This window comes from Kamptonema formosum PCC 10802, from assembly GCF_000332335.1.
Classification (GTDB): Bacteria; Cyanobacteriota; Cyanobacteriia; order Cyanobacteriales; family Oscillatoriaceae; genus Oscillatoria.
Map to the genome: position 1 here is coordinate 2,465,150 of NZ_KB235948.1, position 48,674 is coordinate 2,513,823.

Sequence of the window (48,674 nt, forward strand, 5' to 3'; positions counted from 1 at the left end):
TTGTAGTTGGGCTTTAGCCCAAAAAGTTCGTAGTTGGGCTTTAGCCCAAAAAGGTTCGTAGTTGGGCTTTAGCCCAAAAAGGTTCGTAGTATGTTAATATAGTAACTGCATCCCTTTGAGCCGGCAGCCCAATCTCAGCAGGCTCAAACTCCCCCTCTCCCTTTGTGGCAGAAGGGGTTCGGGGTGAGGGGTTGCCTTTCGTAACATAAGCTCTTAGGCTTTTAACCTGCTTTTCCGTTAAAAGGAGGCAGAGCCTCCAGATTGCGTTCCCAGCCTGAGGCTGGGAACGAGAGAACGAGAGATAAATTCTATGCGCAATAGCTTCCTCCCCCAAAAAAGCCCACCGGCACCCAATCAATCCAGCACAATCCGAGGAGATGATTAGCACTCCCGAAGCCCTAGCTGAGCAAATGGCCCTATTAACTCGCTCGCTCAAAGACGCCACCACAGAAGCGATGAGCGGGGAAACCGGCACTGGGGAATTCCACCAGCTAAAACAGGCTTTTAACAAGATTTCCCTCTGCGATATAGAAACCGAAGCCTTTGCCGACATGTACGCCCAAACCATTTCTTATGGGTTATTTGCCGCCAGAGTTCGTCACGCCCAAAATCTTTCTTCTCGCTCCGGGGCACCTTCTTCTCCTTCCCAACCGTTTAACCGGCACACCGCCGCCACCGGCATCCCGGCAACGAATCCCTTCTTGAAACATCTGTTCAACACTCTTATTAAAACAGATTTAATCCCTGAAGTCAATACCGCAATTGATGACTTAGTGCGAGTGCTGGCGGAAGTCGATCTGGGCAGCTTTCTGGAAAACTTCGCTCGCCGCACCGGCCAAGAAGACGCCGCTGTCCACTTTTATGAAATCTTCCTCGCCGCTTATGACGCATCTCTGCGCAAGAAGCGAGGCGTTTACTGCACCCCAGAGCCGGTGGTTTCCTATATTGTCCGCTCAGTCGATGCCCTTCTCAAAAATCGCTTTAATCTGCCCCTAGGATTAGCCGATTCCGCCCAAAACCCAGCTACCCAACAGCCGCGAGTGCAAATTCTCGACCCCGCCACCGGCACCGGCACTTTCCTGTATAATGTAGTGAGTCAAATTTACCGCAATCTGGAAGAAACGGGTTTAACCGGCACTGAAAACCCGTCCCAGCGGTCAAATTTTCTCTCCCGCTTGTTTGGCTTTGAGTTGCTGATGGCTCCCTGGGCAATCGCCCATCTAAAACTCGGCTGGCAACTGCAAAACTTCGGCTATCAATTCCCCGGCACTCCCCCTCTAGGAATTTATCTCACCGGCACCCCAGACTCCGCGCTGAAAAAGGCAGAGGCGATCTTCGCTCAGGGGGGCGCAGCCGGCTCATCCGAAAACTTGCCGGTGAGAGTTATTTTGGGCAATCCCCCTTATTCAGTCAAATCTGCCAGCCAAGATAAACTCCTTGACAGATTAGTCCGTGACTACTATTATATAGATGGGGAACCATTGGGCGAGCGAAACCCAAAAAACTTGCTGGATGATTATGTCAAATTCATCCGGTTGGGCCAGTTGCTAATCGGTCAAGCCGGCAGCGGGATATTAGCCTTCATTACCAATCACAGCTATCTGGACTGCCCAACATTTCGGGGAATGCGGCAAAACCTGATGCGGACTTTCACCGATATCTATATCCTGGATTTGCACGGAAACGCCAAGAAACGAGAAACCGGCCCAGATGGTTCGCCCGACCAAAATGTGTTTGACATTCAGCAAGGGGTGAGTGTGGGAATTTTCATCAAGGAGTCAGGAAAGCATTCCCCCGCTAGCGTTCGCCATTCTGATTTGTGGGGGACTCGCGCCGGCAAGTACGAATTCCTGAAGAATCGAGATGTTGGCTCAACGGAATGGCAAACCCTAGACCCTCAGTTACCATTCTATCTGTTCAAGCCTCAAGATGTCAACGCACTCGCCGAGTATGAAACCGGCTGGAAGATAACAGAGATCATGCCGGTGCACTCCACCGGCATTAAAACCCACCGCGACAAGTTGGTTTTTGATTTTGATTTAGCGTCGCTGCGAAGGCGAATAGAAAGATTCAGGGATTTATCAGTACCGGCATCTGAGATTGCCGAGGAGTTTGACTTAGCAGATTCACCCGAACTGCGGGGTGCCCGGAAAGCAGTAGCCGGCGATAAAGAATGGGAAAGCAAATTTACCGAGTGCTTGTACCGGCCTTTTGACCGCAGGTATTATTACCATCACCCAGCGGTTGTCGAGCGTCCCAGAACTGAAGTGATGAGACACATGCTAGCCGGGGAAAATCTGGCGGTGCTGACGCACCGGCAAATCCTCGGCACTGACTATAGCCACTGGTTCTGTTCGGACACGGCTGCCGGTCACAACGCACTGGATGTTGCCAAAGGTGCGATTGTCTTTCCTCTCTATCTCTATTCTGATAGCAGGCATAATTATATCAGGAATCAGGAGGCGGAGCCTCCTTACTTTCCTCAGGGTAAAATCCCCAACCTGTCGCAAAAGTTCCTGAGGGCAATTGGGGAAAAGCTGGGATATCTTCCCGCGCCAGAGGCAATCTTTTACTACGCCTACGCTCTCTTCCACAGTCCGGCGTACCGGCAGCGTTATGCTGAATTTCTCAAAATCGACTTTCCCCGCTTGCCGGTGACGGGGGATAGCCGGCTGTTCCAAGCGCTCTCGCAAAAAGGTCAGGACTTGGCCCAACTGCACCTGATGAAATCCCACAAGCTAAGCCAGCCGGCTGTCCAGTATCCGGTGAGTGGGGACAATGCGGTGACAAAAGTCAGCTACAAGCCGGCTCTGCAGCGGGTGTATATTAATAGAGAGCAGTATTTTCAAGGCATCGCTCCGCAAGTCTGGGCCTTTAAAGTGGGCGGCTATCAAGTGCTGAATAAATGGCTGAAAGACCGTCTGCGAGGCAATTGCGGGTTAGGGGTGGGTGACATCGATCACTATCAGCGAGTGGCGGTTGCTGTCGCGGAAACCGTGCGGCTTATGGCAGAAATCGACCGGCTGATTCCCAGATGGCCACTGGAGTAGGGAGGGCCGGCACTCCCGCAGCTTCTGGCTGTCAACTTTAGCGCCATATTCCGTATGATGGATTAATTTTAGAATGAACCGCCAAGGACGCCAAGGACGCCAAGAAGCTTTCTCTTGGCGCTCCTTCACGGGGGCGGTTCTTAAGTGTTTTGCGGAGCGCATCCGACTTCTAATGGCCAGGGATTGCCATCCCTGGCGGGTCGCCCTAAGGGGGGTGGGGGTGGGCTTTCGCCCCTGACGGACCTAGCCGTCCAAACTGCCTGTACTGAGGGGCACCATGTCCCCATTAATCGTCAGTCCTAGTAACATGGGCTCCTGCGGTCGGATTAGCTTGCCGGTGAGAACGCACTGTTCTTCTTTGTTTGCTGTCGCTGCAATGCTGGCCCGAATGTCAAATCTGGAAAATTTGGGCCGATAGTCCCCCGATTTTTGCTGGACGTACTTCCAGAGGAGATCTCGAATCAGCGCTTGATATCCCTGAGATCCAGCCAGCTCCTTCAGTTTCTCCTTGAGCTCGCGCTCTAAGCGTATGCTGGTGACTTCCATGTCGGTGGTCGAAGTGCGCGTCAGGGTATGCATAACTTTTTTCCTCAAATGGGTAGACATCTTTGTACTATAAGTGTAGTATAGAGTCTGTAGGATTCACATAGCAGCCTTCAAAAAGTATCGCGTTGAACATTTTTGCTCCGATGCCGACTGTTACGCCTGTGACCCATCGCCATAGCGCTTGGGAATCAGCGGCTTTGGGCGTGGAGCGCCGATTTAGGGGCAACTATAGCTCGATCGACAGCTCGATTGAGCGAGGCAAAGATATTAAAAGCAATGGGAATGGCGCGTCCGGTCTGCCGGTCGAAGGGCCACAAGACAGCGAGCGAAGCGGGAGGTACGGGAGAAATGCTGTACCTGTATAGGACAAAAGAACCTCAGAGGACTTTTTGAACCCCCGCTTCTGGCCAAAGGAAGCGGGGGTTGTTGTATAAGGAGTTCAGCGGTGACAAGCGTAACTGGTGTAACTGACATCTTAGGGCAGTCGGTGGTGGTGTTCTCCCAGAACTATCTGCCGGTGGCAAAAGTCAACATGCGGCGGGCCATCGTCCTGTTGGTCACGGGCAAAGCCGAACCGCTCAATTTTTGGGGCGGAACCGGCACTTCACTGCTGCCGGTGCGTTCGCCGAGCTGCGTCGTGCTGGTTCCAGAACACATCCGCCTCACTTTCACCGGCACGGAGCGGATCTGGAAAACTCCGCCGGTGAACCGCCGGGAAGTCCTGCGGCGCGACGGGCACACCTGCCAGTATTGCGGCAGCGGCAAACACCTGACGCTGGATCACGTCCTGCCGCGCTCCCGGGGCGGGCAGCACACCTGGGACAACGTGGTCGCCGCCTGCGAGCGCTGCAACGCTCGCAAAGGAGATCGCACCCCCCAAGAAGCGGCAATGCCACTGCGGGGGCAACCCAAACCGCCGGTGCACCCAGCTATTTCCTTTGCGGAACTCTTTTGGCGGGAACAGCACCTCAGGGAGTAGGAGCAGTGCGGGAGGAGAATCCAAGAAACCGGGTTTCTGAAAAACCCGGTTTCTGCGCAAGTCCTCTCCCTCTGAGCTTCCTCACTCAGCATAAGCATCGAGCACTTAAAACAACCGGAGACAACCGGCAATGCTGAAGTTCACTTACACGGAAACTGGCTTGCAAATCGAGCGCCTGACTCAATCTGTAGAAGAGTTGGTGGCGCTGCGAGTGATTCTGGCCATGCGAATCGGGCAAAGCCTCTGCGTTGAACCCACCACGGCTTCGTTTCTGCTTCCTGCCGGTTTGCCAGAGGTGCATCAGTTGGAGGCGGAAGCCAGAAAGGAAGCGGCTGAGGCGCTGGCGCTGTGCCCCGCTGATGCGGAGTTCGTAGAAGTCAGCTTGCGAGGTACTTGGCTAGCAGCAGATCCGGAGGGTGCACAGGGGGTGTTTGTCACAGCGCTTTGCCCTCGCACTGAGTTTTTCCTGCTCAAGTGCTGGGAGGAAGCTCAAACCTGCGCCTTCGTCAGCGAAGCCGGTGATTGACACAGCAACCGGCAGTCCGTTTTAGCTGTCGCGCATTTAATTTGCACTATTTTCTCGCTCCCAGGCTCTGCCTGGGAACGCTGCTCGCTTAGGCTCTGCCTCCTTTTTACAACAAGCAGATTAAAAGCCAAACAGCTTATCACTAAAGCATGACGCCCGTTTTCGGCGGGTTTATTGCAACCTTTCGCGGTTGCCAAGTTCTCTCTAAACCCCCAAAAAGAAGCCACCGGCAGAACCTAAATCCGCCCCAAAAATAGAGAGATATGTATGCAAAATAATTGCTTAAATTCGCCAGGTGAGCGCGGGTTGCCGGTGCCGGTGGGCAAAAATTGCCGGCGGCTGGGCGAACTGCGTGCAGCAGCTCGATTTAATCCACGACTTTTAACAATCCCATTTGCAGCCGGTTAAAGACTCCTTTTATTTGGCGGAGCTCCTCGGGGCTGGGAGAGCTCTCGTGCGATGAGAACGCACACCGCAACGAATGTTGGTCAGTGCGAGTAATTCTACCGGAAGCCAAGATATGTTCAACGACTTGGGCGATGGTGAGTTGACATAGATTGCAACTGATTTGACCGTTCATTGGGTAGATCCTCTCCAGTTGGGGTTAGTGGTGCGGAAGTGTGGGATGCTTGTCGCTCCTCCTCGTCGCGGGCTGCCGCAGGCGTGAGGGGTAAGGCCCATCGGTGTTTATACCCCTTATACCACCTCGGATGAGAAAAATCCACATTTGTTCCGCGCATGGCCACACCGGCACCGAGCTGCCGGGAAGAGGGGACAGGCGGGACGCCTGTCCTACGAAGGCGTAGTGCAGGCGTCTCGCCTGCACCTGTCCTACGAAGGGGCCACACCGGCACGGCCTTCCTGGGCCAGACCAGCCGGCGCAAAAAAAAAGTCAAAAAATTTTTCGCTACCCCCTTGACAGTTTTTGTAGTATGACTGTAGTATAAAAGTAAGGCGAGAGGGAAAGAGCCAAAAAGCTCCACCCCAAGCCGAATCCGAACCTTGAAAACCGAATCAGTAAATTGGCCATGTCATTAACTGTTGGACAGAGGCGGTTTGCGCTCAGGTGGGGATAGCCCCCTCGGGTCATTCCCCACGGGATAAACCGCCGCACTTGTCCAAAAAGCGGAAAAGAAACTGCTGATTTCATGGGGCTGTAGCTCAGTTGGTCAGAGTGCCGGCTTGTCAAGCCGAAAGTCGCGGGTTCGATCCCCGCCAGCCTCGCTCAGCAGTGATTCAAGGAGGCAAATTGCTGTCACCTTGATGCGCAGTCCCGTAGGCGAATTGGTTTAAGCCGTCTCCCCCTCAAGGAGAAGATTGCGAGTTCAAACCTCGTCGGGACTACCATTTTTTTGGTCAGGTAGCCAAGTTGGGAAGGCGTCGCTCTGCAAAAGCGAAAATCGCGGGTACCCTGCGGGAAGGCTAGCTGCTGGCGCAGCCGCTTCGCTAACGCCTACAATCCCCGCTCTGACCTCTGGTGATATCGCACCGTAGTTTAAGAGTAAAACCCCAGGTTCATACCCTGGTTTATGCGGGTGCAAGTCCCGCCGGTGCCACCAAATGTGGGAGTGGTGTAACAGGTAACACGTCGGTTTCCAAAATCGAAGAATTCGGGTTCAAATACCGCCTCCCGCGCCAATAATAGTGCTGTAGGCAAATGGTTTAAGCCGCCTGGCTTTCAATCAGGTGATTGCGGGTTCAACTCCCGTCAGCACTATCAAATATTTTGGGTTGGTGGCCGAGTCTGGTTGAAGGCGACAGTCTGTAAAACTGTTTTTTATGAACGCGCTGGTTCAAATCCAGCCCGACCCACTGTGGAGAGGTGGCCGAGTGGCTTATGGCACTTTCCTGCTAAGAAAGAGCGGTTTAATCGCCGTCGAGGGTTCAAATCCCTCCCTCTCCGCTTGATATCCCCGGGAAGAGTCCTGGTTCAAACCCAGGCGGGGCAGTCAATTTATACTCCTGTAGCCCAATTGGAAGAGGCCGCTACCTTAAAAGTAGTTGTTATTTAAGTGTGGGTTCAAGCCCCACCAGGAGTATCAGCGGGGTGTGGCGCAGCTTGGTAGCGCAGCAGCTTTGGGAGCTGATGGTCGCAGGTTCAAATCCTGCCACCCCGATAGATATCCCCCGGTAGCTCAGCTGGTAGTAGCGCCTGACTGAAAATCAGGAGGTCGCCGGATCGAAACCGGCCTGGGGGACTGGCATTGCCGGGTGGACGAAAGGCAAGTCGCTGTAGATCTGACCTATAGAGACGTAGGTTCAACCCCTACCCCGGCATCCACTTACTCCCTTGCGGTTGAACTGGCAATATCTTGCTAAAGCCCTACAGTTAGGTTACCATAACCAGTGTAGAGTTTTGAGAAGTGAGCCATGCCACGCAAGAGTGTGCTGTCAGACAAATCCAAAGTTGAAGAAGCTGTAAGGCTTTGTTCGTCAGTCAAAGAATGCCTGCAATATTTAGGTCTTCGCACAGGGGGCGGCAACTACAAACAATTCTATGAGTGGTGCGGGAAACACGGCCTTACTCCACCTAAAGGAAGCCATCCTGCTAGTTTAAAGAATCTGGCAAAGAGAAGATTCATTCCATTAGAGAACATCCTTGTAGCGGGATCTACATATAGCAGGATGCACCTGAAAAGGAGACTGCTCGAAAAAGGCTTGCTAGATAACCAGTGCTACGAGTGCGGTTCTTTACCTGAGTGGAACGGCAAACCTCTGTCATTACAGATAGACCATATCAACGGAGTTCCTAATGATAAGAGATTAGAAAACCCGCGTTTGCCCGAACTGTCATAGCCAGACACCTACTTTTGCGGGCAGGAATAAGCCCCAGATGGAACCCATAATAATTGGATGCACTCAGTGCGGCGCTGCCGTCAGTCAAGGTTCGGAATCAAGAATTTGCCGGCCATGCGCTTCTCTTCAAAATGGCTTGAAAAAAAGGAGAGTAGAAAGGCCCCCTTTAGACTTGCTAAAAGCTCAAATTGAAGCGGAAGGATACGCCGCTACGGGAAGATACTATGGGGTGTCTGGCAACGCCATCAAGAAATGGTTAAAAGATGGGATCTCATCAGATAGCCGTCAAACAGCAGTCCAAGTATAAATCAGTCAGCAAAAGCCTCGATGTGAAAGTAAAAGAGTCCCCCACATGAAAGCCAGAAAAGTTGAGCGCCCTTCTAAAGAAGATTTGCGACAGCTAGTCTGGACAAAGCCAACTATGCAAATAGCCAAAAAGTTTGGCGTCAGCGACAAAGCTGTAGAAAAATGGTGTAAAGCGTATGGCATTGAGAAACCACCCAGAGGTTACTGGGCTAAAAAACAGCACGGCAAGATTTAGATACTTGAGCGCCCAATTCTATCATCAGAATGACCGGCTGTGGCGCAGCTTGGTAGCGCAGCAGCTTTGGGAGCTGATGGTCGCAGGTTCAAATCCTGCCACCCCGATATGCCCTTGTGACGGAACGGAAAACGTGCTGCATTCAGCGTGCAGATTTTGCTGGTTCGACTCCAGCCAGGGGTATTAGCATACATGCTGATTTGAGAGACAAGATTTGGCAATTTTTGCCCCTGTAGCCCAATTGGCAAGAGGCGCTTCGCTAAGGACGAAGAGGATACTGGTTCGAGTCCAGTCAGGGGTATTTGGTGAGCGAAGCGGGGATGGAGCAAGATAGGGCTCGTCAGGATCAGCGCCTGAAAACCAGTGAGTGCAATTCTCACCCCCGTCACCAAAATGCAGGTGTGGTGTCAATTGGCAACACGGCAGCCTTGTAAGCTGCTTATGCGAGTTCAAATCTCGCCGCCTGCTCCAGAAATTTAAAACTTGCGGGTGTGATGTAATGGCTAGCATCTGAGTCTGCCAGTCTCAGCGCGTGGGTACCCTTCGGGAAGGCTAGCTGCTGGCGCAGCCGCTTCGCTAACGCCTACGACCCCCACCATCCGCTTTGGCAGTCTTGTCGGTAAGTATTTGCCTTACAAGCAAGGGCTTGCTGCTTGAAAGACTGCCGGTACTGCCAATGTGGGAATGTAGCTCAATGGATAGAGCACGAAGCTTCTACCTTCGCACTTTGTGGGTTCAAGTCCTACCATTCCCGCCTCAATGGGTCTGTAGCTTAACTGGGAAAGCGTCTAGCTGGCTGCTAGAAAGAGGTCGGTTCAAAGCCGACCAGTATCCACCAAAAATGGGTCTGTAGTTCTAATGGGAGAACGCCTGTTTTGCACAAGGCTGCGAGTTCGACCCTCGCCAGATCCACTGTGGTGTCTGAAGTCAAAGCGGTCGAGACGCTGGTTTGTGGAACCAGTCAAAGCGGGTTCAAGTCCCGTCAGACACCCTCAAGGAAGATGCCGCTGAATGGACGGCAACCGGTCTTGAAAACCGGGGTACAGGCAACTGTAGGGGTACCCTTCGGGAAGGCTGCGCCTACGATCCCTCCATCTTCCTCTCTCCACCGGAGGCCGAAAAGTGAGGCACCGTGCTGATAACGCGGCGACAGGAGGGGCAGTACCTCCCCGGTGGATTTCCCTCTGAAGCGCGGATCTGGAGCTGAAAGTAGATGCCAGAAACCCGGTTTCTTTAAGAAACCGGGTTTCTCAGTACCTGTTTCGGGCAAGGGGTTATTCCAAGGTAGCTCAATGGCAGAGCAAACGGCTGTTAACCGTGCGGTTGTGGGTTCAACTCCCACCCTTGGAGTTAATTTTTGCGGGGGGTTGGCAGAGCGGTTATGCAATCGGCTTTTAACCGATACTAGATAGGTTCGATTCCTATACCTCCCACTGTTTTCACCGGCACCTCAAAACAAGCCGGTCGTCTGTTTTCACCGGCACTCCAAAACAAGCCGGTCGTTACTTTGAGAATATTTTGACATTGCAAGGAGATATGATATAGCAATAGACAGTCAGTTGGGACAACGCATCTCACTTGCTAGTAAGGACAGGGACAGGCGAGACGCCTGTCCTACGTCCGTGCCTTGGGTGGCTGCTGCTATATCATGTCCGGGGGAGGGGATTGTCAGGTTGCCAAGGATATCTATAAAAGTGCCCCCAGAGGATATGTATAAACCGGCCCGCCCTGAGTGCCGGTGGCAAAGGTTATTATTGAACCGGCCCTCACCCCACAATAAGAATCCTAGCGGACACGATATGACAGCTCTAACCATGCGCCCTTATGCCGGCGAAACTGACTGGCAAGCGATCGCAGACCTGCTGAACGCCTGTGAGGCAGTCGATCGCCTGCAGGAAGCTATCTCTGTCTCAAAATTGCGGATGGAATTGGATGCGCCATCCACCGACAAAGCCCGCGATATCCGTCTTTGGGAGGATGCCACCGGCAGCCTGATTGCCTTCGCTTATTTGCGGATTCCGGAGTCAGGCGAAACCGTCGATGGCTGGCTTATCTTTCTTGTCCACCCGGCGGCACGGGGCGGCGATCTGGAGAGGCAGATTGTTGCCTGGAGTGAGAGGCGAATGCGGGAGGTGGCTGCAGAGCGCGGTGTGCCGGTGTTGCTCCGCTCCGGCGCTCGCCACGACCAAGGCGAGCGCATCGCTCTGCTGGAAGCTTGCGGTTTCAAACCGGAGCGTTACTTCTTCAGGATGGCGCGATCGCTTGACGGTGCAATCCCAGAGCCACCCCTGCCGGTGGGCTTTACCCTGCGCCAGGGAAGTCGGCAAGACGCCAAGGCGTGGGCCGAAATGTACGACCTGACCTTTAGCGAACACTGGAATCACTACCGCGTAACGGTTGAGCAGGTCAGGGAGGAACTGGCTAACCCCTATTACAGACCTGAACTGGATTTGATGGCCGTCGCTCCTGATGGGACGTTCGCGGCTCTCTGCTATTGCGCATTCAACCCAGAATGGAATGCCCGCAGCGGGCGCAACGAGGGCTGGATTGCCATACTCGGCACCCGCCCCGGTTTCCGCCGGATGGGACTCGGGCGGGCGATGTTATTTCAGGGCTCGCACCGGCTCAAGGCTGCCGGTGCCGGTACCGCAGTCCTCGGCGTCGATGCCGAAAACCCCTCAGGTGCCGGCGCGCTCTACGAGGGAGCCGGCTTCCGCAAGAGTCACACTTGGATTGCTTACGGCAAGGGCGTTTAGCCCCCTCACCGGCACCCTGAAAAAAAATTTTTTCTCACCCCCTTGACAGCTGTGTAGTACGGATGTACTATAGAAACATGGGAAGCAAAGGAGAGGCGCAGCCCTCTCCTGGAATGGCCCAACCTGAACCTTGACAGCTGAATAAAAAATCGGGAATTTCAACAGGCGTCAAACCATAAGTCTTTTAATAGAGAGGGCACTCTTATGTTGCTACTCTACACCAGACTGCATGGCCGGCATCTGACTCAGGCCGAGTCGGTAAGCTGGCCGCACCAGTCCAGTTTGAGGCCATCTGAGACGGAGCTAGAACAGGAAAGTTCAAGACAGCTCAGACACACCAATGTGGCTGAGCCAATCCGTCACGTCAGAAAGGTCTATCATTTAGAGCGGAGTTTCTTACTCTAGAAGTTTTCAGCCTTTGCCAATCGCAAATCCTGCTGGCAACTTACGGAATCCGCTCAATCCTCAGGCAGACCCTGCGCCAATCTAACTAAAATCCAAAATCTAAAATCTAAAATTTAAAAAGGAGGTGCCAGCATGGTTCACATACGATTTGACGGGCGTTCCTATGATGTCACCGAACTGCAGCTTGGAATACAAGCCGGCATGAACGACGCCGCCATCAAGGAACGCCTCGCACAGCATTTTGATGTCAGCCGGCAGCGCTTCGATTCTTATGTGCTTGACCGGCGACCCAGCGGCGACTTGATTGTACGTCCAGAAGCCGTCTACGGCTAATTCAGAATTCCGTTCCGCGCCCCGACACGAAAAGCCTACACACAATAAGGATCTAGTCCTGATAGGGTTGTGGGTTCAAGTCCCACTGAAGACCTCGGTCTTCATGGTGGAATGGCAGACACGCTAGAAGTGGCAAAAAGCTTTTCAGACTTGCGCGGACAAAACATTATTTCCAGCTGTTGAGATTCGCACTTCGCGCCCTGACTTAAGAAGCGTACATACTGATTGGTAAGAGCATTCGCTTGAAATCGAAGTGTCAAAGGTTCAAATCCTTTCCGCCCCACTTTGCGGGGCGGTAGCTCAGAGGTAAAGTAAAAGCTTTTTGAACTTGCGCGAAGTGACCTCACCTCAAACTTTTCGGAAAACTTATCGGAAACCTAAAATCCTGTCTGTCCCGCGCCCTAACGGGTGAAGCTTACACACAATTGGTTTCGGTACCAGAGGTAGTAGGTTCGATTCCTACCATCCCCGCTGATTGGGGATGTAGCTCAATGGATAGAGCGCTTAAATGTCAAAGCTTTATCAACTTGTGCGGGGCAGACCGGCAGGTAGTTGAAAGTCCCACTTCGCGCCCTGACTGAGGAAGCTTACATACTAGCTCATTGGCAGAGCGTTACCCTTCCAAGGTAAAAGTAACGGGTTCAAATCCACAAGTGTTGAATCTTAACAATTCGACATAAAAAAAGCGCCCAAAACGTGCTATGATTTGGGCTACGGTCAAATCAATCCTGTTAATAACCTGTGCTCAACTCATTCTCTAAGATTGTCCAAAATCGTTTGGCTTCTTTGCCTAAAAATGATTATCCTGTCCTTAACACCCGCTTGTTTATGTCCATATGGTTGAGCTATGCAATGGATAAAAGCTTGACCAGTATGAGAGATATATTCAAGCGACTAAATGGAACTGGCTATGAGCTAGATATTTCAACTTTCTCCAAAGCTAATGCGTCCAGAAGTCAAGAGCCATTTCTGAGACTTTATCAACAACTTAATGAGGAAATTTGCCGTCAAAAAAGCCTTCAAAAATATGAGCTGTGTCCTATTGATTCAACTGTCATTACTCTAACGAGTAAATTGCTATGGCTGCAAGAATACTACCAAGTCAAGCTTGTTAGCTCCTTAAATTTAACCACAGGAGTTCCAGAAGAAAACTTAATAAATTTTGGATACGACTCTGACTACAGATATGGAAAAGAGATGTTAGCTAGTTTGCCCCCAAACGGTGTAGGGGTAATGGATCGGGGCTTTTCTAGTTTAAAAAATTTACGGCTCGCCCAGCAGTCAAACAAGTATTTTGTCTTGCGCATACCTAACAACTACAAACTTCAATTTTCTGAAAATAAGGGGCAGTTTCTAGTTGGGACAGGCAAGGACTCAGGAATATATAGAGTTGTTAACTTTTGCGATCTTGAAAAGCGTGCTGAGTATAGATTGGCCACCTATTTGGAGCGGGCCGAAGTCTCCGATGAAGAGCTTATGGAAATCTACAAATATAGGTGGCACATAGAGTTGCTATGGAAGTTTCTTAAAATGCACCTTAAGTTGGATAAGCTGATTACTAAAAATGTAAATGGTATAGCTATACAAATTTATGTTTCGCTGATAGCTTACCTGATATTAAAGATAGTAGATATTCCTAAAGAATGGGGGACTACGCTACTAGATAAACTCCGCTATCTTCAATGTTGTATGTGTCAAGAAATCAGCTATGTCCACTGGATAGAACGACTTCTCTCTGGCTAAGCATTTTTACTCAGGGCAGGATAAATGTAAGCTAAAATGTAAAGTTTTGTGACAGAATTCAACACTTGTGGTTCAAATCCCGTGTGTGACCAAACAGCTTTCTCGACTTGCGCGCAGTGACTTTCACTCCTATAATAAATAGACGGCTGTCTGGATGTTCGCCTAAAAAGTTTCTGTCCCGCGCCCCGATACGCCAAGCCACTCCTGGCTGAAAACCAGATTACAAAAACGTGACCGGCTTGGCTTTTCTTGCGCGGGTCACCCATTATTCCCACTCGTTGAAATTTCCACTTCGCGCCCTAACCGAGAAAGCTTACATACTGGCGGAACTGGCACACGCTACAGACTCGAAATCTGTTGCCCGCAAGGGCTTGTGGGTTCAACTCCCACGTATACTCAACAGCTTTCTCAACTTGCGCGAAGTGCCATTAAATATGGTGAAAGAATGAGCGAACACCGTCTCAATGAAATTGTGATTGAGCGCCCCCGTCATAATAAACGAAATAAGATAAGCTTGAAACAGGTGACGGGATACAAAAAAAACCTGCAAAAGCTCACCGAAGAGGCGAGTGAAGATGGATTGCTGCGCCCTTATCTGATAAAGAGAAGGCAGCCCATCATCTTCTCAGATCATCTGGGTCCCTTGCGCCGGTTGCTGCGTTCTAAGGTGGGGCAGCCTTGGGACGATGTTTACAGCGAACTGTGCCGGCGTCTCGACAGGAATACCGTAACTGGGCAACACGTCATTTCGCATCTATGGGATTATGTGGAGCGACATGTTGTGTTCATTGATGGGGTGCCTTACGCTAAAAGCAACTTAAACTATCCGTTAAGTATATGGCGGAGATTGCGCCTTTACGTTCACCCCGAAACGGGTATTCTCTGCTTAGCGACAACCGCACCGGCAGATCCTCCGAAAAAGCCAGACGATCTAGTCATCATAGACAGCTATCATCAATACCGCAAGCTGGATGGGGTGTGGTATTTTATCACATTCCAAGAGCGGCAGGCAGGAGCGCCAGTTAGAAAGCGGAAAAACACTGCCGGTGCTGAGCCAGCTTGGGATGATTGGTACAGTCAAATTTACCAGATCGTCAAACGCCAGTGCGGCAAGAAGGAAATTAAATCCATTCTAAAGCGACTGGCTGAAACTTAAGGCGTTCACTTCTGCCCCTTACCGTTCCCGAATAGGCGGCTTGGGGTGGTGTGCTTCGCCAGAACGGAAAAGAACGGAAAGTTTCTCTGACTTAAGCTATAATAGCAGTTGTCGCCGCGCCCCAACCGCGAGAGCTTACATACTTTATGGAAAAACAAGTAAAATAACGCTCTCCCGACTTGCGCGGCGTCCTCACTTCCGTGAGAGCGCGCGACAGCTGCCTCCTCAAAAATCATCATTTACAGGAGGTAGTTCTGATGAATGCAACTGAGCGCGATTTGCGTCTGGAAATGCTCAACAGTCTGCTCACTACGCCGCACCGCGAACTGGGCGCAGTGGCAGAAATCCACAAGCTGATTGTGGAGCTTGACCCGATTTTTTACGGACATTTGGCAGTCTGGTATCAGCGCAACGGTGACGTGCGCGATCACAAGGAAGTTTTCTTAGGAAACTTGCTCGCCAGCAACCTGACTGAGCACCGGGATGCCGGCTTTGTGATGCTGCAAGAGTTCCCGCCTTACGAAGTTTCTCGTATCGTGGATTTTATGAAGCAGCACCGGCAGAAATTGCCGCGTTCCGCACGCACTGCAGTGCGCCGGTATTTGCAAGCGCGGGAAAAAAATCCAGCTTTCTTCGATCGGGCGGCGCTGCGCAGTCGCAAGGCGATGAAGCATTTGTATGCGAGTTTGCACATTAAGCCCAATGCGCGTGCTGATGCGGTGCTTTTCAAAGATGCGCCCCCGGAAGGCAGCCTCGCATTTGCGCTCAAGCAATTGGCAAAGGCGGAAACACCGGCAGTGCAGGCGCAGCTCATTTTCGAGTACAGCATCCCTTACACAATTGCGGTGGGTGCGCTAAAGCAGCTGACGCCAACGGTGCTGGTGGCGCTGATTAATTCTATGTCGCCGCAAGAGGTGATTAACAACCTCAAATCCCTGCAAGCGCGGGGTGCGATGGATAATCCAGAGGTGAAAGCGCTCATCGATGCTAAACTTGAGGAAGCGGTAAAGTCCGAGCGGGTGTCGGCATTCAAGGCGCGTGTTGCGGCTGACGCTGCGCAGCTGGATGAAAAGACGGCGGCAAAGCTGGAGAAAGTCACAAATGAGCAAGTCAAGAAGCGCGGCAAAATTGCCAAGACGACTGGTTTGCTGGTGGACAAGTCTGGTTCGATGACTGATGCAATTGAGGTGGGAAAGCGCCTCGCGGCTTTGATTTCAGGGATTTCAGAGGCGGCGCTGTTTGTCTACGCTTTTGACAGCATGCCTTACTCTATTAAAGCGCAGGGTAAGCAGTTGAGCGACTGGGAGAAAGCTTTCCAGTACATCAAGGCAGATGGCAATACTAGCTGCGGCTGCGCTGTGGAGGCGATGCGGATTAAGAAGCAGATTGTCGAGCAATTTATTCTGGTGACGGATGAAGGGGACAACACTGCGCCTTACTTCGCGGAGGCTTACAGCAAATACTGCAGTGACTTGGGGGTGATGCCGAATGTGGTGATTGTGCGGGTGGCTTCCGCCAGCGATTTTGTTGAGCGCCAGCTGAAGGAGAAGCATCTGCCGGTGGAAACGTTTACGTTTGCCGGTGATTACTACTCGCTGCCGAATCTTGTGCCGCTGCTGTCTCGCCCTTCGCGGCTGGAGTTGCTGATGGAAATTCTGGAAATGCCGCTGCCGGTGAGGGATGACAAGTAGTGGCGCACTGTCAAACCGGCGCTTACCAACCTTACAGAACTATAGGGTTCCTATTTGAGTTCTTAAAGCGTAGAAACCCGGTTTCTTTAAGAAACCGGGTTTCTGGCACCCTCAACTCCAGACCTCCTTTAAAGGAGTCCAGTATGTTCCACTTTCTTCTACTCAGTCATCAGTCGTGTCTGGGAATGCTTTCTGACTGGCCAAGTAGCATTTATCCCCGCACTCACATAAGTAAGGGAAATGTTATAACTTCCCGCTATCTCAATCACTTTTCGGTATAAGTATAAGAGCCTAATTCGCAAAGATTGAGTTTGCGTTCATCCACCTTCGAGCCATCAGCGAAAACACCTAAGATGTCATAAGTGCAAGTGGTCTTGCCATCGGCAATTGTCACAGTCCCAGACTCTCCCGGTCTGACAACTTCTCCCTTGAGGAGGTTCTCACCCCAGTTGTCTTGATCGGTAGACTCCACGTAAAACTCTATCAGGTTACTGGCAGTCTCGTTTTTGAGTTTAAACTCAAGATCCTCAGCTTTGGCGCTGCCGACGGTCAGTGCAACGATGGGCAGGGACAGGACTGCAGCCACGGCGATGTTACGAAATGATTTTTGAAACATGAGAGGTATCCACAATAAGCTGTTTACATGAAGGATTGAAGCCTTGGACTTCGTTAGGCGTTCAGATCTTCAGAAAAATATAACCTCAGATAGAGGTATTTGTCAACCGGCTGTGTCAATCTGCTGTGGAGATGAGGCCCACTTCGGCATTCCCACCGGCATTCCCACGCCTTCGCGCCGGCTGGGCTAAGCGGCCATTTATAAAGAAAAAGTGAAGTCAGAAGAAACCGGGTTTCTTAGGCTGGGTCAGCGGTCTGTGGGGGCGGGTTTACAAATAATCTTAACTTCCCACAGACATCTTGGGTGAACCCGCCCTTACAACTTCAGCAAAATTACCGATTTTTGGCCACTTCGCTGCCTTCACAATTACTTTATAAACCCGCTCTAAAGCCCAACTGCGAACCTTTGGGCTTTAGCCCAACTGCGAACCTTTGGGCTTTAGCCCAACTGCGAACCTTTGGGCTTTAGCCCAACTACTAACCTTTGGGCTAAAGTAAAAATCTAAATGTAGCTAAAATTGTTGTACAGCGATATAATAGAAACAGCGTGCCCCGACAGCCAGAGCTTACATGCTTAGTACGAGAGGAAGAGTACCGTCGCCCCGACATCGTTGGGGCGGGGGGCGTGAAGGGAGGGAGGCGCGATGAACCCGGGAGGTAGGCTTAGTTGTGGCCATCCTTTAAAGAGTGTTGTTGACTCACCGGCGGAGTTCCTCCCAAGCGAAGAACGCACTGCTCTGGCGACTTGTACGCTGTCTTTTAATAAAAATTAGCGAGCCGGCAACTTTAACTGAGTTTGGTGAGATGAGCAGTGATTATCGCCTAGTTAAAATCAGCAAATATCTCAGCAAGCATCTCCGCCACACTCCGGAGCGAATTGGGCTGGAACTGGCTCCTGGCGGCTGGGTTTCTGTAGACAAACTCCTGGCGGCTTGTGCGAAACATTCCTTTCCCCTCAGCCGTACCGAACTCAATGAAGTTGTCGCCCGCAATGACAAAAAGCGCTTTTCTTTCGACCCCACCGGCACCCTGATTCGCGCTAACCAAGGCCACAGCGTAGAAGTGGATTTGCACTTAGAGCCCGCCACTCCCCCAGACATACTGTACCACGGGACAGGCCACGGTGCGGTCGAGTCAATTCTGCGCGAGGGGCTGCGCAAAATGTCGCGCCACCACGTCCATCTGTCGGCGGATATTGCCACAGCGCGAAATGTCGGCAAACGTCACGGGTTCCCAGCAGTCTTTGTTGTCGATGCCGCCGGAATGTGCGAAACTGGACATACCTTCTACTGTTCCGACAATGGGGTGTGGCTGGTGGAGTTCGTTCCGCCGGCATATCTGGCACTACAGCAGAACTGAAACTATGGATCAACGATACTTTGACAATTTCCAGGACCCTCTCATGTACAAAAAAACCAAAGATCAGGACTTGCTAGGAGCCGGTTGGCAGCCCTTGTACCGAGAGCTGGACTGGGGGTATCTCTGGCAGCTTGTGTCTAAAGATCCGTGGCAGCTAAGTAAAAAGACTATAAACCTAACCAGTTACATGGCTGACGCTCTCGGTCGCAAGGACTTTGCTTGGTGGGCCAATGTAGTGAATGTTTTCTCGGATTATACCAGAAGTAACATAGATGAGTTTTGGGATTACATCACCCCGGAACTTCCAGGCCCAGACGAGCGTTACAAAGACGTTCTGAGTGCGGAAACGCCGGTCAGTCTTGCCGTCAGCCGCGACCGCATTCCCCTGGATTGCGCTCTGGAGCGGCTTCTGGAAATTACAGTTCTCAAAGCGGTGGAATTATTGGGGCGTCCGGATATCATTACCCAGTGCTTCGACGGGCGAACTTTTTATTACCCCACAGACAAATTTGTTGACTGGAAACGTCTCAAAAACATCGGCACCATTTTGGCCTACTGGTCAAAGCACGACACTTGGCTGGAAATCTCTGGCTGGCAGAAGCGCCGGTACACCCTGATTTCCCAAGATTTAGCGCCCCTGGTTAACAAAGCGACATACAATCTGGCGGTGATGATCAGCGGGTATCAGAATCGGATCGGACAGATTCACAGTCAGTTTCCGATTCGGACTTTCCCTGCCGGCATCCAAAACTTTACTGATGCAGTGCAGCAGGAAATTTTCGACCAAAACCGGCTGGCGGTGCTCGTGCACGGAGAGCCGGGGACAGGCAAAACGGCTTGGACGCAAGCCGTGGCAAAAGAAATTCTCGCGCCTCTGGGGTATGTAATTTTTATCCTCGACCACGATTCGGCTGAAAATTTTGTGCCGCCCAGTTATTTGGAGCGGATTTGCCTGATCATTAATGAAGCCGATAACTTGGCTCAAGACCGCTCTAGCGAAGCTGCCCAGTACAGCAACAAAACTGAACGCATTCTCAGTTTGCTGGATGGGACTCTGTACCAGAGTGTGATTGATGAATCTGGGATTCAGGCACAGCAGCGCCTTGTCGTTTTGCTGACTTGCAATACGACTGAACGATTAGATCCAGCTGTTTTGCGCAAAGGCAGGGTGGATTTGATGTGTGAGTTTACAACCCGACTGGTATAGAATTTTTGGCGCAGGCTTGCAGAGAGGTTGGCCATAGGAACAGGTGTCAGGTGTTCCGTGTCGTTCAGGGTGCGGCAGCCCTTGAGAGCCGGCTATAAACTAGAGCCTCTCAGCCGTTCGCCCCGGCAAGAATTGCTATAAGCGAGGGCGCAGCGCAGCGGTGGCTCTTCCCACAGGGTCGGGGACATCCTGGGGTGTTTCGGGGGAGAAAGACAGTGCGAAATCTGGGCAAGCCACGGGGGCGCACCCGTGGTTTTTTCTGTTGGTGGCGAAGGGAGCCACCGGCTCCTGTTGCAGGCTCTACTGTTATGGCTGTGGGGTGTGGCCGGCGGACGCCCAGCGGCCATACCACAAGACGAATCAATTAAAAGTTAAAAATTAAACCCTAAATCAGAGAATTCAATAAAATTGGTTTTAAATATTGAAGAGTGCATTTTTATTCCTCTGGTGGGCACACTAGAGGAGGCGAGCCGGCGCTTGTGGCGCGCTGGAGGACCCTTTCCGCAGATCCGCAGCCCCCTTCTCTGAGGGCAATCACTGAGGGCAATCGCCCCCGTCGCCCCTTCCCCTCCCGCGCGGGTGCCGGTGCATCTATATCTACGAGTTTAAGGCTGAGCTCGCAGTCTGTCCGGGGCGCGACGCGAACGCCGGAGAGTCCGTTTGGCCCGCTTGCTGCCGGTGAGACGCCCTCGCACGCTACGCCCCCACCCGCCTCGACGCGGCTTGACGCCCAGACGAGATGGCCAATCCCAACTGGAAAGCGGCTATAATACTTAGCGCTCCTGACTGCAAGGATTTCTTCTATGGATCAAGATTTTCCGAACCAACGCCTAGATAGATTTGGAGTCATCCCTTATACATTCTTAGAAGACTTTCGGTCAAAAGATCCAAGCACAAGACGCTATTTATTAAACTCAATGACTTTGTTTGCCAGTATATCTTCCGAGCAGCAGCACCAAATCTTAAATGATTTAATCCAGTCTGAGCTTCTCAATCTGGCCGCCCAGTCCAAAAAATATTTGCAGGATCGGATCGCAGACGCTTTCAATAAATTTTGTATTAGCAAAAATTTAGGAGAGAATGAGATTGCTGAATACTGTTACAGCTATTACGTTTCTAGTGGCATTCTTCCTGATAATATGACAGCGGATTCATTGAAGAAATTGGGGGATTTTATTTTGGGAATAGAGCTGTTAAAATCCATATTTTTAATGAGCTTTGTCGAACAGCAACGGTTTTTTGAGTTGCAGGGAAACTATTCAAGTCAGGCAGTGCTATTTTACCGATACATAAAGCCAATACGCTCAAAGCTCATTAAGGAAAAAGTCGTAAATAGAGATATCATTGGCAACTATTATTATAGCAGGCCCTGGGTGAAAGAAATGGAATTAGTGGATTATATTTTTGAGCTATTTAATTTAGAAAGTATCTTGTATTTGGGCCAGACAGCAAAAAATCTTACCTTTGAAAAGGAATATATCTACAAATCCCACGAACCAGGCTAGCACCCCACCGGCAGTAGAGCCGGCAGCTACCAGCAGGCGGGCGACTTGAGTCCTGAACGTGCCAGCTACCATCTAAAACATCAGTTCAGCAAGGTGAAAGCTATGACAGATATCCGCAAACTCCTCAACCAAATCGCATCGCAGGAAAACCAGCTGCGCGACACCCAGTTCCTGGCACCCTGCGTGCGAAAAGGACGGGTGCGCACCCGAGTAGCCGGCATGGTTTACACCTTCTCCCCCTTTCCGCGCAACTTTGAAGGCTGGGGCATTTTCCAGCCGGCAAACGAAAAAGTCGCCAGCGCTGTGGGAGTTGCCGATTTGCCGCAAGTGGCAGAATACCTGCAAAACTTCAAAGCCGTGCGCCTTTGGCTGGCTCACGTTTTGCGAGGGACAACCTGGCTGGCTTACCCCGTCAATGAATCCGACATGCGCTCTCGCACCGGCACCGCCAAACCCGTGCCGGTCCACCTGGTACAGGATGGGGCCTCCTTCGAGCCGGTGGTGGCCAGATGGGACGGGCGCAGCTGCTGGTTTGAACAAATTGACCGGCGAGCCGATCCCATGCCGGCGGAACACCTCAGAGAGCAACTCAAGCAGGTGACACCCCCACCAGAAGTCCGCTTCAAAGGCATGACCCCAGAAATGCGGGCAGTCTACCAGCTCGTGGCCCAACAGGCCGAGGAATTCCAAGCTCACCGGCTGCAGCAGCGCGATGAAAAGCGCCTCCAGGAAGCATTGCGCACCGGCGGCGGCACTTTGCGGGAATTCCGAGATCGCGATAACCACTGGCTCGTCGAGTGGACAACCGGCACCGGCGAGCACCACACCAGCGCCATCTCCAAACATGACCTCACCGTCGTCAGCGCCGGCATCTGCCTCAGCGGAATGGATCGCAACTTTGACCTGCAATCCCTCGTCGGCGTTGTCGAAGATCGCTGAATTCACCCCTTCCCCTCACAGCGCATTTATCCACAATAAACCGGGTTTCTTGGAGGAAGTAAGAACGGGTTTACTAACATCCTGCACTTCGCCATCTTGGGCCAGAACCCGACGGTAGGGCTAAAGCCCAACTACAAACATTTTCAATTCAGAGCTTCCTTAGGTAGCAACTTGAGTTAAAATAATATCATGTCTATCTTCTTTCACGAACAACTTTACAGAACACCGGCACTCATGGCAAAACTCAAAAACTTGCCCGTGACAGTGTGCGGTGCCGGTGCCTTAGGTGCCAACATCACCGAAAATTTAGCCCGTTCTGGCTTCGCCCAGATGAAAGTAATTGACCGCGACCGCATCGAGGAGCGCAACCTCTCCACCCAGCCTTATTATCGCTCAGATATCGGCGCTTTCAAAGCCAAGATTCTGGCAAATACCCTCTACCGGGCGCTAGGCGTGAAAGTGGAAGCGCACTCTAAAGAACTGACACCGGCAAATGCTGGGCAGCTCTTGACAAATACCGCCTTGATCATTGATACTTTTGATAACAGTGTGGGGCGTCAGGCGCTCAAGGATTACTGTGCCGGTGCGTCTGTTCCGTGCCTGCACGTCGGGCTGGCTAGCGATTACGCTGAGGCGATCTGGAATGAAAGCTATCGCGTCCCGTCGCCGGCAAATGATGACATCTGCGATTACCCCCTGGCGAGAAATCTGGTCATGCTCGCTGTAGCTGTGGCTTGTGAGGCTGTGATTGGTTTTGTGGCGGCTGGGGAGCGGCGCAGTTTTACGGTGACGCTGGCGGATTTTGGGGTGAGGCTTTTTGAATGAACCGCCATAGAGGCAGAGAGCGCCAAGGAAGAGGAAAATATGGCAGGAGTTGAGGAGATTTTGGGGTTTTGGTTTGGCAAGCCGGGTGAGGCTGGTTATGGGAAACCCCGGAAGGTTTGGTTTGTGAGAGATGCAGCTTTTGATCTGGAGGTGCGGTTGCGTTTTCTGGGGGATTGCGAGTGGGCTGCTGCGGGCAAATTAGAGGATTGGCAGTCAACACCGGCAGGCTGTTTGGCTTTGGCTATCCTGCTGGATCAGTTTCCCCGGAATATGTTTCGGGGTCAGCCTCAGGCTTTTGCGACTGACTCGCAAGCGCTGGCTGTGGCGCACCATGCTGTCGCTCAGGGGTTTGACAGGCAAATGCTGCCGGTGCAGCGCTGGTTTATCTATCTTCCGTTTGAGCACAGCGAGAATGTGGAGCACCAGCGCCGGTCTGTGGAGCTGTTTCGCCGGCTGAGTGACGATCCGGACAGTGCGCCAACTATTGATTATGCCGTTCGCCACCAGCAGATAATTGAGCGATTCGGGCGCTTCCCGCACCGCAACCAAATTCTGGGGCGCGAGACAACTCCTGAGGAGGCGGAATTTCTCAAGCAGCCCGGATCTTCGTTTTAAGCTGTTAGGCTTTTAACCTGCTTTTCCCTTGAAAGGAGGCAGAGCCGACCGAGGGCGTTCCCAGCCTGAGGCTGGGAACGAGAGAAAAAGTAAAAGCACAATCAAATTGATTGGAGAAAAGTCGGCGGAGCCGAAAAACAGGCGTTCCCAGCCTGAGGCTGGGAACGAGTAAAACGAGGAAAAATCCCTCGCATATTTTGAGAGTCTACCTCTTCTCTTAGCCCGCGCAGGCGGGCTTTGTTTGTATAGCCGCGATTTCTAATCGCCTGGAAACTAGCAAATCCAAAATCCAAAATCCAAAATCCAAAATTCGCATGGCAAGCTATTCCAAAGTTCTGACCGTCAGTACCTGCGGCGGGGTCGCATCGGGGGGATACAAGAAATCTACCCGCACTAAACGCTCCTCTCCCGCTGCTAGATTCAGCTTCACAAGGGGGTCGAGAACCTGACCGAACCGGTGCCACAAATGCACATAGCGAGTCACCGGCTTCCCGCCGCCTTCATTATAGCGCAGCCGCACCGTCCCCCGGAAAAACGGGAAATTCAGAGGCGGTTTCTGGAAGCGCAAACCTCCCTTGCTCAGTTTGTCTTCCTTCAGCGGCGTTTCCAGAGTCAGCGCCACAGTTTGGGGTTTGCCGGTGCGGTTGACAAGCGGCAAACTCAGGTCATAGCGAACCGCATAATTCCCGTGCGCTTCGTAAGCGGTATCCGGATAGCGCACTAGCATTTTACCAGCTTGCACTTGATTGGTGCCGAGCCGGCCACCCCGCAGAGTGCTGATAGCATAAGATAAGCCTTTCCCCGGTTGAGGAATGCTGAGAGTCTTCGCACCGGCATCCACAAGCTGCGCTTCCCATTTAGAACCTGACTGCACGCCGCCAACTCGCCCGTAAATCAGCTTTCCGCTAGTTGCTGAAGGGGGTGTTGGGGTTTTTTCGCGAGGACCGGCGAACCCGCCATTCTCCAGCAAATTCTGCCATTCTTCCAGAGTGGGGGCGCGTTCGCTCCCGTCAGAATTTTTCTTAGCAAACATCGTCAAACAGGCAGCGTAAACCCTGCCACTGCTGTTCAGCTCCATAAAGGTAGACCGGCCATTTATGGGCTTCTCCAAACCCCGCACCGGCGTGGGGTGATTCAGCAACATCCGGCTTTCCCCCGGCGGAATTACCAATTTAGCCGGAAAATCCGCCTGTCTGATTCCCCGCAGCACATTATCTACCGCCCGAATGCCGGGACCCGAATAAATCTCGCCGCTGGGATTTTCTTGCATGGCCGGCTTTTCTTTAAACGGCGCTTCTTGCATCTGGTAGGTTGCCGCCTGCAGTACATCCAGCGTCACCGGCTTTGTGCCGGGATTGTGGACGAGCAAGCCGGTGTAAAGCGTCTGCAAATCCTTGGGCGTGTGGGTGTGGTGGTGGGCGAAGAGGGTAAATTCTCCCTCAAAGGGAAAGTTGAGATGAGCCGCCGGCACCTTTTTCCCCTCTGGGGGAAAGGTGGAGAGCAAAATTCCCTCCGTCTTCACCCATTCCGGGCTGTTGCTGTTAAACATCGGCACGGCATCCAACTTGCCGGGTAGCGCTCGCACTTCATTAAATTGCACAATTTCTTGGGGTGCCGGTTTCGCTTGGGAAGACGCCGGAGGAGATGCCGGGTTGGGAGAAGACTCGGCAGAGCTCGCGCACCCAGAGATTTGGGGAATCGCCAGAGTCAGCAGCAAGGGGGCGACACGCGCCAGCAGTTTCTTTTTGTTCCGAACGGTTCGCATATCTGTTAGAGGAATAGACAATACGGACAGGCGAGACGCCTGTCCTACGTCCTAATCTAAGTGGCTACTGCTATAGAAAGCCGCCGCCATTTAAAAACTAGATATCTCAAATTTTACTTGGGTTCCCGTTCCGCGCTGTAGGGGCAGGAAAGCGTGCCTGCCCCATCCCCAGATTGTGCAATGTTTTCATTCCCGACTTGATATCGATCGCTTCGGCTCACCACGCCAGCGCCATCCCATCGCCACGGGGTTCTGAGGCTGCTACGAATACGCCATTTTGCCGCACAATAATCTGCCCGCGACCAAATTGCCCCGTTTGGGTGACGGTGGAGCCAGCCGGCAGATTGCCAATATAGATATCGTGCCCCCGGTTCGCCAGCTCCCGCACCACCGGCTCGGGCACCGCCTGCTCCAGCACGACTTGATTGCCGGCGACAAATTGCCACCGGGGCGCATCGAGGGCAGCTTGGGGATTCATACCATAATCCACCATATTCACCACGACTTGCAGGTGCCCCTGGGGCTGCATTGGCCCGCCCATGACGCCAAATGGCCCGACCGGCTCCCCATCCTGGGTGAGAAACCCCGGAATAATCGTGTGGAAGGGGCGCTTTGCCGGTGCGAACTGGTTCGGGTGTCCGGGTTGCAGGGTGAAACCGGCACCCCGATTTTGCAGGGCAATGCCGGTGCCGGGGATGAGAATGCCGCTGCCGAATCCCATATAATTGGATTGAATGAAGGACACCATCAGCTCGGAGTCCGCTGCAGCCATATACACGGTGCCGCCTTTGGGCAATCCGGGCTCTGCTAGGGGAAGGGCTTTTTCTCCGATCAGCTGCCGGCGAGTTGCGGCGTATTCTTTATCTAGGAGTTGCCCCACCGGCACCTCCATGCAGCAGGGATCGCCGGCGTGCCGGCTCACGTCGGCAAAAGCCAGTTTCATCGCTTCTATTTGCAGGTGGTAGCTTTCCGCTGACTCCCGCTTCGGAAACCGGGTTTCTTCAAGAAACCGGGTTTCTCGCAATTCTCCCAAGTCGAGCCCCTCCAGAATGTTCAGCGCCATCAGCGCCGCCAATCCCTGGGTGTTGGGCGGCATTTCCCAAACCGTCAATCCGCGATAGTCGGTTGAGATGGGCGTCACCCAGTCCGCTTGGTGGGCGGCTAAGTCCGCCGCGCCCAGAAAGCCGCCGGTGGCGGATGCGAAGTTGGCGATTCGCTCAGCTAGTTTGCCGCTGTAGAAACTTTCGGTGCCGGTGGCGGCAATTTCTCGCAGTGTCTGCGCGTGCGCCTCACTGCGCCAGATTTCTCCGGCAGCCGGCGCTCGCCCCCTGGGGAAAAATACCTGCTTGAATGGCTCGAATTCTGTGCCGGTGAGGGGCAAGTAAATTTGTTCGGCGGATTTCCAGGAAAGCGCCACCACCGGCGACACCGGAAACCCCCCTTCGGCGTAGCGGATTGCCGGTGCGAACAGGTGCTCGAACGGCAAACGCCCCCAGCGCTCCCACAGCGCCCGCCAAGCGGATACCGCTCCCGGCACCGTCACCGGCAGCCAGCCATAGTAAGGGATTTTCTCTTTACCATAAAAATGCTTTTCTGTCAAGCTCTGGCAGCTCCTGCCTGAGGCATTCAGTCCGTGCAATTGGCCATCCCAGACGAGGGCGAAGGCGTCCGAGCCGGTGCTGTTGGCGGTGGGCTCAACGACAGTTAGGGTAATGGCCATTGCTATCGCCGCATCGACCGCGTTCCCCCCCGCCCAGAACATCTCCATGCCGGCAAGGGTGGCCAGGGGCTGGCCCGTCGCCACGGCACACCGGCTGCCCATCATCACTCTTCGGGCGGAGGGGTAGGGGTAGTCACTCAGGTTTCCCAGATGCATTGCCTTCAATTAAATCTAGTTGATTAATTATTTTATCGCTGACGGGCTCTTCGCGCGGTTTTCAGTTGGGTGAAGTCCCAGAAACCCGGTTTCTTAAAGAAACCGAGTTTCTCCGTATCTCACTTGTATGAAAAACGCTCTAATAGCAGTAGGGGCGCTAACAGCGCCCCTACAAGTTTGAGATATAGCAGCAGTCATATAGGTTAGAACAATAGAAGCTTCGGGAGCGGGGGAGCAAGGGAGGCCGGAATGTAGGTTTCCTAAATGCTTACTGCTATATAGACGTATGTACGGCGTCCGCCGAGCCTGAAGGTCTAATGTTCTAACCTAAGTGCATACTGCTATATTTGAACACCCAGCCTCTCTAAAATCACTTTTTTCTTTCTCTTAGCTTACAGCAATTCTTTAAGAGTTTTTTCCGCCCTCAACCCACAGGATGCCGGTGGAGGGGAAAACCTGAAGAATTTTTTTGAGCTGGCGGGCGGTTGCGGGTTTCTTCTTTATGCCGGCTGGCGCGAACTCGAATCTTCCCTGAGGTGGACCCGATCGGGCGTGCCGGCGGCAGGGCACCCAGCAGGACTGGGCATTTTTTTCCCCGCAAGTCAACTAAGACTTATCCAGTCCCAGTTGCTGTTTTGAGGTTTCCAGTTGCTCCCAGAGTGTTTCGATGTCTTTGTAGGCTTGCTCTACAGACAGTTTCCCTCCGGTGGCTAAACAGCTTATGTAGGACACCCCCTGGGCAAATTCCTGCAAATTGGCGTTGAAAACAATATTTTGTGGCGTCCCCTGGCCATAGTAGCGGCTGTGAGGATAGAGAAAACCGGACAGACCTGCCATCATAATCCCCTCCTGCTGGAGCAATACTACTTCTATTCCTAGTGTGCCCTGAGATTTCGCGAGTTTTGGTGATGGCAGTCTGGGAGCAACTGTGACAATTTTTGGGAAATATCGCGATCTCCGTCAGGGATTGCATGCGATCGGAATCACAGAACTGTGCGATCCGTGTCACACTAGGGCGCGAGCCAGGGGCTCGGGGCCTGTCCCCTGTCCCCAGGCGACTGGGCCTCAGGAAAGCCGGCAGGTACTGGCGCTTGGGGCGATTGCTCGCGGCAAGCTCAACGCTTAAACTAATAGCGCCTCCTGCCGGCTGCCTTTGGCTCTCCCATATCACAAAAAAGTGGAAATGTGTGATTTCTTAATGTTTCTTTACATCTGGGCGCTGCCAAGCTCTCTTTCAACTTTCCTTAAACTTATAACCTTTCCGTATAAAAGCATACAAAACCTTGAGCGCGTCTGGCTGATAGTTTTTAGAATAGGAGGTAAGATATTATTTCAGGCCCGATTGAATCGTCTCACCGAAACTTACAAACTTTAAAGATATTTACGAAAAGTTTCCCGGTGAGTCAAATGATTTTTCAGCTCCTCCCAATCTGACCGGAAAGCTGAAAATATTTTTCACGCTTTTCCAAGAGACAGTTGGGAGAACGTTGCCGTACTTCAAAATACTATGTACAGCCTCAGTGAAATCAGCATGGCCAGAGAAATTAATGCCGCCGTTGTGAATGTCAGCGGACGCCAGCGCATGCTGTCCCAGCGGACAGCTTTCTTCTGCTTAAGACTGGTCTGCAGTCAGAGCGCAGCGGAGCGGGAAAAACTGCGATCTGAGTTGCTAGAGGCCATCGCTCTGATGGAAAAGTCACACAAGGGGCTGATCGAGGGCGATCCGAGTGTGAATCTGCCGGGGAACCCCTCAAAAGCGATCGAGGCGATGTACTTTGAGCCACCCCTGAATTTAGACCGGCAGCTGCGGGACTACATTCGGGAGGTGAGAGCGCTAGCAGCCGCTGCGGATGCTGATCTGACAAAAGATAACCCCCATCTGGGGTACATTATCAGTGCGGCTTCCACGGAATTACTCGCAGCTTTGAATGCAGTGGTGAGCCAGTACCAGAAAGAGAGCGAAGCCCAACAGCAGCAGATCGACAGGAACCAGCAGGTGCTCGTAGAGTTCAGCTGTGCCGCCACAGACGCCGCCCGAGCTCGCGCCCTAGAGCTGCAGCAAGCTTTGCGCGACTTGCAAGAGGCTCAGAGCCTTCTGATTCAGAGCGAAAAAATGTCCAGCCTCGGCCAGCTCCTGGCGGGTGTGGCTCACGAAATCAACAATCCCGTAACGTTTATCTATGGCAACCTCTCCCACGCTATCAACTATGTCGGCGATTTGATCGAGCTGCTGGAACTCTACCGGCACCGCTATCCTGACCCCGGGAGCGAGATTGAAGAGTTGATAGAGTCTCTAGAACTGGATTTCGTAATTGAAGACCTGCCGAAGGTGATGTCTTCCATGAAAATGGGGGCGGACCGCATTCGCCAGATTGTGCTGTCTCTGCGGAATTTCTCTCACCCAAACGATGTGGAAATCAGCCGGATCGACATTCACGAGGGAATTGAGAACACGCTGTTAATTTTGCGCAATCGCCTGAAACCGCATGCCGGTCGTCCCGGCATTCAGGTGGTTAAAGAGTTTGGCAATCTGCCGAATGTGGAGTGCTGTGCCGGTGAGGTGAATCAGGTGTTTATGAATATTTTGGCGAATGCGATTGACGCACTGGAAGAGGGGATGGCGGCACCGGCACCAGGATGCCCCACGCCCACCATTCGCATCCGCACCGAAGTGTTGCGCCCGGATTTTGTTACAGTGCGGATTGGGGATAATGGCCCTGGAATGGAGCCGGAAGTCTTGGCGCGACTGTTTGACCCGTTTTTCACCACTAAGCCCGCCGGCAAGGGCACCGGCTTGGGGCTGTCCATCAGCTACCAGATCGTGGTGGAAAAACATGGCGGGACGCTCCAGTGCCTGTCGGAACCGGGACAGGGGACGGAGTTTTGGGTTGAGCTGCCGGTGCGCCACTCCCCAAGGCCGGCCTCTGCCACTGAAAGCCAGTCCAACCCGCTACCGCTCAGGAAGTAGGGTGCGCTCCCCGTCTGAAAGCACTCCACCAGTGGGGCGATCCCTTGCGGGAACGCACCCTCCTGCTATAATTAAGTTTATATTAAGAAATGTCGGGAGCGGAAAAGTGGGGGAATAAAATCAAAATAATTGCCGGCAAAAAATTCAGTTTCAGAGAAACTTTGTCATTTGATAAGTAGGGGGCAAAATTATAGGCTAGATGGGAGATGTGTGGCCAGTCAGGACTCCCTCCCTGAGTGGGGAGCGAGAGGGCGAAAATCCCGCACAGAGGTGGAGTGCAGAAATGGGGTGCGATCCCCGTGTGCGCGCACTCCATTACTGGGGTGAGCCCTGGAGGGAAAGCACCCTGCAGCAGAATAGAGCGACTCGGGCTTTGCGGACAGGCAGAATTAAACCTAAAACTTAAATTGATTAGCTTGGCTCACCGTGATGACCTACTTCGAGCTAAATGAAATCACCCACAGTGGGGCAATAAGCGCCGCAGCAGTCAACATCAGCAACCGCCAGCGGATGCTGCTCGCCGGCACAGCACTGCTGTCGGCAAGACTTGTTTGCAGCTCGGACAGCGCTGAGCGAGAAAAATTGCGGTCTGAGCTGCTGGAGGCCATCGAGCTGATGGAAAGGTCGCACAGCGGACTGATTGGTGGTGACGCCAGCATGAATCTGCCCGAGAAGCTCTCACCGGCACTCAGGGCGATGTACTTTGAGCCGCCTGTATATCTGGACAGACAGGTCCGCAGCTATATCGCTGAAGTTAAAGCCCTGGCGAGAGAGCCCGAGGAGGATCTGACGCCAGATTGCCCGCATTTGCGCTGCATTATTGGCGCTGGAGGAGCGCAATTGCTCGAAAGCTTGGATGCAGTGGTGAGCCAGTACCAGAAGCAGCAGGAAGCAGAACAGCTGGCGCTCGCCCTTGAGCTGGCTGAACTGCGCGAACGAGCTGCCGGCGCTGAAATTGCCGCCCAAACTAAAGCTGGAGAATTAGAGCAAGCCCTATGCCAACTGCAGGAGACAGAGATGCGACTGGCGCTAGCAGAAAAAATGGCCGGTGTGGGTCAGATCGTCGCGAATGGGGCTTCGGATCTCAACAATCCCATCAACTTTGTTTGCGCTACCCTCATCCAAGCGCACAAGTACGCCCTCGATCTCATTGACCTGCTTCGTCTCTACCAGAAGCACTATCCTAATCCCCCGGGCGAAATTCAATCTCGCACTCAAGTGATTGAGTTTGAGTTGCTGGTTAAGCAACTTCCCAAAATGCTGTCGGCAATGAAAAAGGGTGCGGGCCGGATTCGAGAGATTGTTTTTACTTGGCGGAATTTATTCCGGCTGAGTGAAGCGCCCATTCAGCCGGTGGATATTCATTCGGGCATTGAGAGCGCTCTATTAATGTTGCAAAATCGCCTGAAAGGTAAGTCCGGGCGTCCTGAGATTCACGTCATTAAAGAGTTCGGAGCGCTGCCGCTGGTGGAGTGCTGCGGCGATGAGCTGAACCAGGTTTTTATGAATATCCTCAGCAATGCCATTGAGGCTTTGGAAAAGGGAAATCGGGCACCGAGAACCGGGAGTGGGAAAGGGAAGCAATCCCCGGCGAGACTGGCCCAGTCCCCTACGATTTGGATTCGCACGGAAATGTTGCGTCCCGATTGCGTCACCGTGCGAATTGCTGATAATGGCCCTGGGATGACAGAAGAAGTAAAAGAACAGTTATTTGACCTGTCGCTGGCCACAAAAACGGTTGGAGAGGGCTCGGGGTTGGGATTGGTGACGGGATACCAGACTGTGGTTCAGAAATATCGGGGGGCGATCTGGTGCGTGTCCGAACCGGGAGGGGGTGCGGAGTTCTGGATTGAGCTGCCGGTGCGCCACCTCGATAGTGCCGGCGCAGAGAGTGCCGGCGCAGAGAGTGCCGGCGCAGAGAGTGCCGGCGCAGAGAGTGCCGGCGCAGAGAGTGCCGGTGCAGAGAGTGCCGGCGCAGATTTTGGGCAATTTGGATTCCGCCCCAACCCCCCCCACCGCTGAATCCCCCTCACAGGGGTCAGGACTTGTTGGAATGGCCTGAGCGCCAAGCGCCGGTGCGGCGTAGAGATTCAGGAGCTGGCAAGGGCCTGCGGAGCGCGTCAGCTGAGATAATATCCGCTAGGGTGATATATTTTACTGTTGCATCGATATTGTATACTGAGCGGTGTGGGGGCTCGCTCTGCCCTCAATCTGCGCTCCTGCAAAGGTTCTTCGCGCTCCCCGTCCCTGCCGCGCTCGCCAGCCATGCCGGCGGATTTGATATCAGTTTGATAAACTCCGGCGTGCCCAGCGCCGTACCGGACTTCCGCCGGGTGCGGGCGGCAGTCAGCATCAGCGCTGTTCCCACACGGTGCCTCCGGCAGGCTGTTCCCCACACTGACTCTGAGGACCTGAAGTATTGCCCGCAGGAAAAATCTTAAGATAAACTTTAAAATCCCGGCAGCCGGTGAGCCATTTTGGCAAGTTTTCAATAACTTAAAATTGCGCGCCCAGAGCTTCACTAAAACTTTAAAATTTTGCAGCTGAAGGCACCCCTAAAATTGAGGTGAATACACCTCTGTCCATCGCTCACCCTTCCGCATGCCTTCTTCACGAGTCCTTCACAATTCCGATGGTATATTAGACAGTATACATTGCCGCAATGGAGGGGTTCTTTCAGTCTGGAGTTATCGGGCCTGAAAAAGGCCACTGCAAATTTGGCCTGAGTCACGGAAAATACTGAGCGGTTAAGTTACATAACTTTACATCGCGCCGGTGGCAGAGGGGGAAATACTAAAATTTCGCAGCGCCTTTATTGAGCTAATATTTTAAGATAACCTTTGGCCCATCGAGGGAAGAGCGAGATGAAAATCAAAGAAAAACTTATTCTGGGGCACTTAACCGTTGCCCTACTGGCGCAAGGGGTTGGATGGGTTGGCCTTCAAGGAATCCAGAAAACTCACAGGGTATTTCATCGAGTGGTCGATGAAAGCCTGCCGCTGCGTGATGGGGTTGAGGACTTGAAGTTTGCAGTCAGCGCGGTCGTTGCGTCTAGCCGTGAAATCGAGTTCATTCAACCGGAAACTTTCCCCTCCAAACCCACTCAAAAATTTGCCAGCTATCAAGTAGAAGACAGAGAGGCAGACCCCGACTACGAAAGTTTACAGGCAGCCCTCAAAGAATACCGGGAAGCTTTGAGAAGATATCAGGCGCTTTCTTTGGCAGAAACGAGCCAGATAATCCAGAGAGATGAAATTATAGTTTCTGGAGAAAAAGTTGTTGATTTAGCTAGCAAAAGTGCCGAATTAAAAGAGCGAGGGGTTTCCAAATTTGCTGCTGTGCGGGCTAAAGAAAAGGAGTTGGAAGAATCGAAAAAAATCTTTGAGGAAGCAGTCGGAGAAGCTCTTTACCAGGTGCGGCAAGAATTAGCCATCCAAAAGAGTGAAACAAAGCACATAATGGGCACTGCTAAATGGATGATACGGCTGGCCGGCTTATTCATTTTATTGACAGCTACGACTCTTGGCTTCTCTCTCTCATTTGCCATAGCAAATCCCATCAGACAGCTGAAAGATGCCGCTGTGGCTATAGGCCAGGGCAAGCTGAAAACCCGAATCAAAGTTTCTACAAAAGATGAGCTGGGCGCACTAGCAGATGCTTTCAATAACATGGCCGAGTATTTGCAGCACATTACCTCCTATCTGCTCAAAGTTTGTGAGAGTATGGTAGAAACCCTGATAGTGGTAACGCCATCGGGCAAGATCCGGTCTGCCAACAAAGCCACCTCTCACCTGTTGGGATATCGCAGGAGGGAGCTGTTTGGACGCCACTTCAGGATGATTTGGCCCGAAGCAGACCTTTGGCTGCAGGGGGCCAACTTTGATAAGTTACTTGAAAAAGGATTTCAAAATATAGAGACAGCCTACCTTTCAAAAACGGGCAGAACAATCCCCGTACTGCTTTCAGCTTCAGTCATGCGGTCTTCTAAAGGCAAAGTTAAGGGGATAGTTTGTGTGGCGCAAGATATCACCGACCGGCTGCGGGCAGCAGAGGATCTCGCGCAATCCCTGTCTCTGGTGCGGGCGACGCTAGAAGCCAGTGCGGATGGCATTTTGGTGATTAATCAACAGGGAAAAATAGCGGTGTATAACCAAAAATTTGTAGAGATGTGGCGGATTCCCGACGCCGTTATGGCCACGCGGGATGACAGCCAAGCGCTGGCGTTTGTTTTGGAGCAGCTAAAACACCCCTCAGCGTTTCTCGCCAAAGTCAGACAGCTGTACGCGCAACCCGAGGGAGAATCTTTCGAGATCCTTGAATTTAAGGATGGGAGAGTCTTCGAGCGCTATTCCCAGCCCCAGCGTACAGGCGGAAAAATCGCCGGCAGAGTGTGGAGCTTTCGCGATATCACTCAGCGCAAGCAGGCAGAAGAAATCATTCGCTACCAGGCTTTTCACGACCAGCTGACCGGCTTGCCCAACCGGATGCTGTTCAGCGACCGGCTGTCGGTATCGCTGGCAAACGCCCGCCGCAACCAAGGCAAACTGGCTGTGATGTTTCTGGATTTAGATCGCTTCAAAACTATCAACGACACCCTGGGGCATGCGGTTGGCGACCGGCTGTTACAAGAAGTCGCCACACGACTGATGAACTGTCTGAGGGAAGTGGACACCGTGGCTCGCTGGGGGGGCGACGAATTCACCCTGCTGTTGCCTCAAATTAACTCTAGAGAGGATGCCGCCAACATCGCCGGCAGAATTTTAGCCGCCTTAAAGCCAACCTTTCATATCGAACAGCACCCGCTGCATGCCAGCAGCAGCATTGGCATCGCCCTCTATCCCTGTGACGGCGAAGATGCCGAAACCCTGCTCAAGAATGCCGATGCAGCGCTATATCGCGCTAAAGAGCGGGGGCGGAATAACTGTCAGTTCTACACCGGCGCGATGAATGAGGGAGCCTCTGAGTTGCTGACTCTGGAAAATAGACTGCACCGCGCCCTAGAGCGGGGGGAATTTGCCCTCTACTACCAGCCCAAGGTCAATATCAACACCTGGCAAATAACCGGCACAGAGGCTTTGGTGCGCTGGATGCACCCGGAACAGGGTGTAGTTTCTCCCCAAATATTTATGCCCCTGGCAGAGCAAAACGGGCTGATTGTACCCCTCGGCGAATGGGTGTTGCAGGCAGCCTGCGCCCAAAATAAAGCGTGGCAGGATGCGGGGCTGGCACCCCTGCGGGTGGCGGTTAACTTGTCCCCCCGGCAGTTCCAGCAACCTAACTTAGTTGAAATGGTGGCGCGAGTTTTGGAGCAAACCGGGCTGGAGCCGCAATTTTTAGAGCTAGAGATTTCTGAACCGGCTGCCCTGCAGAATCCGGACACGACCCGGACAATTCTGAGGAACTTTTACAACATGGGAGTCCGCCTGACCGTGGATGATTTTGGCACAGGTTACGCTTCCCTCAGCTCTCTGAAAAACTTGCCCCTCCACACCCTGAAAATTGACAGGTCCTTGGTGTGCGAGCTGACTGCAGATCCCTACGATGTCGCGCTCGCCACTGCGGTGATTGCCCTGGGGCGCAGGCTGAATCTGAGCGTCGTGGCAGAGGGGGTGGAAACCAACGAGCAATTAGACTGCTTGCGAGGGCTGGAATGTGAGGAAATCCAGGGTTACTTGTTCAGCCAGCCCCTGCCGGCGGCGGAGGCTGCGAAAGTCCTGCAAAACTCCGAGAGCTACCCGGCGATTGAAATCGCGGCTACACAAACGAAGTCCGCCTACGCGGACTAAAAAAATTCCTCGTTTTCCTCGTTCCCAGGAAGAGCCTGGGAACGCTCCCCTGCAGGCTCCGCCTCCTCACTTTCAAAAAGAAAATTTTCAAGCTACTTCCCCGGCGAGAGCGCTACTTTCCTTCTCGCCTGAAGAAAGTCAGTTTCTTCCCGCTTCACAAGAATACAACACCTGCGTTATAGCCCCTCAGCCTAAGTCACAAGCGCTACTAGCGGATGTATTCCTCAAGCATAAGGCTGCGCTTGAAACGGCGCAACTTCCGCAGCGCCTCAATCTCGATTTGGCGGACGATATCGCAAGTGATGTTGAATATCTCCCCAATTTCCTCCAGGCTTTTCATGCGCCCGTCATCGAGGCCGTAGCGCCGGCTCAAGACATTGCGCTCGCGGGGTCTGAGGGTGTTAAGGGCGCTTTCCAAGTCTTCCCGGAGCAGATTTTTGGTGACGCACTCTTCGGGAGTCTCCTCATCCGACTCAATAAAATCCCCCAGTCTGACAAAATACTTCAGTCCGGAGTCTTTTTCTTCTTCTAGCCAGATGGGAGTTTCCAGAGATATGGGCAGCTGAGCGGATTTAGTGATAAACCGCAGCTTCTTGATGGACATTTCCATGCGGTCGGCGATTTCGTCTTCCGTGGGCTTGCGGCCCATTTCTTGAGACAGGAGTTTGGTCGTTTTCTTGATCCGGAAGATGGTTTCGTAAAGGCGAACGGGGAGGCGGATAGTGCGGGACCGATTGGCGATGCCGCGAGTAATCGCCTGACGAATCCACCAAGTCGCGTAGGTGGAAAACTTATAGCCTTTCTCGTGGTCAAACTTCTCAGCCGCGCGGATCAGACCCAGACTGCCCTCCTGAATTAGGTCTTGGAACGACAGACCGCGATAGATGTATTTCCTAGCAATCGAAACTACCAGCCGCAGGTTGGACTGCACCATCTTGTCCTTAGCCTGCCGGCCTTGCTGGAGGCGCTGGCGAAATGCCGGCAGGGGCATCCCAACAGCGTCAGCCCACTCCGCATCCTTGGGAGAGCGCTCTAGCTCGCTGCACAGTTGCTCTCGCACGCGCTCTAATTCCAGCAAATCGGCAATTTTCCGCCCCAGTTCAATCTCTTCGTCAGCGCGAAGCAGCCGAATCCGGCCTATTTCTTGCAAGTACAGGCCAATAGTGTCTTCAGTATCGTGCTTCTTCCTAGCCTGGGCTTTGCGACGGCTGGAGCCACCCTTTCCATACTGGCTGTCCTCCTCATCAGGCGGAATGTCCAGAAGTGCGTCTCTGTAGCTGGAGTGGCTCAGCTCCCTTTCTGTAGCTTCGATTAATCGGTCTAAATCAATCTCGCTCTGGAGGATATCCAGCGCAGTCGGATCGAGAGTTTCGAGTGTTTTGTTAGCCTGGGTCATGCCGGTACCAGAAAATTATTTCTCCTATAGAGCCAACCTGGGCTGTAAGAATTGACCGACTAGGGGTTATCTCCGTGAAATAGCCAATAGGCAGCCTGCAGCACCCCTTCTGGCTCATTCTTCAAACTCTCAATTACTGACTTCAAACTGGCTTGTCCATACTTCAGCTTTTCTGAAAGCGCCGCCACCCGGCATTCTACCTCATCGCTTGGCTGACGTGGATTAGTTGCCATAGCACCTTCCCTCCGCACTACTCCCCATCTTACCATAACGGGGTGCTCTGGCGATACTCCCAAAACGCAACTGGCGCTTAACGGCTGCAGTCAGTCGGTGAATAGCCGTCATTTACCACAAAATGCAAAATCTGTAAATAGGGAATTATATCATGTCCGCTTGCATCGGTTTTGTATACATAGCTTTGTAGGAGCGGGTTCTGCCAAGATATTTCTGGCACAGACCAGAATATGAATAAACCCGCCCCGGCACAGGGGACAGCAACGGTGCCACCGGACATGATATAGCAGTAGGCACTTAGGTTAGGACGTAGGACAGGCGTCTCGCCTGTCCCAGAAATATTGAGGGCACGGAGGAAACGCCTGCCCTACGCCTATAATTCGTATCAAGCGTTTCCTAAACTGACTGTGCACTGCTAGATTACCCTCCTTTCCCCTCGTTCCCAGCAGAGCCTGGGAAAGAGGAAAAAAACCCGCACAGATTTTGAGAGTCTCGCTCTTCTCAAACGCCCGCGCAGGCGGGCGAAAGTTTCTATAGCCGCGATTTATAAGAGACTGTTGGCTTCCCACGCGAGGGGTTAGGGATGTGCCGGGGCGGGTTTTTATGCCTTGCGGGCTGTGTGGCACAGGTTGTGGGTGAACCCGCCCCTACAAGCTTCCATTCCTTTGTGTCCTCGAATAAGCGCGATATTCCGCAACCGTGGGTATAACCCCCATTAATTCGCCAACAGTTTCTTTATAATCGCCTGGAAACTAGCAAAAAGAGAGGCATCTCCTCCAAATAGGCGTTCCCAGCCTCAGGCTGGGAACGAGGATGCCTGTGAAGTTCCTCTATTAAAGACCGGCGGCAGATTCAATTATACCCTCTGCGTGATTAACCAGCAAGCGCAACTCCTCGACCATTCCCACACCGGCAGACTGCCACAAACCCCGCTGGTGCGCCTCCAGCAACCGTTCCGCCATATCCCGCAGCGCCCACGGATTCTTCTGCTCGATGAACTCCCGCACAGCCGGCTCCAACAAATACGCCTTCGCCACCCCCTCATACATAAAATCTCCCACACAGCGAGCCGTAGCATCATAGGCAAATAAATAATCCACCGTCGCCGCCATCTCAAAAGCGCCCTTGTAACCGTGGCGCATCACCCCAGCAATCCACTTGGGATTCACCACCCGCGAGCGGTACACCCGGGCAATTTCCTCCTGCAACCGGCGCACCTTCGGGTTTTCCGGCATCGAATTATCCCCGAAATAGGTGTGGGGGTTCTTCCCAGCTATCGCCCGCACAGCCACAGTCAACCCCCCTTGGAACTGGTAATAATCATCCGAATCCAGCAAGTCATGCTCCCGGTTGTCCTGATTGTGCAGCACAATTTGCATCCCCTTCAGACGCAGCTCAAAAGCTTCCGGGGCGGCAACGCCCCCTCCCACCCTCACCCCCGCACCGTTCGCCATCGAGGGAGAGGGGTGAGAGGCAGTGTAAGCGTAGCTACTCCAGTTAATATAAGCGCGGGCTAAATCTCCGTCATCCGTCCAGTTTTGCGCCTCAATTAAACCTTGCAAACCGGCACCGTAAGCCCCCGGTTTAGAGCCAAAAATCCGGTATCGGGCTCGCAACTGCGCCCCCATCTCGTCCAAACCGGCATCTCGCCACAGCTGCGCCTCCTCCCTAACCGCCGCTGCCAGAGGATTTTGCTCCGCCGGCTCATCCAAACCGGCAACTGCCGCCACCGCAGCGTCAAACAAATCAATCAAATTGGGAAACGCATCCCGAAAAAACCCAGAAATCCTCAACGTCACATCCACCCTCGGACGCCCCAACACCGGCACCGGCAGGATTTCAAAGTCCACCACCCGCCGCGAAGGGCCATCCCAAACCGGCCTCACCCCCAGCAGCGCCAGCGCCTCTGCGATATCATCCCCGCCGGTGCGCATCGCAGAAGTCCCCCAAACCGACAGCCCCAGCCTTTTTGGAAACTCCCCATTTTCCTGCGCGTAGCGCTCAACCAGCGCCTCCGCCGCCTTGCGCCCCACATCCCACGCCGTTTCCGTAGGCACAGCGCGGATGTCCACCGAGTAAAAATTGCGCCCCGTGGGCAACACCTCTGGGCGTCCCCGCGTCGGTGCGCCGGCGGGTCCGCTGGGCACAAAACAGCCATCCAACCCGCGCAGCAACTGAGCGATCTCCCCCTCCGTTTGCTGCAGTGCCGGTAGCAGCCTGTCGCGCACCCACTCCAACTCCCGCTGGGTTGCTTCTGGATTTTGGATTTTGGATTTTGGATTTTGGATTAGGCGTTCTACCAATTCAGCTGCATGAAGCTCTAGGAGTTCTATTATATCACCTACAATCTTTGGCTTTTGGATTGTGGATTTTGGATTTTGGATTGAATCTAACATCGAAAATCGAAAATCTAAAATCGGTTGGGACGGGTCAGCTGTCAGCGGGTCAAACTCCAGCCCCCAATCCTTTGCCAAAGCGCGGGTTAGCCCCAGACGACCGGCACCCGGATGGCGGGCGACAGCCACAATCAAATCCCGCAGCTGCCGCCCTTCTGGACAGCGCCCAAAAATGTGCAACCCGTCTCTAATCTGCGCTTCTTTTAACTCGCACAGATAGCCATCTATTTGATTTTGGATTGTGGATTTTGGATTGTGGAGTTCCTCCGTTTGTATTCCCAAATCCTCGTGCAAATTTTCTCGCAAAACCAGCTCTGCGATGCGCTCCCGAATCGCCGGCAGCCGCTTGGGGTCTAAACTCTCCGCCTCATAAAACTCATCAACCAGACTTTCCAGCTGCTGCAAAGGGCCATAAAGCTCAGCGCGGGTCATCGGCGGCGTCAAATGGTCTACAATTACCGCCTGCGCTCGCCGTTTAGCTTGAGAGCCTTCTCCCGGGTCATTGACAATAAAAGGATACAGGTGCGGCAGCGGGCCCAGGGCCACTTCCGGATAGCAGCACTCAGACAGCGCCACACTCTTCCCCGGCAACCATTCCAGATTCCCGTGTTTCCCCACATGCAATATCGCCTGCGCCCCAAAGTGCTGCCGCAGCCAGTAATAAAACGCCAAATAATTGTGAGGGGGCTCCAAATCAGGGGCGTGATAATTCAAAGACGGGTCAACCTCATAACCCCGTGCCGGTTGAATCCCCACAAACACATTCCCCAACTCAATCCCCGAAATAGTCAGATCTTCGTTCTCTTTTTCCTGACGTAGCACAGGCGTCTCGCCTGTGCCTTCCCCAAAAACCCCCCAGCGCTCACCAATCCCTTTCTGGACTTCCACCGGCAGCGAAGCGAAATATTCCCCGTACTCCTCAACAGACAGCCGGTGGCGAACTCCCCGCCAGCAGCTTTCTGGATCGTTCGTCACCCCTGCAGTCAGTCGGGCGATTAACTCATCCCCCGTTGCCGGCGGGTTTTCAACGCGATACCCAGCGTGCTGCAGCGCCTTGAGAATTCCCACACAGCTGGCCGGTGTGTCCAGACCCACGCCATTGGCCAGACGCCCGTTGCGGCTGGGGTAGTTGGCCAAAATCAGGGCGATGCGGCGGTCTTTGGGGGGTGTCCGGCGCAAGCGCACCCAGTTCGCGGCCAAATCGGCGACAAATTCGATGCGAGAGGGCACCGGCTCATAGACTGCCACCTCTGTTTCCAGCAGGGGGTGCCGGTTTTGCGCGGCTTTAAAAGAAACGGCGCGGCTAATAATTCGCCCGTCCACTTCTGGCAGGGCCACATTCATGGCCACATCTCGCGGCGAAAGCCCTTGGAATCCGGATTCCCACTGCTGTGCTGTGCTGCTGCTGAAAATCACCTGCAGCCAAGGCACGTCTAATTTTGGGATTGGGGGTTTGGGATTTTGGGTGGAATCGCCGGTTGAGGGTTGACTTATGGCAAAACTTGTGGTATTGAGGACAAGCTCGATAGCGGGGCTGTTTTTTGGCTGGAAATATTCCAGCAGTTCCTCTCGCACGTCGGAGTCGCGCAGGGAGGAAAGAAAAACTGGCACGGGTTGCAGGTGCCGGTGGGTTAGGGCTTGACAGAGGGCGTCGATGGGGGCGGTGTTGCCGGCGAGGTAGTGGGCGCGGTAGAAGAGGATGCCGACTTTGGGGGTGGGGGAAAGGGTGTCGGGGGCGGGTGATGCCTGAGGGGGGAGAGGGTAAAGGCCGGCGGCAGGAACTTCTTGGGGTGCCGGTGGGTTGTATTGGTGTCCCAGACAGGCGCGGGCGAGGAATTGCAGGGCGTTGAGGGTATTTTCGACACCGCCAAAGGTGAAGTAGCGCCACAGCTGGTTGACGGTGGAGAGGGGAACGGTGGAGTGGCTGATTAAATCAGGGTCGGGGCGGTCGTCTCCGGGGAGGACAATCAGCGCCGCGCCGGTGCGCTGTGCGGTTTCGCGCACGACTTCCAGTCCGTAAGGCCAGTAGGAGCGCCCGCCGAGGAGGCGCAGGACAATGGCGCGTGCCGGCTGCAGTACGCGCTCGGCATAGGTGTCGATACTGAGCTGTTGCTGCAAGTGGAGGAGGTTGGCCACCCGCAGGGCGGGGAATCCCTCTGGCAGCTGGGAGACGGCGCGAGCCAGGGAAAGAATCTCGGTGTCTGCAGCGGTGAGAAAGACGATGGGTGCCGGTGTCTGGTCGATGAAGATGACGCCTTCGGTTTGGGGGTCCCAACCTCCTGGAGTGGCGGCGATTCGGTGCATGACGTTCCTTTCGTGTGGCGTTAGAGATTCAGCAGCTTGGGCCTTTGGCCCCAGTCCCCAGATTGTGCCCGTCCTCTTTGAGCGCGGCTAAAAAAAATAAAAGAATAATTTTAGCTGATCCGCGTAAAAACAACTGCCTGCGCAGATTACTATAACAGAATAAGTGCCTGAAAAAACGAAAAGCGCACCGGCGCTCGAACACCAGAGAAACCAGAGAGCTGTTCCGGGCTCTGTTGCGAGCGATTAGGCCCGCGTAACTGGAAACTCCGATTGAGCCGGTTACTGCCTGTCGCTCGAGTTTCAGGAAAGGCTTTCCCCTGTCAACTGTCATGCTTGCTGCAAACAAACCGGCTCCAATGCCTAGTTTTCAATTTTTCCGCCGAACCTTGCCTGTGGAGAGCTTCGACCGGCTGCGCGAACTGCTGCTGCAGCAGGCGGCAAAAAGCTCAGGGGAAGGGGCAGTAGCGATCGCAGAAAATATACTTGGCCCTGTGGGACTGGCCCCGGAGCCGCAGGCGGAACGGTTCGCGCTGGTGGTGTCCGGGCGGTTTAGCGGGCTGGTGAGGGGCAAACCGCGCACACCCGCACAGCAGGGAGGGTGGCTTATGGCAAACGAGGCGCTCTATGAGGTGGAGCTAACGTTTGACCGGGAGGAGATCGCCAGCTTCCTGTCGCAGCTGGCCAGCTTTCCGCACTCCAGTCCCACTGCGACCAGTCTGGTAGAGCAAGCGGAAGGCATCCTGAGCGCCAGCGATGGGCGGATGCCGAGTGAGCTGGCGCTGCAGTTGCTGGAGATTCTCGCTCCCTGTGAACCAGAGTTTCCCGCAGCGGAGCTGGTGTACCCGTATGTTTCCGTGTGCCAGCCGGTGGAAGACGCCCTGCGCCTGCAGATTGAACAGGAGCGGCTCCTGAATCAGGTGACAAGCCAGATCCGCCAGAGTCTGGAGCTGCCGGTGATTTTGTCCACTGCGGTCGATCGGGTGCAGCGTTTGCTGCAGGTAGACCGGCTGGCGATCTATCAATTTTATGTCCTTCCCGCCGAGGAGGAGACTCAGGGGAGCCGTTCCGGCGTGGCTGTGGAGCGCGAGAGAGTTAAGAATCCCTCTGCCGTGAGTCCTCTGCGCCCTGAACCGGCTCAGTCTGGCGCATTTAGTGCTGAGCGGAACTGGGGTCGCATTACCTACGAAGCCCGGTCATCGGATGCGATATCAACGGTAGTTAACTGGACGGAAGGGGAGCGCTGCTTTGTCAGCGCTCTCAACTTGCGCAAGAAATATCGCAAGGGGTTCACCCAAGCGATAGAAGATACGGAAATCGCCTATGGTTTCTCGCCGTGCTTTTTGGACTTAATGCGACGGGCGCGGGTGCGAGCTAAGCTGGTAGCGCCGATTGTTGTGGGTGACGAGCTGTGGGGGTTGCTGATTGCCCAGCAGTGCGAAGAGCCGCGCCGGTGGAGCGAGAGTGAGAAAAATTTTCTCAAGGAGATTGCTGAGCACTTGGCGGTGGCGATTCACCAAGCCCAGCTTTATGCTGAGTTGCAGGAGCAGAAACAAACCCTGGAACAGCGGGTGGTGGAGCGCACGCAAGCGCTGCAAGACGCGCTGATTGCGGCTCAAGCCGCCAGCCGCGCTAAGAGTGAGTTCCTCTCGACGATGAGCCACGAGTTGCGCACTCCGCTCACCTGCGTGATTGGCATGTCGGCGACCCTGTTGCGCTGGTCTTTGGGCCAGCTGAATCAGAAGCAGCGGAATTACCTGCAAACTATTCACGACAGCGGGGAACACCTGCTGGAGCTAATTAATGATATCCTCGACTTGTCTCAGGTGGAGGCGGGGAAGACGGTGTTGAATGTCAGTGAGTTTTCCCTGCGCCAACTGGCAGGTCAAAGCTTGCAAGAACTTCAGGATAAAGCCCGAGCCGGTGGGGTGGAACTGGAAATGGATTTAAAAGTCGATCCGCCGCGGGACAGGTTTGCCGCAGACTACAGGCGGATAAAACAAATTGTTTACAATCTGTTGAGCAATGCGGTAAAATTTACTCACGCTGGCGGACAGGTGACGCTGCGGGTTTGGGTGGAGGGACGTGCTGCCCTATTTCAGGTAGAGGACACCGGCATTGGGATTCCAGAAAACCAGCTACCACTGCTGTTTGAGAAATTCCAGCAGCTCGATAGCTCGCACCACCGAAAATATGGCGGCACCGGCTTGGGTTTGGCGCTGACGAAGCAGCTGGTAGAGCTGCACGGGGGCTGGATTGAAGTAGAATCGTCAGTGGGTGAGGGCTCGACGTTTACAGTCTGGCTGCCGGCGCAGCCACTGTCGCCGGCTGTGCCCGCTCTGGCAGCGGAAGCGCCGTCCTTGAGTTCGGCTCGTCTTCAAGGGGGTATTGTGCTGATTGAAGACGATGAAGAGATGGCGACGATGATATGCGATATCCTGACGGCGGCGGGATATCAGGTGGTGTGGCAGATTGAGGGTTCTACGGCGATTGAACAAATTGAGCTGTTGCAGCCTAAGGCGGTGATTGTGGATATGGAATTGCCGGGTATGGACGGGAGTGAAATTATCAGCGATCTGCGCCAGTCGCCGGCTGGGCAAGAGTTGAAAGTTCTGGGTTTGACAGTAAAAATGCCCCATGAGGTGGAAGCGGGAGGGCAGGGGGCGGACGATTTTTTGCTCAAGCCGGTTGAGCCGGCGTTCCTGTTGCAAAAAATCACGCAGCTGACTGCGGCGGGAAGCGATCAGCCGGCAGGGGTGAGTTCTGCGGCGAGGAGGGCCGGTTGGGAAATTTGAGGGGGGATAGGTAAGCCGGTAGATATAAGGCGTTGCACAGAAAGTGGGATGAAGAACCTCACCCCCCAACCCCCTCCCCGTTCACGGGGAGGGGGGGAAGAAGTAGGGTGCGTTCCCCTTTGAGGGAAAACACCCAGAGAGTGTTTTTTGTGATAAGATTGATAAAAGAGTTGAGTCAGTCGAAACAATTAGCGATGTCTGTAGAGCCAGTCATTCAGGAACACATTGAAATCACTCCCGGCGTGTGTGGCGGGAAACCGCGCATTGCGGGCCATCGGATTCGAGTGGAAGATATTGTCATTTGGCACGAACGGATGGGCCTGAGTCCAGACGAGATTGTGTTCCAATACCCAACTATCACTCTAGCTGATGTGTACGCTGCTTTGGCGTATTATCACGATCACATGGAAGAAATCAGGCGACAGATTGCAGAGGGGGAAGCGTTTGGCAGAGAAATGCAGGAGAAAAATCCTTCTCTCGTTCAGCAAAAGCTAAAAAGTCGCCATGTCAAGAACGATTAGATTCCATCTCGATGAAGAACGATTAGATTCCATCTCGATGAAAACGTGAACAGTGCTGTAGCGGATGGCTTGCGCCGGCGGGGCGTTGATGTGACAGCTACGTCAGAAGCCGGACTAATCGCGGCATCAGATGAGGTGCAACTAGAATTTGCGCTGTCTCAGAAGCGAGTAATTTTTACTCAGGATGATGACTTTCTGCGGCTGCATCAGGCTGGGGCTAATCATGCTGGAATTGCTTACTGCATCAAAGAAAGTCGCTCAACTGGGGAAATTATTCGAGGCTTGATTCTAATTTGGGAAGTTCTCGAACCGGAAGAAATGCAGGGACGACTTGAATATCTGTGATTTTAAGAAGCTGTTGGCGAATTAACGGGGGGTTAGACCTCTGGCTAGTTGGCCTGGTTCCTAAGGTCGTGCCGGCACCGCGAGTGCCGGTGTAGATTAAGGGAGAGCCTACCATTAGGATTCATGATTGCATCGGTATTCATTATGCCGGTTTTGGGTTAAAATCGGGGGGCGTATGCTTGGACTGTTATAGCAATAAACAGTTAGTTTAGGACAAGGCATCTCACTCGCTCCTACGGATATTGGGACAGGCAAGATGCCAGGACTACGAGATATATCCGTAGGGTGGGAGTGCGGCTGTAGGCGCTTGCGCCGCGATCAAGAGCGCATGCGCCGATCCACGCTATAGACGCGGAGCGGCTTCCCGCAGGGTACGCCGTGCCTCAATGTATAATGTCCTAACCAATTTGGCTATTGCTATAAATCACACGCCACCCTCTCCCCCACTTTCTTGGCGAAGCTCAGGTGTTGGCGGTTCAAAAAATAAGGGGCAACCCCCCAACAGGATTGCCCCGAAGCGCTGCCCTATGAACAGCGCCAAATTCTATTGAGAACTACGCCTGAATCAGGAAGTCGGAGGCGGAAAGAGATGTGCCGGAACTTAGGGTGGCAAATTGAGCGCCGGTGCCCCAACCGGCAGCCGTGCCATTCTGATTGTAGAACAACTGCCCGTTCGCCGAATTGTAGACGATATCTGCAGCAGAAATGGCAGCAGCATCGTTACTGCCAACAACCGCAAATTCAGTACCTAAGCTACCCCCTGCCGCCGCGCTGATGGCAGTGAAAGTTGTCTTGTCAAGGACAATTTTATCTCCCTGATAAGCCACAAAGTTACTGATGAAATCTATCCCCACACTTGCTGCAACAAAGGCAGCACCCGTATCATAAACGAAGCGGTCGCTCCCCAAACCGCCCGTCAGGGTGTCATCACCGGCACCACCTGTGAGGGTGTCATTGCCATCGCCGCCACTGAGGCTGTTGTTGGCAGTATTGCCGGTTAGCTGATTGTTGAGCGTGTTGCCGGTGCCGTTAATAGCAGCGGTGCCGGTGAGGGTGAGATTTTCTACGTTAGCTGCCAATGTCGTGGTGACGGTGGATTGCACCGTGTCGGTGCCTTCATTCAAGTTTTCCGTCACCACATCACCAGCGCTGTCTACCAGATAAACGTCGTCACCGGCACCACCTGTGAGGATGTCGTTTCCTGCATCCCCGTTGAGCGTATTGTTGGCAGTATTGCCAATAATGCTGTTGTTCAGCGCGTTGCCGGTGCCGTTAATAGCAGCGGTGCCGGTTAAGGTGAGGTTTTCGACGTTAGCAGTCAAGGTATAGGTGATGGCAGATTGCACCAAGTCGTTTCCTTGAGCTGCGAGTTCGGTGACGATATCTCCGACACTATCGACAACGTATGTATCGTTTCCCCATCCGCCAATGAGGGTGTCGTTTCCGAGTCCTCCATCTAAAAGATCGTTATCATCGCCACCATCCAGGGTGTCGTTTCCAGCTAGTCCACTGAGGGTGTCGTTGCCGGCTAATCCATAGATGACATCTGCATTGGCAGTTCCGGTTAAGTTCTCATTGCCAGCAGTACCATTAATAGGAGCGGTTCCCTGAGTTTTGAAATTCCAAGTGCTATTTCCGGTAACACCTGCGAAGTTGTTGCCAGCAATATCCTTAATCGCACCGTTGGCAATTTCAACGTAGTAATCTGTGTTTTGGGCCAAATCTGCCGTGGGGTTAATCGTGAGTTGACTCCCACTGACGGTAACATTACTGCCAGTGACAGCGATGGTTTCCACCACCGAGTTGTCAGACAGTTTCTTGAGCACGATATTGCCGGTGCCTTTTTGTACCGCTTCGCTGAAGTTGACAACTAGGTTAGCGCCTACCGCCACCCCTGTGGCATTATCGGTGGGGGTGAAACTGCTGGCTGTGGGTGCGGTTGTGTCGGCAATATTCAGTTGAATCGAACCGGTAGCACTGCTATAACCATCTACAGCAATTTGATAGGTCGTTCCGGCTGTCGCATTAAGGCTGATACGGCTAGTCAAATTCCCCCCGCCATCATCATCAGAGGCAATCGGATTTAGGGTATTAACCGCCGCTCCGGTGAAAACGGACAAGTAAGTATCAAAATTACTCCCCCCTGTGTCTATCACAAAAGTGCCGCTACTGGGTGCAGTCCAAGACCACCAAGCCGAGTTCGTTGTGCCACTTTGGCTGGGTTCACCTACTTCTCCTGTGGCTCCCACATTTGAGCCGGTTGTACTGAAAGTTGGGCCACTTAGCACAATCCGGTTGGCAAAATTATCATTCAAAACACCTGCTGTTTTGAAATTCCAAGTGCTATTTCCGGTAACACCTGCGAAGTTGTTGCCAGCAATATCCTTAATCGCACCGTTGGCAATTTCAACGTAGTAATCTGTGTTTTGGGCCAAATCTGCCGTGGGGTTAATCGTGAGTTGACTCCCACTGACGGTGACATTACTGCCAGTGACAGCAATGGTTTCCACCACTGATTTGTCAGACAGTTTCTTGAGCACGATATTGCCGGTGCCTTTTTGAATGGCTTCGCTGAAGTTGACGACTAGGTTAGCGCCTACCGCCACCCCTGTGGCATTATCGGTGGGGGTGAAACTGCTGGCTGTGGGTGCGGTTGTGTCGGCAATATTCAGTTGAATCGAACCGGTAGCACTGCTATAACCAT

33 protein-coding genes and 22 tRNA genes are annotated in these 48,674 nt (G+C 53.3%); 45 read left to right on the forward strand and 10 right to left on the reverse strand.

From position 1 onward, the window contains the following. Positions 1-377: 377 nt before the first annotated feature. The gene (locus OSC10802_RS39560; RefSeq protein ID WP_017716733.1) at positions 378-3,050 is read left to right on the forward strand and encodes a type ISP restriction/modification enzyme; all 2,673 of its coding nucleotides are present in this window, start codon (positions 378-380) and stop codon (positions 3,048-3,050) included. 243 nt (positions 3,051-3,293) lie between these two features. Here OSC10802_RS39560 and OSC10802_RS0110450 read toward each other — a convergent pair whose 3' ends face one another. Continuing rightward, a complete protein-coding gene (locus tag OSC10802_RS0110450; RefSeq protein ID WP_017716734.1) occupies positions 3,294-3,629 on the reverse strand; it encodes a ribbon-helix-helix domain-containing protein in 336 nt (111 codons plus the stop codon). A 110-nt stretch (positions 3,630-3,739) separates the two neighbouring features. Here OSC10802_RS0110450 and OSC10802_RS49420 point away from each other — a divergent pair, with 110 nt between their 5' ends. From OSC10802_RS49420 to OSC10802_RS0110565, 26 genes are all read left to right on the forward strand, one after another. Continuing rightward, complete coding sequence (locus OSC10802_RS49420) at positions 3,740-3,961, forward strand: hypothetical protein (protein WP_155967547.1); 222 nt, start codon at positions 3,740-3,742, stop codon at positions 3,959-3,961. A gap of 122 nt (positions 3,962-4,083) precedes the next feature. Further along, complete coding sequence (locus tag OSC10802_RS0110455) at positions 4,084-4,575, forward strand: HNH endonuclease (protein WP_017716735.1); 492 nt, start codon at positions 4,084-4,086, stop codon at positions 4,573-4,575. 130 nt (positions 4,576-4,705) lie between these two features. After that, positions 4,706-5,101: an alr0857 family protein gene (locus tag OSC10802_RS0110460; RefSeq protein WP_017716736.1), complete on the forward strand. Its 396-nt coding sequence runs from the start codon at positions 4,706-4,708 to the stop codon at positions 5,099-5,101. A 1,150-nt stretch (positions 5,102-6,251) separates the two neighbouring features. Continuing rightward, positions 6,252-6,325, forward strand: a tRNA-Asp gene (locus OSC10802_RS0110470). A gap of 45 nt (positions 6,326-6,370) precedes the next feature. Beyond that, a tRNA-Glu gene (locus tag OSC10802_RS0110475) sits at positions 6,371-6,448 on the forward strand. A gap of 7 nt (positions 6,449-6,455) precedes the next feature. Next, positions 6,456-6,575 (forward strand) — tRNA-Cys (locus OSC10802_RS49425). A gap of 10 nt (positions 6,576-6,585) precedes the next feature. Beyond that, positions 6,586-6,660, forward strand: a tRNA-Met gene (locus OSC10802_RS0110480). Between the two features lie 3 nt (positions 6,661-6,663). After that, positions 6,664-6,739: transfer RNA gene (locus OSC10802_RS0110485), tRNA-Trp, on the forward strand. A 5-nt stretch (positions 6,740-6,744) separates the two neighbouring features. Next, positions 6,745-6,818: transfer RNA gene (locus tag OSC10802_RS0110490), tRNA-Glu, on the forward strand. A gap of 11 nt (positions 6,819-6,829) precedes the next feature. Further along, a tRNA-Tyr gene (locus OSC10802_RS0110495) sits at positions 6,830-6,913 on the forward strand. Positions 6,914-6,917: 4 nt separating this feature from the next. Further along, positions 6,918-7,004: transfer RNA gene (locus tag OSC10802_RS0110500), tRNA-Ser, on the forward strand. Between the two features lie 55 nt (positions 7,005-7,059). Further along, positions 7,060-7,140: transfer RNA gene (locus OSC10802_RS0110505), tRNA-Leu, on the forward strand. A gap of 4 nt (positions 7,141-7,144) precedes the next feature. Then, a tRNA-Pro gene (locus OSC10802_RS0110510) sits at positions 7,145-7,218 on the forward strand. A 7-nt stretch (positions 7,219-7,225) separates the two neighbouring features. Then, positions 7,226-7,299: transfer RNA gene (locus tag OSC10802_RS0110515), tRNA-Phe, on the forward strand. Between the two features lie 172 nt (positions 7,300-7,471). Further along, positions 7,472-7,897, forward strand: coding sequence for a hypothetical protein (locus tag OSC10802_RS52790; protein ID WP_198525094.1), 426 nt, complete (start codon positions 7,472-7,474; stop codon positions 7,895-7,897). Positions 7,898-8,249: 352 nt separating this feature from the next. After that, the gene (locus OSC10802_RS0110520) at positions 8,250-8,438 is read left to right on the forward strand and encodes a hypothetical protein (protein WP_017716738.1); all 189 of its coding nucleotides are present in this window, start codon (positions 8,250-8,252) and stop codon (positions 8,436-8,438) included. A 34-nt stretch (positions 8,439-8,472) separates the two neighbouring features. Beyond that, positions 8,473-8,545: transfer RNA gene (locus OSC10802_RS0110525), tRNA-Pro, on the forward strand. Positions 8,546-8,548: 3 nt separating this feature from the next. Then, positions 8,549-8,621 (forward strand) — tRNA-Leu (locus OSC10802_RS0110530). Between the two features lie 43 nt (positions 8,622-8,664). Then, positions 8,665-8,739: transfer RNA gene (locus OSC10802_RS0110535), tRNA-Leu, on the forward strand. 94 nt (positions 8,740-8,833) lie between these two features. Beyond that, positions 8,834-8,909, forward strand: a tRNA-Thr gene (locus OSC10802_RS0110540). Positions 8,910-9,118: 209 nt separating this feature from the next. Beyond that, a tRNA-Arg gene (locus OSC10802_RS0110545) sits at positions 9,119-9,192 on the forward strand. A 7-nt stretch (positions 9,193-9,199) separates the two neighbouring features. Beyond that, a tRNA-Ala gene (locus tag OSC10802_RS0110550) sits at positions 9,200-9,276 on the forward strand. 5 nt (positions 9,277-9,281) lie between these two features. Continuing rightward, positions 9,282-9,350, forward strand: a tRNA-Cys gene (locus OSC10802_RS0110555). Positions 9,351-9,355: 5 nt separating this feature from the next. Next, positions 9,356-9,429 (forward strand) — tRNA-His (locus OSC10802_RS49435). Between the two features lie 287 nt (positions 9,430-9,716). Next, positions 9,717-9,788: transfer RNA gene (locus OSC10802_RS0110560), tRNA-Asn, on the forward strand. Positions 9,789-9,799: 11 nt separating this feature from the next. Continuing rightward, positions 9,800-9,871, forward strand: a tRNA-Lys gene (locus OSC10802_RS0110565). Here the strand turns inward: OSC10802_RS0110565 and OSC10802_RS55530 are convergent. Continuing rightward, the gene (locus tag OSC10802_RS55530; protein ID WP_255349129.1) at positions 9,843-9,968 is read right to left on the reverse strand and encodes a hypothetical protein; all 126 of its coding nucleotides are present in this window, start codon (positions 9,966-9,968) and stop codon (positions 9,843-9,845) included. The two genes, OSC10802_RS0110565 and OSC10802_RS55530, sit on opposite strands and share 29 nt — an antisense overlap. A 269-nt stretch (positions 9,969-10,237) precedes the next feature. Between OSC10802_RS55530 and OSC10802_RS0110570 the strand changes: the two genes are divergently transcribed. From OSC10802_RS0110570 to OSC10802_RS0110600, 6 genes are all read left to right on the forward strand, one after another. Further along, entirely contained in the window at positions 10,238-11,194 is a 957-nt protein-coding gene (locus OSC10802_RS0110570; protein ID WP_017716739.1) for a GNAT family N-acetyltransferase, read from the forward strand. A 537-nt stretch (positions 11,195-11,731) separates the two neighbouring features. Then, positions 11,732-11,932, forward strand: coding sequence for a hypothetical protein (locus tag OSC10802_RS0110575; RefSeq protein ID WP_017716740.1), 201 nt, complete (start codon positions 11,732-11,734; stop codon positions 11,930-11,932). 593 nt (positions 11,933-12,525) lie between these two features. After that, positions 12,526-12,593, forward strand: a tRNA-Gly gene (locus tag OSC10802_RS49440). Positions 12,594-12,673: 80 nt separating this feature from the next. Continuing rightward, positions 12,674-13,675 carry an IS4 family transposase gene (locus OSC10802_RS0110580; RefSeq protein ID WP_044170056.1) on the forward strand — a complete coding sequence of 334 codons (1,002 nt, stop codon included), beginning with the start codon at positions 12,674-12,676 and terminating at the stop codon, positions 13,673-13,675. Positions 13,676-14,120: 445 nt separating this feature from the next. Continuing rightward, a complete protein-coding gene (locus OSC10802_RS0110590) occupies positions 14,121-14,831 on the forward strand; it encodes a hypothetical protein (RefSeq protein ID WP_017716743.1) in 711 nt (236 codons plus the stop codon). A 257-nt stretch (positions 14,832-15,088) separates the two neighbouring features. Then, positions 15,089-16,522: a vWA domain-containing protein gene (locus OSC10802_RS0110600; RefSeq protein ID WP_017716745.1), complete on the forward strand. Its 1,434-nt coding sequence runs from the start codon at positions 15,089-15,091 to the stop codon at positions 16,520-16,522. A gap of 265 nt (positions 16,523-16,787) precedes the next feature. On the opposite strand, the gene OSC10802_RS0110605 is transcribed toward OSC10802_RS0110600, so the two are convergent. Then, positions 16,788-17,138 carry a hypothetical protein gene (locus tag OSC10802_RS0110605; RefSeq protein WP_026098360.1) on the reverse strand — a complete coding sequence of 117 codons (351 nt, stop codon included), beginning with the start codon at positions 17,136-17,138 and terminating at the stop codon, positions 16,788-16,790. Between the two features lie 803 nt (positions 17,139-17,941). Between OSC10802_RS0110605 and OSC10802_RS0110610 the strand changes: the two genes are divergently transcribed. The 6 genes from OSC10802_RS0110610 (at position 17,942) to OSC10802_RS0110635 (ending at position 23,587) form a co-directional block, all read left to right on the forward strand. After that, complete coding sequence (locus OSC10802_RS0110610) at positions 17,942-18,496, forward strand: RNA 2'-phosphotransferase (RefSeq protein ID WP_017716747.1); 555 nt, start codon at positions 17,942-17,944, stop codon at positions 18,494-18,496. Between the two features lie 43 nt (positions 18,497-18,539). Continuing rightward, on the forward strand, positions 18,540-19,703 hold the full coding sequence (locus OSC10802_RS0110615; protein WP_017716748.1) for an AAA family ATPase: 1,164 nt from the start codon (positions 18,540-18,542) through the stop codon (positions 19,701-19,703). An 803-nt stretch (positions 19,704-20,506) separates the two neighbouring features. Beyond that, positions 20,507-21,208, forward strand: a complete 702-nt coding sequence (locus tag OSC10802_RS0110620) for a hypothetical protein (protein WP_044170058.1) — start codon at positions 20,507-20,509, stop codon at positions 21,206-21,208. Between the two features lie 102 nt (positions 21,209-21,310). Next, entirely contained in the window at positions 21,311-22,147 is an 837-nt protein-coding gene (locus tag OSC10802_RS0110625; RefSeq protein ID WP_017716751.1) for a hypothetical protein, read from the forward strand. A 189-nt stretch (positions 22,148-22,336) separates the two neighbouring features. Next, positions 22,337-22,972, forward strand: a complete 636-nt coding sequence (locus tag OSC10802_RS0110630) for a HesA/MoeB/ThiF family protein (RefSeq protein WP_017716752.1) — start codon at positions 22,337-22,339, stop codon at positions 22,970-22,972. 39 nt (positions 22,973-23,011) lie between these two features. Beyond that, entirely contained in the window at positions 23,012-23,587 is a 576-nt protein-coding gene (locus OSC10802_RS0110635) for a DUF924 family protein (protein ID WP_017716753.1), read from the forward strand. A gap of 322 nt (positions 23,588-23,909) precedes the next feature. Here the strand turns inward: OSC10802_RS0110635 and OSC10802_RS0110645 are convergent, their stop codons facing one another. From OSC10802_RS0110645 to OSC10802_RS0110660, 3 genes are all read right to left on the reverse strand, one after another. Further along, the gene (locus tag OSC10802_RS0110645; protein ID WP_017716755.1) at positions 23,910-25,352 is read right to left on the reverse strand and encodes a DUF3370 domain-containing protein; all 1,443 of its coding nucleotides are present in this window, start codon (positions 25,350-25,352) and stop codon (positions 23,910-23,912) included. Positions 25,353-25,569: 217 nt separating this feature from the next. After that, positions 25,570-27,228: a gamma-glutamyltransferase family protein gene (locus OSC10802_RS0110650; protein WP_017716756.1), complete on the reverse strand. Its 1,659-nt coding sequence runs from the start codon at positions 27,226-27,228 to the stop codon at positions 25,570-25,572. A 606-nt stretch (positions 27,229-27,834) separates the two neighbouring features. Further along, positions 27,835-28,065 carry a DUF7219 family protein gene (locus OSC10802_RS0110660; RefSeq protein WP_026098363.1) on the reverse strand — a complete coding sequence of 77 codons (231 nt, stop codon included), beginning with the start codon at positions 28,063-28,065 and terminating at the stop codon, positions 27,835-27,837. 670 nt (positions 28,066-28,735) lie between these two features. Between OSC10802_RS0110660 and OSC10802_RS0110670 the strand changes: the two genes are divergently transcribed. From OSC10802_RS0110670 to OSC10802_RS39575, 3 genes are all read left to right on the forward strand, one after another. Next, positions 28,736-30,196, forward strand: coding sequence for an ATP-binding protein (locus OSC10802_RS0110670; RefSeq protein ID WP_017716760.1), 1,461 nt, complete (start codon positions 28,736-28,738; stop codon positions 30,194-30,196). A gap of 429 nt (positions 30,197-30,625) precedes the next feature. Beyond that, positions 30,626-32,218 (forward strand): ATP-binding protein, encoded by a 1,593-nt coding sequence (locus OSC10802_RS39570; protein WP_017716762.1) that lies wholly within the window; start codon positions 30,626-30,628, stop codon positions 32,216-32,218. A gap of 842 nt (positions 32,219-33,060) precedes the next feature. Then, entirely contained in the window at positions 33,061-35,982 is a 2,922-nt protein-coding gene (locus tag OSC10802_RS39575; protein WP_017716764.1) for an EAL domain-containing protein, read from the forward strand. A 208-nt stretch (positions 35,983-36,190) separates the two neighbouring features. Here OSC10802_RS39575 and rpoD read toward each other — a convergent pair whose 3' ends face one another. From rpoD to cobN, 3 genes are all read right to left on the reverse strand, one after another. Beyond that, the gene (rpoD, locus tag OSC10802_RS0110700) at positions 36,191-37,378 is read right to left on the reverse strand and encodes an RNA polymerase sigma factor RpoD (RefSeq protein WP_017716765.1); all 1,188 of its coding nucleotides are present in this window, start codon (positions 37,376-37,378) and stop codon (positions 36,191-36,193) included. Positions 37,379-37,437: 59 nt separating this feature from the next. Further along, entirely contained in the window at positions 37,438-37,611 is a 174-nt protein-coding gene (locus OSC10802_RS49445) for a hypothetical protein (RefSeq protein ID WP_155967551.1), read from the reverse strand. An 834-nt stretch (positions 37,612-38,445) separates the two neighbouring features. Continuing rightward, positions 38,446-42,312 (reverse strand): cobaltochelatase subunit CobN, encoded by a 3,867-nt coding sequence (gene cobN / locus OSC10802_RS0110710; protein ID WP_017716767.1) that lies wholly within the window; start codon positions 42,310-42,312, stop codon positions 38,446-38,448. A 356-nt stretch (positions 42,313-42,668) separates the two neighbouring features. On the opposite strand from cobN, the gene OSC10802_RS0110720 reads away from it, so the two are divergent. From OSC10802_RS0110720 to OSC10802_RS0110730, 3 genes are all read left to right on the forward strand, one after another. Next, positions 42,669-45,104, forward strand: a complete 2,436-nt coding sequence (locus OSC10802_RS0110720) for a hybrid sensor histidine kinase/response regulator (protein ID WP_026098365.1) — start codon at positions 42,669-42,671, stop codon at positions 45,102-45,104. A 149-nt stretch (positions 45,105-45,253) separates the two neighbouring features. After that, complete coding sequence (locus OSC10802_RS0110725; RefSeq protein ID WP_445727642.1) at positions 45,254-45,625, forward strand: DUF433 domain-containing protein; 372 nt, start codon at positions 45,254-45,256, stop codon at positions 45,623-45,625. Between the two features lie 21 nt (positions 45,626-45,646). Continuing rightward, the gene (locus OSC10802_RS0110730; protein ID WP_026098366.1) at positions 45,647-45,970 is read left to right on the forward strand and encodes a DUF5615 family PIN-like protein; all 324 of its coding nucleotides are present in this window, start codon (positions 45,647-45,649) and stop codon (positions 45,968-45,970) included. Between the two features lie 554 nt (positions 45,971-46,524). On the opposite strand, the gene OSC10802_RS44215 is transcribed toward OSC10802_RS0110730, so the two are convergent. Continuing rightward, the coding region (locus OSC10802_RS44215) for an Ig-like domain-containing protein (protein ID WP_017716772.1) at positions 46,525-48,674 on the reverse strand (2,150 nt) is incomplete at its 5' end.

What these genes read in the sequence shown, in the direction of transcription:
- OSC10802_RS39560 (WP_017716733.1), top strand. Translation starts at nt 378, where the DNA reads ATGATTAGCACTCCCGAAGCCCTAGCTGAGCAAATGGCCCTATTAACT.
- OSC10802_RS0110450 (WP_017716734.1), bottom strand. Translation starts at nt 3,629, where the DNA reads ATGCATACCCTGACGCGCACTTCGACCACCGACATGGAAGTCACCAGC.
- OSC10802_RS49420 (WP_155967547.1), top strand. Translation starts at nt 3,740, where the DNA reads ATGCCGACTGTTACGCCTGTGACCCATCGCCATAGCGCTTGGGAATCA.
- OSC10802_RS0110460 (WP_017716736.1), top strand. Translation starts at nt 4,706, where the DNA reads ATGCTGAAGTTCACTTACACGGAAACTGGCTTGCAAATCGAGCGCCTG.
- OSC10802_RS52790 (WP_198525094.1), top strand. Translation starts at nt 7,472, where the DNA reads ATGCCACGCAAGAGTGTGCTGTCAGACAAATCCAAAGTTGAAGAAGCT.
- OSC10802_RS0110520 (WP_017716738.1), top strand. Translation starts at nt 8,250, where the DNA reads ATGAAAGCCAGAAAAGTTGAGCGCCCTTCTAAAGAAGATTTGCGACAG.
- OSC10802_RS0110570 (WP_017716739.1), top strand. Translation starts at nt 10,238, where the DNA reads ATGACAGCTCTAACCATGCGCCCTTATGCCGGCGAAACTGACTGGCAA.
- OSC10802_RS0110575 (WP_017716740.1), top strand. Translation starts at nt 11,732, where the DNA reads ATGGTTCACATACGATTTGACGGGCGTTCCTATGATGTCACCGAACTG.
- OSC10802_RS0110590 (WP_017716743.1), top strand. Translation starts at nt 14,121, where the DNA reads ATGAGCGAACACCGTCTCAATGAAATTGTGATTGAGCGCCCCCGTCAT.
- OSC10802_RS0110600 (WP_017716745.1), top strand. Translation starts at nt 15,089, where the DNA reads ATGAATGCAACTGAGCGCGATTTGCGTCTGGAAATGCTCAACAGTCTG.
- OSC10802_RS0110605 (WP_026098360.1), bottom strand. Translation starts at nt 17,138, where the DNA reads ATGTTTCAAAAATCATTTCGTAACATCGCCGTGGCTGCAGTCCTGTCC.
- OSC10802_RS0110610 (WP_017716747.1), top strand. Translation starts at nt 17,942, where the DNA reads ATGAGCAGTGATTATCGCCTAGTTAAAATCAGCAAATATCTCAGCAAG.
- OSC10802_RS0110615 (WP_017716748.1), top strand. Translation starts at nt 18,540, where the DNA reads ATGTACAAAAAAACCAAAGATCAGGACTTGCTAGGAGCCGGTTGGCAG.
- OSC10802_RS0110620 (WP_044170058.1), top strand. Translation starts at nt 20,507, where the DNA reads ATGGATCAAGATTTTCCGAACCAACGCCTAGATAGATTTGGAGTCATC.
- OSC10802_RS0110625 (WP_017716751.1), top strand. Translation starts at nt 21,311, where the DNA reads ATGACAGATATCCGCAAACTCCTCAACCAAATCGCATCGCAGGAAAAC.
- OSC10802_RS0110630 (WP_017716752.1), top strand. Translation starts at nt 22,337, where the DNA reads ATGTCTATCTTCTTTCACGAACAACTTTACAGAACACCGGCACTCATG.
- OSC10802_RS0110635 (WP_017716753.1), top strand. Translation starts at nt 23,012, where the DNA reads ATGGCAGGAGTTGAGGAGATTTTGGGGTTTTGGTTTGGCAAGCCGGGT.
- OSC10802_RS0110645 (WP_017716755.1), bottom strand. Translation starts at nt 25,352, where the DNA reads ATGCGAACCGTTCGGAACAAAAAGAAACTGCTGGCGCGTGTCGCCCCC.
- OSC10802_RS0110650 (WP_017716756.1), bottom strand. Translation starts at nt 27,228, where the DNA reads ATGCATCTGGGAAACCTGAGTGACTACCCCTACCCCTCCGCCCGAAGA.
- OSC10802_RS0110660 (WP_026098363.1), bottom strand. Translation starts at nt 28,065, where the DNA reads ATGGCAGGTCTGTCCGGTTTTCTCTATCCTCACAGCCGCTACTATGGC.
- OSC10802_RS0110670 (WP_017716760.1), top strand. Translation starts at nt 28,736, where the DNA reads ATGTACAGCCTCAGTGAAATCAGCATGGCCAGAGAAATTAATGCCGCC.
- OSC10802_RS39570 (WP_017716762.1), top strand. Translation starts at nt 30,626, where the DNA reads ATGACCTACTTCGAGCTAAATGAAATCACCCACAGTGGGGCAATAAGC.
- OSC10802_RS39575 (WP_017716764.1), top strand. Translation starts at nt 33,061, where the DNA reads ATGAAAATCAAAGAAAAACTTATTCTGGGGCACTTAACCGTTGCCCTA.
- rpoD (WP_017716765.1), bottom strand. Translation starts at nt 37,378, where the DNA reads ATGACCCAGGCTAACAAAACACTCGAAACTCTCGATCCGACTGCGCTG.
- OSC10802_RS49445 (WP_155967551.1), bottom strand. Translation starts at nt 37,611, where the DNA reads ATGGCAACTAATCCACGTCAGCCAAGCGATGAGGTAGAATGCCGGGTG.
- cobN (WP_017716767.1), bottom strand. Translation starts at nt 42,312, where the DNA reads ATGCACCGAATCGCCGCCACTCCAGGAGGTTGGGACCCCCAAACCGAA.
- OSC10802_RS0110720 (WP_026098365.1), top strand. Translation starts at nt 42,669, where the DNA reads ATGCCTAGTTTTCAATTTTTCCGCCGAACCTTGCCTGTGGAGAGCTTC.